Raw genomic sequence first — 56,186 nt, 5'->3', positions numbered from 1 at the left:
GGAGATGGCGAGCACCTACCTCGCTGCCGGCGGGCACACGTTCGAGACGAACGACGTCGACGCGGGCGCCGCCGAGGTGCGGCTGCGTGAGGCCCTCGAGGGCCGCCGGCGCGAGGAGTACCAGCTCGTCGCGCGCAACGGCCGTCACGGAGCGCTCCCCTTCGCCCCGGGCCCGGACACCTCCCGCGCCGGCCTCATGGCCGCGCTCGATGCGACGCTGGAGCGTCTTGGCACCGAGCACGTCGACCTGTGGCTCGTCGAAGGTGACGACGGCGTCACCCCGAGCGTCGAGGTCGCCTCGGCACTCGAGTGGGCCGTCACGACGGGCCGGGCGAGCGACGTCGGCCTGAGTGACGTGCCCGCCTGGCGCGCGGTCGACGTCAGTCACCTGCTCGCGGCGCGCGGCGTCCACCTCGTCGCGCACGCTGTGGAACATCACCTGCTGCGCGCCGACGCCACGGACGTCGTCGAAGCCGCCGCGGCGCGCGGCTACGGCGTCATCGCGGGCGCCGGGCTCGCGCGCGGCGTGCTGACGGGCAAGTACCGCCACGGCACGCCGGCCGATTCGCGTCGCGCCTCCGGCGATCTCGTGGCGAGCGGAGCCTCACGTGAGACGACGCGCGCCGTCGTCGAATCACTCGCGACGGCGGCCGACGGCCTCGGCGTCCACCCCGCCGAACTGGCCCTCGCCTGGTCGTTGCACGCGCCCGGCATCGACGCCGTCGTCGCGGGGTCTCGCACCGCGGCTCAACTGCGTGTCGCGCTGCGCGCCGGCGAGCTGAGTGTGCCGCGCGAGATCGTCGTGGCGCTCGACGAGGTCGCCGGCGCCTGACGGCGGGCGGCCTTGGTCGTCAGAACGCTCGGCCCCCGTGGCCGAGCGTTCGGCCCAATGGGGCGTTCGCCTCAGCCGCGGCCGCGCGCAGAGCGGTGCTTTTCGTCGCCGCTCGTCTCGTCGTCAGCATCGTCGAGGTCATCGTCGTCCTCGTCCTCGTCGTCGAAGTCGTCATCGAAATCGTCGTCGTCGAAGTCATCATCATCGAAATCGTCGTCGTCGAGCAGGACGAGCGGCGTCATCTCGTTGAACGCGTTGAGCAACGCGTCGTCGTAGGTCTCGAACGCGTCGGCCAGGGCGTCGGATGCCGCGATGACGGCGGGGTCGTCGTCACCGCGACGCGCTGAGCACGCCTCGAGGTGACGTTCGAAAGCGAGTGTGAGGGCTTCGAGGGCAGCGCGCGGGTCGGCGTTCATGTGGAAAACGCTACCCCGATCGCGCAAGAATGTGCAGATGGCCGAGTACGAATACCGCACGCTCACGTTCGCGCGTGACGCGAGCCGCAGCGACATCCGCCAGAGCCTCACCGACGAGGCCGAGTACGGGCACTGGGAGCTGGCCCGCACCCGCATCTACCTCGGTGGGGTCCGCCGCATCTGGTTGCGGCGCCGCATCATCCGCATGCGCCCGCAGGACAACGGCGGCTGGCTCTGATCAGCAGTCGGTGAGCAGACGCGCGAGCACCCGCTGCCCGAACTCGAGGCTTTCGACGGGCACGCGTTCGTCGATGCCGTGGAACATCGGCGCGAAGAGCAGATCGGACGGCAGCCGCAACGGTGTGAAGCCGTAGCCGTTGATGCCGAGCTGCTTGAGTGCCTTGTTGTCGGTGCCCGCCGACAGGCAGTAGGGCAGGATCTCGCAGCCCGGGTCCTCGGTGCGCAGCGCGTCCTTCATCCGCTCGACGAGGTGGCCTTCGAACGGCGCGTCGAGCGCGATGTCGCGATGCAGCGTCTCGATCGTCACGTGCTCGCCGGCGAGTTCGGCGATGACGTCCATCAGCTCGTCCTCGTGCCCGGGCAGGAAGCGGCAGTCGACGTTGACCGACGCCGTCTGCGGGATGACGTTGTGCTTGTAGCCGGCGTCGAGCATCGTCGGGTTCGACACGTTCGCGAGGGCCCCCTCGACGAAGGTGCGCGCGCCGGGGATGTGCGCGAGCAGCGCGTCGGTGTCCTCGTCGGTGTAGGTCGTGCCCGTGATGTCCGCGAGACCGTCGAGCAGCTGGCGGACGCTCGCGACGTACTGGCGCGGCCAGACGTGGGCGTCGATGCGGCCGATCGCCGCGGCGAGGCGCGCGATGGCGTTCTCGTCGTTGGGGACGCTGCCGTGGCCGGCGCGGCCGTGGGCGGTGAGGCGGATCCAACGGATGCCCTTCTCCCCCGTCTGCAGCAGGTAGGCGCGCTGGTCGCCGCCGCCCTTCTTCGGCACGGTGACGGAGTAGCCGCCGACCTCGCTGATCGCCTCGGTGGCGCCCTCGAACAGTTCGGGACGGTGGTCGACGGCCCAGTGCGAACCCTTGACGCCGCCGGCCTCCTCATCGGCGAAGAACGCGACGACGAGGTCGCGCGGCGGAGTGACGCCGCGGCGGGCGAAGTCGCGGACGGTCGCGAGGATCATCGCGTCCATGTCCTTCATGTCGACGGCGCCGCGGCCCCAGACGCAGCCGTCCTCGACGTCGGCGGCGAACGGGTCGTGCGACCAGTCGGCGGCGTCGGCTGGCACGACGTCGAGGTGGCCGTGGACGACGAGCGCGCCGCGTTCGCGGTCGGCCCCCGGGATGCGGACGACGACGTTCGCGCGCCCCGGCTCGCTCTCGAACAGTTCGGGTTCGAGGCCGACCTCCTGTAGCTGGCCCACGACGTACTCGGCCGCCTCACGCTCGCCGGGGCCCTCGGTGCCCGGGCCGTAGTTGCTCGTGTCGATGCGGATCAAATCGCGGCAGATGCGCAGGACGTCGGATTCGGAGGAGGTCTGAGAAGCCATGGCTCCACCTTTTCATTCCTGCGTGGGCAGCACGCAAGAACGCCCCAGTGATATCTCACCGGGGCGTTCTCGTGCAGTGTGTCCGAGGGGGGACTTGAACCCCCACGTCCGATAAAGGACACTAGCACCTCAAGCTAGCGCGTCTGCCATTCCGCCACCCGGACAGGTGGTGTTTTCAGGCCGCTTTCGCGCCCTTCCAACGAGGAAGAACATTACCAGGCGTTCGCTTGGAGTGCACATCGGCTCGGCTCAGGCGTGACCCGTCGGCTGCTCGCCGTCCTGCTCGGGGCGGTGCGGCAGACGGATCTGACGCTGCGGCTGCTGCTGGGTCTCGCGCGGAGCGTCGACCGGCTCCGGCTGCAGACCGGCGTCGGACCCGCTGGCGGGCGTCGTCTGCGCGCCGAGCGGCGCCTGCGGCGTCGCCGACGCGCCGAGGGCGGGCACCCCGTCGTCACCGCTCGTGGAACGCTGCGGGCGGGACGTCGAATCCTCAGCCTCGTTCGTGGCCTGATCGACCTGGCCACGCGCGTTGGCGAGCGCGACCTGAGGGTCCTCGAGCTTCGTGTCGGCGAACGCGTTGTCGTCGTTCGTGCCGGGGTCGACCCATTCCTCGTCATCGTTGTCGCCCGGACGCCCGGCGTCGCCGCCGAGAGCGCTCGAGATGCCGCGCAGCGCGTCGGTGACCTCCGAGGGGATGACCCACATCTTGTTCGAATCGCCCTGCGCTAGCTGCGGCAGCGTCTGCAGGTACTGGTAGGCGAGCAGACGCTGCGTCGGCTTGCCGCGGTGGATGGCGTCGAACACCTGCTGGATGGCGCGCGCCTCACCCTGGGCCTTGAGGACGGCGGCCTGCGCCTCACCCTCGGCTCGCAGGATCTGGCTCTGCTTCTCACCCTCGGCCGTGAGGATCTGGCTCTGCTTGAAACCCTCGGCGTTCAGGATGGCTGCGCGGCGGTCACGCTCGGCGCGCATCTGCTTCTCCATCGAATCCTGCACCGACGCCGGCGGGTCGATCGCCTTGAGCTCCACACGATTCACGCGGATGCCCCAGCGGCCCGTCGCCTCGTCGAGCACGCCGCGCAGCTGCCCGTTGATCTGGTCACGCGAGGTGAGCGTCTGCTCGAGGTCGAGCGAACCGATGACGTTGCGCAGCGTCGTCACCGTCAGCTGCTCGATACCCTGGATGAAGTTCTCGATCTCGTAGACGGCCGACTTCGGATCCGTCACCGAGTAGTAGATGACGGTGTCGATGCTGACGACGAGGTTGTCGCTCGTGATGACGGGCTGCGGCGGGAACGTGACGACCTGCTCACGCAGATCGATGTTCGCGCGCACCCGGTCGATGAACGGCACGAGGATGTGCAGACCGTCCGTCAGCGTGCGGTTGTACGAGCCGAGACGCTCGACGATCTGAGCCGTCTGCTGCGGCACGATGCGGATCGTGCGCATGACGACGACGACCGCGAAGACCAGCAGCAGGATGACGACGATGAGTCCTGGGGACATGTTCCCTCCCTGTGGCCGGGCGAACCCGGCGTGATGCGCGGACGCTGGCGGGAGTGCTCGCTCAGCGCCGCTCGGTGGTGGTGGGGTCGACGAGCAGAGTCGCGCCCTGCAGGTCGATGACGTGGACGGGCGAACCGAGGGGCAGCGTCGTGCGCACGTCGGTGCGCGCGCTCCACAGGTCGCCGTGCACCTTGACGAGGCCCTGCGACTCGGAGACCGGCTCGACGACGAACCCCGTCTGACCGACGACCGAACGCGGCCCGATGTCGGTGTTGTCGCGCGTCGGGCGCAGACGGCGACGCAGCATCGGGCGCAGCGTGAACAACAACCCGACGGCGACGGCCACCGCGATCGGCGCACTGATGACGAAGTCCGCACCGAAGTACGACGCGATCGCGCCCGCGAGCGCGCCGAGCGCGAGCATGATGAACACGAAGTCGACCGTGACAGCCTCGACGGCGGCCATCGCGAGGGCGACGCCCAGCCACATCAGCCATGCACTGTTGTTCATGCTCGGTCCAGCTCCCCGCTTCGACGACTTCGTACCTGCAATCTACGTGGAACGCTCGTCCGGTTCGACCCGAGAACCTAACGATTACCTCACGGCGACGCGGCAGCGGCGTCGTCCCAGGCCGGCGGTTCGCCGGGCGTCAGCGCCGGATCGTCCACGGCGAAGGTACGCACCGGACCCTTCGGGGTGAGCGGGCCCTCGAACCGGACGGTGACGCGGCCACGCCCTGAACCCCACACCCAACCCGCGCCGAACTCGTCGTGATGCACGTCCATGCCGGGGCGCCACGACGGCGTCGTGCCGGGGCTGAAACGCGTCGTCAACTCCTGAGGCAGGGTCGACGGCGCCTCGTCGGCGTCGGGGTCAGCGTCGTCGCTGCTGGGGGTGGCGGCTGTCGACGACTCACCGACAGCCTCGGGAAAGGCCGGCGTGTCGACGGGAGCCTCGAGTTCGAACAGCCCCGACTGCGCGTGCGTGACGAAACCGCTGACGCCCACACCGATGAGACGCACACCCTGCGCGAGGTCGAGCCCGTCGAGCAGGCGCTGAGCCGTGCGGGCGATGACGTCGGCGTCACGGCTCGGGGTCGGTGATGTCGAGCTGCGCGTCAACGAACTGAAGTCAGGAAGGCGCACCTTGAGGTGCACGGTGCGCCCGAAGACTCCGGCCTTCTCGCAGCGAGCGGAGACGGCCTGCGCGATGCGCTCGATCTCGCGGCGCAGCACGGCGCGATCGTGGACGTCGCGTTCGAACGTCTCCTCGTGCGAGACGCTCTTCGCCTCGCGGGTGAGGGTGAGGTCCCGATCGTCGCGGGCGCGCGCCAGTTCGTGGAGGGAATGCCCGTGACGCTCACCGAAGATGCTGACGAGGTCGACGTGCGTCATCGCGCGCAGCTGTTCGACCGTCTCGACACCGAAGGTGCGCAGCCGCGCCGCAGTCGCCGGGCCGACGCCGCTGATCGCGCGCACCGACATCGGCGCGAGGAACTCGAGCTCGCTGCCCGGTTCGACGACGGTGATGCCCGCCGGCTTGTTCAGGTCGGAGCCGATCTTCGCGAGCATCTTCGACGACGCCGCCCCCGCGCTGACGCCCAAACCGCCCGTTGCGTTGGCGACGTCACGGCGCAGGGTCTCGAGCACCTCGCGCACGTGCGCGGTGCTCGAGACATCGAGGTCGGCGCCGCGCAGGTCGACGTACGCCTCATCGATCGAGACCTGCTCGACGAGCGGCGACAGCTCGCGCAGCACGGCCATGACGGCGAGCGACGACGCGCGGTACGCCTCGAACCGTGGCGAGAGGAACGCCGTGCCGGCCGGGCAGATGGCCCGTGCCTCGGCGGTGCTCATCGCACTGCGGGCGCCGAACGCTCGCGCCTCGTACGACGCCGTCGAGACGACGCCGCGCAGGCCGGTACCACCGACGATGACGGGGCGTCCACGTAGGCTCGGCTTGTCGCGCTGCTCGACCGAGGCGAAGAACGCGTCGAGGTCGACGTGGACGATGCTGGCGTCGTCTCTCACACCAGGTCGATGACCACCTTGACGTCGCCGTCGCGGCGCTCGAAGGCCTCGGCGAACTTCTCGAGCGGCACGCGTCGCGTGATGAGTCGCTCCAGCCAGGCGTTGTCGGCCTTCGCGAGCACCTCGGCCGCGCCCTGGTAGTGACGCAGGTTCGCGTTGACCGAGCCGACGACGACTCCGTTGTCGAGCACGAGGTCGCGGTTGATGTGGCCCAGGTCGACCTCTTGCTCCTTCGGCGCGGAGATGCCCGTCAGGCACACGATGCCGTAGGGCACGTTGTTGGCGAGCACGCCCGAGATGACGGGCACCGCGCCGGTGGCCTCGATGACGACGTCGGGGGCGATCTGCTGCATCTGTTCCACGACGTCGCCCGTGACGTAGGTGGCGCCGAGGTCGCGCACGAGCTCGGGCTTGAGACCGTCGGTGGGCCGGTCGAGGACGTAGACGTCGAGGCCCTTCTGGGCGCCGATGAGCGCGCCGAGCAGACCGATCGGCCCGGCACCGGTGACGAGTACCTTCTTCGGCGCGAACGTCGCGCGGGCGCCGATGCGCTCGACCTGCTCCCAGGCCTTCGTCACGACGGTCGTCGGCTCGAGCAGCACGCCGACCTTCTCCAGCGACGGGTCGAGCTTGACGGCGTGGTCGGCGGGGATGCTCCAGCGCTGCGAACCGAACCCGTGGATCTGCTTGATGCCGTGCTCGGTGTACTCGCCGTTGCGGCACATGTCCCACTCCCCCGCGGCGCACGCGACGCACGGCACGGTGTCGGGCATGCGGACGATGCCGACGACGAGGTCGCCCTCGGCGAAGTCGGAGCCCTCGGGAGCCTGCAGGACGCGCCCGAGCGACTCGTGGCCGAGGACGAGGCGCTCGGCGCCCTCGGGCGCCCAGCCGTAGGCACCGTCGGCGATCTCGTGGTCGGTGCCGCACACGCCGAGGGCGATGCCCTCGACGAGCAGGTCGCCGGGCCCGGGCGTCGGGTCGGGCATGTCGGTGACGGCGAGGGAATCCTTGCTCAGGGGCAGGACGGTGAGTGCGCGCATGACTCCAACTCTAGGCCCCGGGCAGGAGGTCATCCGACGCTTCGGTGGACCAGCAGCGGCAGGACGCAGACGGCGCCCGCCTCGCGTAGCGCGGCCGCGGCGACGGTGGGCTCCCACGTCGTCGACGAGGTGTCGACGACGAGCAGGACGCTCGCTCCCGCGACCTGCGGAGCGCTCCCGGCGAGGGCTTCGCGCCACGCGGTCGCCACCTCGGCGCCCGAGGCATCGCCGACGTTGGGCGGCACGACGTTCCACGTCGTGTGCGGCAGCTTGCCCGCGGCGCCGAGGTGCGCGGCCAGCGACTCGACCCGGGCGGTGCTGACCTCGCCCGAGCCGACCCGCGTCGGCAGCGCGACGATGCATGAGGGGCGCTGGCGCCACGTCTTCGACCAGGCCGCGAGCACGCGCACCGCGGATTCCTGCAGCGCCTGCGACGCCTCCTGCGTGCCCTGGGCGCGCCGATCCTCTCGCCGCTCGTCCTCCCACTCGGCTGCGTCGGCGTGGATGAGCACCCGCCCGGGGTCGGCGGCGAGGTTCGCGGGGATGCGCCCGCGGGTGCCGAACGCGCCACCGGGCCACATCTTGCGCGGTTCGAGGGTGACGGTCTCGGCGCGCAGCACCGCCGCGATGCGTTCGAGCGTCGCGGGGTCGATGTCCGTCGTCAGCGGCTCGGGCAGGTGGCCCAGGCAGACCGAGCACTGGCCGCAGTCGGCGGCCTCGGGGTCGTCGAGGGCCGTGCGCAGAAGCTTCATGAGGCACTGGGCGCCGGCGATGTAGCGGCGCATGATGTCGGCCTCGCGCTCCCGCGTCGCGATGACGCCCGCGTAGTGCTCCTCGTCGAAGCTCCACTCGACGCCGGTGGCACGCCAGCCGTCGGGGGTGCGCTCGACGACGCCGTCGACGGCGAGTTGCTTGAGCAGCAGCTCGACCCGGTTGCGTCGCAGGCCCGTCTCCGCGTCGAGGGCCACGACGCTCATCGGCTCGGCCGCGGCCTGCAGTGCGGTCAGGAGCGTCGCGACCTGCTCCTTCTTCGGGATCGTCGCCGTCGCGAAGTACTCCCAGATGTTCTCGTCGCCCGCGGCGGGCAGCAGCGCGACGACGGCCGAGTCGATGGCACGGCCCGCTCGCCCGATGTGCTGGTAGTACGACACCGGTGACGCCGGCGCGCCGAGGTGGACGACGAAACCGAGGTCGGGCTTGTCGTAGCCCATCCCGAGCGCTGACGTCGCGATCAGCGCCTTGACACGGTTGTGGCGCAGATCATCCTCGAGCTGTTCTCGCTGAGCCGCCTCGAGCTGACCGGTGTACGCAGCGACGGGCAGCTCGTCACCGTGCGCGGCCGTCACGGCCGCCGCGAGACGCTCGGCGTCCGCGACCGTCAGGGTGTAGACGATGCCACTGCCCGGCAGTGACGCGAGATGGTCGACGACCCACGCGTAGCGCTGCAACGCCGTCATCTCCGGCAGCACCGCGAGGTGCAGCGACGAGCGGGCGAGCGGCCCCCGCAGCACGAGGGAGGCCTCCCCCAGCTGCTGCGCCAGATCCTCGGTGACGCGCTCGTTGGCCGTCGCCGTCGTCGCGAGCACGGGTGTCGCCGGGTTGAGCGTCGTCAGGACGTCGGCGACGCGGCGGTAGTCGGGGCGGAAGTCGTGCCCCCAGTCGGACAGGGCGTGCGCCTCGTCGATGACGAGCAGCCCCAGATCACCCGCGAGCGAACGCATGACGCGTTCACCGAACGTCGGGTTCGCGAGGCGCTCTGGCGAGACGAGCAGCACGTCGAGCTGCCCGGCCGTCACGGCCTGCTCGATGGCGCCCCAGGCGTCGAGGTTGCCGGAGTGGATCGCAGCGGCCCGCAACCCCGCACGCTCGGCGGCGGCCACCTGGTCGCGCATGAGGCTGAGCAGTGGTGAGACGACCAGCGTCGGGCCCGCGCCGCGGCTGCGGGCGATCGCCGTCGCCACCCAGTAGACGGCCGACTTGCCCCACCCCGTCGCCTGGACGACGACGACGCGCGCGCCCGGCCGACCGAGCGCCTCGACCGCGACGCGCTGATCGTCGCGCAGGCGAGCGTCCGGCCCGGCCAGGGCGTGCAGCACGGAGGAGGCGACGGCGTCGAAGCCGGTGTCGTGTTCAGCGTTCATGGGACGAACTGTGGCACGAGACACCGACAACCCCAGAACGACGCGGATTCAGCCCTGCGACGAGGACGCCGCCGCAGCCTTCTCGGCACGCTTGCGACGCCGCTCGGCGGCGATGCGGGCGTCGTCGGCCTCGGCCTCCTCGAGCGTCGGCGCGGTGCCACCCATGGAGGCGGGCAGGAACTCGAGGTCGGCGCCGCTCAGCGTCGGGTAATTCGCGCGTGCCGCGTCGAGCAGCTTCTGCATCGCGTCCTTGACGCGCTGCGTGTTCTCCTCGGGGCTGAGCGTCTCGTCGTACGTCATCGGCTCACCGACGGCGACGGTGATCGGCGTGTTCGTGCGCCCGAGACGCTTCGGCTTGCCCTTCGTCCACACACGCTGCGAACCCCACAGGATCATCGGCACGATCGGCACCCCGGCCTCCTGCGCCATGCGCACGCCGCCGGTCTTGAAGGACTTGAGCTCGAATGAGCGGGAGATCGTCTCCTCCGGGAAGATGCCGACGAGCTCGCCGCGCTTCAGGGCAGCGACGGCGTCGCGGTAGCTCTGCGCGCCGTTGCCGCGCTCGACGGCGATGTGCTTCATGCCGCGCATGAGCGGGCCCGAGATCTTGTGGTCGAAGACCTCCTTCTTCGCCATGAATCGGATGACGCGGCGCTGCTTGATCGCCGGGAAGCCCGCGTACGTGAAGTCCATGTACGACAAGTGGTTCATCATGACGACGGCGCCACCGGTGCGCGGCAGGTTCTCGGAGCCGACGAGGGTGAACTTGAGCCCCTGCGCGGCGAAGAGGCTGCGCGCAATGGCGAGAACGGGAGGGTAGACGAGTTCCATGTCCACCAGCCTAATCCCGCTAGGCTGACGCGGTGCTGCAACAGATCGAGGCGACGCGCTTCGTCGTCCCCCTGCGTGAGGGCGGCTCGCTGCCCGGCGTCGTCGAGGGTTCCGACCTCGGCACGTGGGTCGTCAAGTTCCGCGGAGCCGGCCAGGGGCTCAAGGTGCTCGTCGCCGAGGTCGTCGTCGGCGAACTCGCCCGTGCGCTCGGCCTGCGGGTGCCCGAGCTCGAGCTCGTCGAGCTGCCGGAGGCCATCGCGAAGTACGAGGCCGACGAGGAGGTGCAAGATCTGCTGACGGCGAGCGTCGGGCTCAACCTCGGCGTCGACCTGCTGCCGGGCGCCTTCGCCTATGACGGCTCCATCCCGCCGCCCGCCGACGAGGCCGCCACGATCCTGTGGCTCGATGCGTTCACCGCGAACATCGACCGCACCCCGCACAACCCGAACCTCGTGCGCTGGCACGGGCAGACGTGGTGCATCGACCACGGTGCGGCGCTGTACTTCCACTACTCGTGGCCGTCGAAGGGCTCCCACCCGGAGCGTTTCGCGGCGCAGCGCTTCGATCTGGGCTCCCACATCATGGCCGGGGTGGTCGACCCCTCGCCCGCGGCCGCAGCGGCCGCACACGAGCGTCTTGCTGCGCTCGTCACCCCTGGCCTGTTGCGCGAGATCCTGACGCTCGTGCCCGACGAATGGCTCGAGACGAGTGAGTCGATGCCGCACGCCGACGACGTGCGCGCCGCCTACGTCGAGAACCTGCTCGCGCGCCTCGCCGCCCCGCAAGCATGGTCGCCGGCGTTCGCGGGTGAGATGCGATGAGCGTCGGCTACCAGTACGTCGTGCTGCGTCTCGTGCCGTCGATCGAGCGCGAGGAGTTCCTCAACGTCGGCGTCGCGCTCTACGCGCAGATGGCCGATTTCCTCGACGCCCGTTTCCACCTCGACGCAGCCCGCCTCGCCGCGTTCGCTCCGACGCTCGCCGCCGCAGACGTCGAGCAGTCGCTCGCCTCGCTGTGCGCCGATGTGCGCGGCGAGCCGTGCCCCGGGCGCCCTGACCTGCCGAAGCTGGGGCAACGCTTCGGCTGGATCAGCGCGCCGCGTTCGACGATCGTCCAGCCGGGCCCGATGCACGGCGGGGTCAGCAACGACCCGGGCGCCACCCTCGAACGTCTCGTCGACCGGCTCGTGCGCTGAGCTGGCTCAGGCCCATACCCGCTCAATCCTGGTGCGCGGTCGGTAGGGTCGAACCATGAGCATCGAACGAGCCACTGCGCCCAACCCCTACGACCACCTGCCGGTGTTCCCGGCCCTCACCGTCACGAGCACGAGCTTCAGCGACGGCGGCGACCTCACCGAGGCGTATGTCTACGACGGCTGGGGCGTGAACGGGCAGAACGTCTCGCCGCAGCTGTCGTGGAGCGGTGCGCCGGAGACGACGACGTCGTACGTCGTCACCTGCTTCGACCCTGATGCGCCGACCCCGTCGGGCTTCTGGCACTGGGCGATCGCAGGCATCCCGGCGGACGTCACCGAACTCGCCGAGGGCGCCGGATCGGGTGACGCCGCGTTGCCCGAGGGCGCCTTCCACGTCGCCGGTGATGGCGGCGTCAAGGGCTGGATGGGGCCGTGCCCGCCCGGAGGTGACGGCAAGCACCGATACATGTTCGCGGTCCACGCGATCGAGGGTGACCCTCTCGCGATCGACGACTCGGTCACGCCCGCCGTCCTCAGCTTCAACGCCGTCTTCCAGACCGTCGCACGCGGCGTCACGACGGGCCTGTACGGTCACTGATCGTCCCGGCCACTGATCTCAGCGGCTGCCAGCCGACACAGCACGAGGCCCCGATGCCCACGAGTGGATGCTCGTCGACGTCGGGGCCTCGGCGCGCCCCGTCACACGCGTAGCGTGTACATCGCGACGGCGCTGGCGGCCGCGACGTTGAGCGAGTCGACGCCACCTGCCATTGGGATGCGGACGGTGACGTCGCACGCGGCGACCGTTCGCGTTCCGAGGCCGTCGCCCTCGGTGCCCATGACGAGCGCGAGGCGTTCGGGCTCACGCGCCGCGAGTTCGTCAAGCGTTACGGAATCGTCAGCCAGCGCCATCGCGGCGACCGTCCATCCGGCCTCCTGAAGTCGCGTCACCGAGCCGGGCCACGGGTCCATGCGCGTCCACGGCACCTGGAACACGGTGCCCATCGACACGCGCACCGAGCGGCGGTACAGCGGATCTGCGCAGCGCGGGGTGACGAGGACGGCGTCGACGCCGAGCGCCGCGGCCGATCGGAAGATGGCACCGACGTTCGTGTGATCGACGATGTCCTCGAGCACGACGACGCGCCGCGCGTCACGCAGCAGTTCTTCGGGCAAGGCCAGCGCGGGGCGGTTCATCGACGCGAGAGCCCCGCGGTGCAGATGGAAACCCGTCATCGACTCGATGACGTCGGCCTCCCCCACGTACACGGGGACGTCGGCGGCCTCGGCGTCCGCGACGATGTCGGCGAGGTCGTCGAGCCAGCGCTGGCCCATGAGGAAGCTGCGGGGACGGTCGCCGCGCGCGAGGGCGCGGCGGATGACCTTCTCGCTCTCGGCGATGTAGAGGCCGCGCTCGGTTTCGAGCTTCTTGCGCAGCGCGACGTCGGTGAGGCGGAAGTAGTCGGCGACGCGGTCGTCGTCGGGTGAGGTGATGCGGATCGGCACCGGCGATCAGGCCTGCGCGGCGCGGGCGCTCCAGCGCTCACCGTGACGATCGAGCTCGAGCGCGAGACCGAACGTCTCCGAGAGTTTCTCGGCCGTTAGCGTCGACTCGATCGGGCCGGCGGCGACGACGCGGCCCTCGCGCAGCATGAGGATGTCGGTGAAGCCCGGCGGGATCTCCTCGACGTGGTGGGTGACGAGCACGAGCGCCGGTGCGTCGACGTCCTCGGCGAGCGCGGTGAGGCGCTGCACGAGGTCTTCGCGGGCACCGAGGTCGAGCCCGGCGGCGGGCTCGTCGAGCAGCATGAGCTCGGGGTCGGTCATGAGGGCGCGGGCGATGAGGACGCGCTTGCGCTCCCCCTCGCTCAGCGTGCCGAAGCGACGCTCGGCGAGTTGCGCGGCGCCGAGGTCGTCGAGCAGCTCGCGTGCGCGTTCGTGGTCGAAGCTGTCGTACTTCTCACGCCAGCGTCCCACCATGCCGTAGCTCGCGGTGACGACCACGTCGGAGACCTTCTCACCGGCGGGGATGCGCTCGGCGAGGGCCGCCGTCGCGAGGCCAATGCGGGGGCGAAGCTCGAACACGTCGACGGCGCCGAGCACTTCGCCGAGGATGCCGGCGACGCCCGTCGAGGGGTGCATGCGACCGGCGGCGACGTTGAGCAGTGTCGACTTGCCGGCGCCGTTGGGGCCGACGACGACCCAGCGCTCGCCTTCCTCCACCTCCCACGAGACGTCGTCGAGCAGCTTCTGCGCGCCGCGCGTGACACCGATCCCGGAGAAGGACAACACATCGCTCATACCCGTGACCCTACTGACTCGACGGGGTCGAATGCCACGCGACACGGCACGGATGACGTCGTGGACGCGCCTGGCGCCCAACCGACACGGGTGTAAGCTACAACTTGTATCTATGTTGCGTCGAACGCCTAGCACCGTGGGCAGCAGACCGACCACCCGAACGAGGAGCGAGCATGAGCGAGCCGAAGATCTCCGCGGCCGACGCGGTCTACCGCGAGGTGAAGGGCCGCATCCTCGACGGCTCGATCGCCGGTGGCGCCCTCATCAGCGAGGGTGAGATCTCGGAACTGCTCGATGTCTCCCGCACCCCCGTGCGCGAGGCGTTCGTCCGGCTGCAGGCCGAGGGGTGGATGACGCTGTACCCCAAGCGCGGCGCACTCGTGCGCGCAGTCGAACCGCGCGAGGTGCGTGACGTCGTCGAGGCACGCATCGCGGTGGAGTCGCGTGCGGCGCGCAGCGTCGTCGAGGCGCAGGAGCACCGCGACGTCGCCACAGATCTCGGCGAGATCCTGCGCCGTCAGCGCCAGAGCCTCGAAACCGGCGACCACGACGACTTCACCGAGACCGACTGCGTGTTCCACACCCACCTCGTCGCGGCCGGTGGCAACGCCATCCTCACCGAGTTCTACGAGCGTCTCGGGGAACGTCAGCGCCGCATGGCCGCGCGCATCCTGTGGAAGGACGATCGCCGCTGCCGCGACGTCCTCACCGCCCACGCCCGTCTCGTCGACCTCGTCGCCGCGGGCGACGCGACCGGTTTCGAGCAGGAGCTGACGGCGCACCTGCACCACTCCTACGACGGGCTGCTCCCCTGAGCCTCTCGCCCACCCGAGTTCACCCCACTCACCCACACCCGACGAAAGGCCCCCGCGTGTCACTCGACACCCCGACCCGCACCACCAGCCACGAACGCGTCACGACGAGCGTCGACTCCCCCGAGCGCGCCGGCGCCGGGGGCGCGCGGGCCGCCTGGCTGCCGGTCGGGGCGGCGATGTTCACCGTCGCGTGGGGTGGCAACCAGTTCACGCCGCTGCTCGGGCTCTACCGTGACATCGACGCGCTCTCGACGGGCGCCGTCGACCTGCTGCTCGGTGCGTACGTGCTCGGCATCATGCCAGCGCTGCTGCTCGGCGGGCCGGCCTCCGACCGCTGGGGCCGTCGCCCGCTCATGCTGCCCGCGCCGATCCTCGCGATCATCGCGTCGGTGCTGCTCGCCGTCGGCTCCGGGTCGCCGGCCGTGCTCTTCGTCGGCCGCATCTTCTCCGGCCTGGCGCTCGGGCTCGCCATGGTTGTCGGCGGCTCGTGGATCAAAGAACTGTCGAGCCCGCCGTTCGACGCCGAGGCCGACGCCGCCGCGGGCGCGCGTCGCGCCTCCATCAGCCTGACGGCCGGATTCGCGCTCGGCGCCGCTACCGCCGCGGCGCTTGCCCAGTTCGCGCCGCTGCCCGCGGAGCTGTGCTACCTCGTCCACCTCGTCATCACGGCGGCGAGCTTCGTGCTCCTGACGCGCGCCCCCGAGACGCATGCCGCCCAAGAGATGCCGGGACGCTTCCTCGACGACCTGCGCGTGCCCGCTGCGGGCCACCGTCGCTTCCTGTTCGTCGTCCTGCCGATGGCGCCGTGGGTGTTCGGCTGCGCGGGATGCGCCTATGCCGTGCTGCCCGCCGTCATGGGTGATCGCACCGGCTCGTTCGGCATCGCCTTCTCGGGCCTGCTGTGCCTCGTCGCGCTCGGCTGCGGGCTGTTCATCCAGCAGGTCGGCAAGCGCTTCGACGACGTCAGCTCCGCGCGCGCCATCATCATCGCCCTGACGATGACGCTGCCCGGCCTCGGCATCGCCGCACTTGCAGCGCGACTCGTCAGCCCGTGGCTCGCGCTCGTCGCGGCCGCCGTCCTCGGTCTCGCCTACGGCATGCTGCTCGTCTCCGGCCTGCAGGAGGTGCAGCGCATCGCCGGTCCCGAGGACCTCGCGGGACTGACGGCTGTCTACTATTCGATCACCTACCTCGGCTTCTTCGTGCCCGCCGCGCTCGCCGTCGTCAGCCACTGGCTGAGCTACCCCGTGATGTTCGTCGGTGGCGTCGTGCTCGCCGCGCTGAGCCTCGGCGTCGTCCTGATGTTCTCGCGCAAGCACCTTCCGTCGGCTCTGGCGCACTGACCTGTCGCCACTAGGCTGGGCGATCGTGTACGAACTGCCTGCCTCCGTGCGCCTCGCCCTGTGGGCCACGCACGCCATCGCCGCCGATCGCCCGCTCAGCGAGGCGCTCGGCGCCGCGCTGCCCGACGTCGACGCCGTCGAGGGTGGCCTGCCGCGCCTCGAACTGTGGCGAGACCTCGGCGAACGCATCGTCTGCGTCGACCTGCCCCGCCCGGGGCTCCACGGCGGTTTGCTGCCGCCCGGCGGACCCGCGACGCAGGCTGCGATAGAAGCCGGAGAATGCCTGTTCGTGCCGTCGCTCGGCGGGGTTCTCGTGCCGCGGCTGGAGTATTACGGGCCGGCCGGTGACGAGGGCCTCAAGCTCACGCTCGAACCGCACGACAGCGACCCGATTCCGATCCACCGCCTCGAGGCACTCGCCCTGGCCGACATCGACCGGCGCTTCCGCGAGGCGTTGCTGGCGCATGTCGGGGTGCTCGAATCCCTGCAGATCGCACCGTTCCTCGGCTCCTCGGCCCGCGAGCGCGTCGACGAACGCCTCGACGGCGCGCGCTGGGCGTTGCCACCGGGCCTGCACCCGCGGGCGCTGCGCATCATCACGACGGCCGGCCTCGTCGTCGCCGCCCTCGACGAGGCACTGACGACGAGCGGCGGCCTCGACGCGGGTAGCGTCGCAGCGCGCGAGCGCACGCTGCGCTCCCTGCTCGACGAGGCCGAACTCGCTCTCGCACAGGCCGCGACGGCGGCTGCCATCGGCCTCGCACACGACGCTGCCCGCCCTCGATGAGGACGGGCAGCGTTGATCGCGCGTTGCGGTGTGCTCAGAGCGGCGTGTCTCCGGCAATGACGTATCAGGCCGTACGGGAGCCTTCGAGCACCGTCGCGTAGACCTGCTGGGTGCGCTCGGCGATCGCGTCCCACCCGAAGTGCTCGACGGCGCGCTGACGCCCGGCTCGACCCCGTCGGCGGGCCTCTTCGACGTCGGAGGTCGCCTCGGTGAGGGCGCGCGCCAGATCGGCGACGAACGTATCGGGGTCGACGGGCGTACCGGTTCCGTCGTTCACCTGCTCGATCGGCACGAGCCAGCCCGTCTCGCCGTCGACGACGACCTCGGGGATGCCGCCGGTCGCGGTTGCGACGACGGCCGCTTCGCACGCCATCGCCTCGAGGTTCACGATGCCGAGGGGTTCGTACACCGACGGGCAGACGAACGTCGTGGCCTGCGACAGCAGCGCGACGACCTCCTCGCGCGGCAGCATGTCGGGAATCCACACGACGCCGTCGCGCTCGGCGCGCAGCTGGTCGATGAGGCCCTCGACCTCGGCGAGGATCTCGGGGGTGTCGGGCGCGCCCGCGCAGAACACGAGCTGCACGTTCGCAGGCACCTGACGCATCGCACGCAGCAGGAACGGCACGCCCTTCTGACGCGTGATGCGCCCGACGAACACGATGCTCGGACGCTCGGGGTCGACCCCATGACGGCGCGCGATCTCGAAGGCGGCGTCGCTGCGGTCGGGCGCCCAGGCCTGTGCGTCGATGCCGTTGTGGACGACATGGACCTTCGCCGGGTCGAGCTGCGGGTAGCTCGCGAGGACGTCCTTGCGCATGCCCTCGGAGACGGCGATGACGGCGGCCGCGCCCTCGTAGGCGGTGCGTTCGATGAAGGAGGAGATCGCGTAGCCGCCGCCGAGCTGTTCGGCCTTCCATGGCCGCATCGGCTCGAGGCTGTGCGCGCTCACGACGTGCGGGATGCCGTGGAGCATCGAGGAGAGGTGGCCGGCGAAGTTGGCGTACCAGGTGTGCGAGTGCACGACGTCAGCGCCGGCGACGGCGGGCACCATCGTCAGGTCGACGCCGAGGGTCTTGAGGGCGCCGTTCGCGTCGGCGAGTTCGGGAAGGTCGGGAAAGCCCTGCGTGCCCGGCTCGTCGATCGGTTCGCCGAACGCGCGGACCTGGGTGTCGATTCCGCTGCTGCGCAGCGCCTTGACGAGCTCGGCCACGTGCACGCCGGCCCCGCCGTAGATGTTGGGCGGATATTCCTTGGTCAGGATGTCGACTCTCACCCATGAACGTTATCCGCGCCGAGGGGTGTGAGGGAAGCCACGTCGGGGCATATTCTCGTCACATGCCAAACCGTGGAGGCCCCAAGATTCTCGCCATCGTCCTCGCCGGCGGCGAGGGCAAACGTCTCATGCCGCTGACGGCGGACCGGGCCAAGCCCGCCGTGCCGTTCGGTGGCATCTACCGCCTCATCGACTTCGCGCTGAGCAACCTCGTCAACTCGAACTACCTGCACATCGTCGTGCTGACGCAGTACAAGTCGCACAGCCTCGATCGTCACGTCACCACGACGTGGCGCATGAGCTCCCTGCTCGGCAACTACGTGACGCCGGTGCCCGCGCAGCAGCGTGTCGGCAAGAACTGGTACCTCGGTTCGGCCGACGCGATCTACCAGAGCCTCAACCTCATCCACGACGAGAAGCCCGACTACGTCGTCGTCGTCGGTGCCGACCACGTCTACCGCATGGACTTCGCCGACATGGTTGATGCGCACATCGCCTCGGGTGCGAAGGCGAGCGTCGCCGCGATCCGTCAGCCGATCTCGCTCGCCGACCAGTTCGGCGTCATCGACGTCGACCCGCAGAACCCGGCGCGCATCCGCGCCTTCCTCGAAAAGCCCACCGACCCGCAGGGGCTGCCGGACAGCCCCGACGAGGTGCTCGCCTCGATGGGCAACTACGTCTTCTCCACCGACGCGCTCATCGAGGCGGTCACACGTGATGCCGACCTGGAGGACAGCAAGCACGACATGGGCGGCGACATCATCCCCGCCTTCGTCGAGCGGGGTGAGGCGTTCGTCTACGACTTCAAGGACAACGAGATCCCCGGCGCGGAGGATCGCGACCGCGGGTACTGGCGCGACGTCGGCACGATCGACTCCTACTTCGACGCCCACATGGACCTCGTCTCGATCCACCCGATCTTCAACCTCTACAACGACCGCTGGCCGATCCACACGACGTCCGGCATGAGCCTGCCGCCCGCGAAGTTCGTCCATGGCAGCCACGGGCGCACCGGCACCGCCGTCGACTCGATCGTCTCCCCCGGCTGCATCATCTCCGGCGCGACGGTCAGCCACTCGGTGCTCTCGCCCAACGTCGTCGTGCGCTCGTTCAGCGACATCGACTCCTCGATCCTGCTCGACGGCGTCAAGGTCGGACGCTCGTGCATCGTGCGCCGCGCCATCATCGACAAGGACGTGACGCTGCCCGACGGCACCCACATCGGCATCGACCACGACGCCGACCGCGCCCGCGGCTTCACCGTCACCGACTCCGGCATCGTCGTCGTCGGCAAGGGCACCGTCGTGACCCCCTGATCGAGCTACGCCCCTGGGGGTGAGGCCGATTCGCGCTCGCGCGCGGGTCGGCCTCACGTCGTGAACACCGGATGCGAGCGCGGCGCCTTCACGCTATGAATGAGGGGTGAACAACGACGCGCGCCGCACCGACCTGTTGGGCCTGACGTTCCAGGGCACCGACTCCCCCGGGCTGTTCCACGAGCTCACCGACGCGATGACGAAGTTCGGCGTCGAGATCGTCGACGTCGGCCAGGCCGTCCTCGGCGGTGGCATCACGCTGTCGTTCCTCGTCAGCGCAGCCGAACCCGACGAACTCGTCCTCGAGATGAAGCGCCTCGCCCGCCTGCGCTCGCTCGCCCTGACGCTCGCCGAGGGCATGAGCGACGACGTCGTGCGCCTGCCCGGACGCGCCGTCGTCACGCTGCTCGCACCGACGCTGCCCGCCGAGGCCCTCGCGGAGATCTCGGCCGAGGTCGTCCACCACGGCGGCAACATCGACCGCGTGCGCCGCCTCGCGCGCACGCCGGTCACCGCGATCGAGCTCGACGTCTCGGGCGTCGAGGTCGTCGAGCTGCGCCGCCGGGTGCTCGAGGCCTCGCACGAGACGGGGTGTGACGCGAGCGTCGCCGAGGCCGGGCTCGCGCGCCGTGGCCGCCGACTCGTCGTCCTCGACGTCGATTCGACGCTCATCCAGGACGAGGTCATCGAACTGCTCGCCGCCCGCGCGGGCCGCGAGGCAGAGGTGGCGGAGGTGACCGAGCGCGCCATGCGCGGCGAGATCGACTTCGCCGAATCGCTGCACGAACGCGTCGAGGCCCTCGCGGGGCTGCCCGCGAGCGTGCTCGACGAGGTGCGCGCCGAGATCCGCCTCACGCCCGGCGCCCGCACGCTCGTGCGCACCCTCAAGCGGCTCGGCTTCACCGTCGGCGTCGTCTCCGGCGGCTTCATCGAGGTTGTCGCGCCGCTCGCCGCCTCCCTCGGCATCGACCACGCGCGCGCCAACACCCTCGAGATCGTCGACGGCGCCCTGACCGGGCGAGTCCTCGGCGACGTCGTCGACCGCGAGGGAAAGGCACGTGCGCTCGCCGCGTTCGCCGAGGCCGAGCACCTGCCGCTGGAGCGCACCGTGGCGATCGGCGACGGCGCCAACGACCTCGACATGCTCGCCCTCGCGGGCCTCGGCATCGCGTTCAACGCCAAGCCCGTCGTGCGGGCGCAGGCGGATGCCTCTGTCAACGTCCCATACCTCGACAGTGTCCTGTTCTTCCTCGGCATCAGCCGCGACGACATCGAGGAAGCCGACGACCTCGATGCGCTCGAGACGCCCGATGGTGCGACCGTCATGCTCGACGTGACGGACGTGGACGCCGCTGCGGCGACGCAGCGTGACGCCTAACATATGGCGCATGCCTGAACGTAGCGACCCCCGACGCTCCCTGCTCATCATCGGCGGCGCCGAGGACAAGATCGGCCGTGTGACCATCCTGCGCCGCTTCGTGCGCCTCGCCGGCGGCCGCAAGTCGAACATCGTCGTCATCCCGACGGCATCGTCGATGGCGGACGAGGTCATCGAGGTGTACTCGACCGTCTTCACACGCCTCGGCTGCCCGAGCGTGGGCAGCGTCGACCCGCAGTCGCGCGTCGACTCATCCTCAGAAGAACTCGCCGAGCGCATCGACGCCGCGAGCGGCATCTTCATCTCCGGCGGCAACCAGCTCAAGCTGAGCCAGCTCATCGTCGGCACGCCCCTCGGCAAGGCCATCCTGCGCGCCCACGAGCGCGGCGCCGTCATCGCCGGCACGAGCGCCGGCGCGTCGATCATGAGCCAGTTCATGATCTCGATGGGCGAGGAGGGCGTGACGCCCCGTCAGCGCGCGAGCCAGCTGACGCAGGGCCTCGGCCTCGTGCCGGGCGTCATCATCGACCAGCACTTCGACCAGCGCTCGCGTTACGGGCGCCTGCTCTCCCTCGTCGCCGGCTCACCGAGCCTGCTCGGCATGGGCATCGACGAGGACACCGCCGCGGAGATCACCAACGGACGGGAGATGACGATCATCGGCTCCGGCGCCGTATTCGTCGTCGACGCCCGCATGGCGCAGACCGACGCGCACGAGGCACGCCGCGACGCACCGCTGCTCGTCACCGGTGCCGTCGTGCACTCGCTGCCCTACGGGGCGACCTTCGACCTGGAGACGGCCACGCTGACCGACTTCGTCGAACAGCACGCCGACGTAGCGGTCACCGCGGCGAAGGACCAGCACGACACCGCGACCGCTGCCGCCGCGCTGCGTCACTGATCGCGTCCACGTCGTTTCGAGGGGAAGAACAGAACATGACCGTCATCGACATCCCGCCGGCACCGGGCCCCATCGAGCCGTCGCTGCGCATCGTCAGCACGCGCGTCTACCGCGGCCCGAACGTGTGGTCCTACGACCCCGCGATCCACCTCGTCGTCGATCTCGGCGTGCTCGAGTACTACCCGACGCACGCGATCCCCGGCTTCGCGGATCGCCTCGTCGAACTCTTCCCCGGCCTGCAGCACCACTCGTGCTCGCGTGGCAAGGAGGGCGGCTTCGTCGAGCGCCTCCACGAGGGCACCTGGCTCGGCCACGTCGCCGAGCACCTCGCGCTGCAGCTGCAGCAGGAGGCCGGGCACGACGTGCGCCGCGGCAAGACGCGCGGAGTCAAGGGCGAGGAGGGGCGCTACAACGTCGTCTACGCCTACCTCGAGGAGAGCGTCGGCATTGCCGCCGGCCAGCTCGCCGTGCGCATCGTCAACCACGTCGTGCACCCCGAGGACGGCTTCGACGTCGAGGCCGCGCTCGAGACGTTCCACGCTCTCGTGCAGCGCCGCGCGTTCGGCCCGTCGACGCAGGCGATCATCGACGAGGCCGTCAGCCGCGACATCCCGTGGACGCGCCTCAACGGCGCCTCCCTCGTTCAGCTCGGCCAGGGCGTGCACGCCCAACGCATCCGCGCGACGATGACGAGCCGCACGTCGGCCCTCGCCGTCGACATTGCGTGCGACAAGAGCCTGACGCTCGACCTGCTCGGCTCGGCCGGGCTGCCGGTGCCGAAGTCGGAGGTCGTGCGCACGCGTGAGGGCGCGATCCAGGCGGCTCGCGAGATCGGCTTCCCCGTCGTCGTCAAGCCGCTCGACGGCAACCACGGCCGCGGCGTGTGCCTGGACCTCACCGACGACGAGGCCGTCAGCGAGGCCTACGACATCGCGATGGCGCAGAGCCGGCGCGGCGTGCTGCAGGTCGAGTCGTTCGTCACCGGCAAGGACTACCGCTGCCTCATCATCGACGGCAGGATGGCGGCCATCGCCGAACGCGTACCCGCGCACGTCGTCGGTGACGGCGAGCACACCGTCGACGAGCTCATCGAACTGACGAACGCCGACCCGCGGCGCGGCTACGGGCACGAGAAGGTGCTGACGAAGATCAAGGTCGACGACGCCGCCCGCGACCTCGTCGCCGACCAGGGCTACGCGATGGACGCCGTCGTGCCCGAGGGCGAGACGGTCAAGCTCGCGCTGACGGGCAACATGTCGACCGGGGGCATCTCGATCGACCGCACCATGGACGCGCATCCCGACAATGTCGAGATCGCCGAGGAGGCCGCGCGCCTCATCGGCCTCGACGTCGCGGGCATCGACTTCATCTGCCCCGACATCACCGTCCCTGTACGTGAGACCGGCGGCGCGATCTGCGAGGTCAACGCCGCGCCCGGTTTCCGCATGCACACCCACCCGACGGTCGGTGAGCCGCAGTTCATCGCCAAGCCGGTCGTCGACCTGCTGTTCCCGCCCGGCTCGCCCTCGCGCGTTCCGATCGTCGCCGTCACCGGCACGAACGGCAAGACGACAACGTCCCGGATGCTCGCGCACATCATGAAGGGCCTCGGCAAGAAGGTCGGCATGACCTCGACCGACGGCATCGTCATCGACGAACGCCTGCTCATCACGCGTGATGCTTCCGGCCCCAAGTCAGCGAAGATGGTGCTGCAGAACCCGCGCGTCGACTTCGCGGTGCTCGAGGTGGCGCGCGGCGGCATCCTGCGCGAGGGCCTCGGCTACGACCGCAACGACATCGCCGTCGTCACCAACATCCAGAGCGACCACCTCGGCATGCGCGGCATCAACTCGCTCGAAGATCTCGCGAACGTCAAGCAGGTCATCGTCGAGGCCGTCCCGCGCGACGGGTTCGCCGTCCTCAACGCCGACGACGAGTACGTGCGCCGCATGCGACGCGTGTGCCGCGGCACGATCGTGTGGTTCTCGATGGAGGCGCCCGGTAGTCGCGTGCGCCAGTTCATCGACGAGCGCTGCGTGCGTGGCGACCGCGCCGTCGTGCTCGAGCCGACGGACAAGGGCGAGATGATCGTCCTCAAGCAGGGCCGACGCTCCATGCAGCTCGCGTGGACGCACCTGCTGCCGAGCACGTTCAGCGGCGCTGCGCGCATGAACGTCGCCAACGCCCTCGCCGCGGCCGGCGCCGCGTTCGCCGCGGGTGCCCCGCTGCACGACATCCGCCAGGGGCTGCGCACGTTCACGACGAGCTACTACCTCTCCCCCGGCCGCCTCAACCGCATCGAGGTCGACCACGCCGAGGTGTTCGTCGATTACTGCCACAACCCGGCCGGTCTGCAGCTGCTCGGCGAGTTCGTCGACCGCTACGTCGCCGGCAAGAACAAGTCGACGCGCGTGCAGCGCACCGTCGTCGTCGGCGCCGCCGGAGATCGACGGGACCAGGACATCCGCGAGATGGGCGAACTGGCCGCGAAATGGTTCGACCACGTCATCATCCGTGAGGACGACAACCTGCGGCGCCGCGCGCCCGGCGTGACCGCAGCCCTCGTCGCCGAAGGTGCCCAGCAGGCGATCGACTCGGGTGAGGCACGCGCCGCGAGCGTCGAGACGGTGCTCGACGAGCTCGAGGCGACACAGGTGGCGATCGACTCAGCGCGCGCCGGCGACCTCGTCGTCATCTGCGCCGACAAGCACGCCCGTGTCATGGCCGCGCTCGAGGACCTGACGCACCTCGCGACGCCCGGCGCCCACGCCGACGAGGCCGCTCACCCCGGCGACCCCGACTTCAGCCGCGACGCCGTGTTCGAGTCGCCCGAGGACGACGTGATCGACGAACTCCTGCCCAGCAGCTGACGCCGGCACACGACGAACCCCGGCCGCGATCCTGTGTGATCGCAGCCGGGGTTCGTCGTGTGGCGGGCGCTCGTCCGTGTTCCGGTCGCCTCGGCGAGCGTGCCGTCAGGGTGACTCGAGCAGTGCCTCGAGGCTCGTCGCCATGTCGCCGAAGACACTCGGTGACGTGTCGTGCGACGCCGCTCGTTCGAGCGCGTCGATGGCGATACGGACGTCGTCGCGTGCCTCGTCGGGCACCGAATCGATGGGGGCGTCGCCGCTGCCGCGAGCGGCCCGCACCTTGCGGCGGATCTCGCGTGGGCCGTCCGTCGTCGCGCCGTGCTCGAGCAGCCACGCGTGCAGTTCGGCCTGGTGGCTGTGCGTCATGACGGCGACGACGTCACCGTCGTGGGCAACGTCGAGCAAGCCACGCAGACCGTCGAGTTCGGTCTCGTGGCTCGCCTCCGCGTGCGCGCCCACATGCGACAGCCCATCGCGCAGGTGCTTCTCGAGGTCCTCCATCGTGCGACCGCGCAGGTAGTGCTCCTTGTGCACGACGTGGACGACGTCGGCGCCGCGCCCGGCGAGTTCGCCGAGGGCGACGAGGATCTCGTCGCTGCGATCGCCGCCGGTGCCGAGGCCGAGCAGCAGCCGCGAGCCGGGCGCGACGAGGCCGCGGCCGACGTCGAGCAGGGCCTCGAGGCCACCTTCGTTGTGCGCCATGTCGATGATCACGCTCGCTTGCTGATCTGCCCCGAGCGGGAGGCTGTAGACGTTCATGCGCCCCGGGTTGAGCGTCGCGTCGGGCGCGAAGGTCTTGAGGCCCTGGACGACGGCGCTGCGCGGCAGGCCAAGCGCGAGCGCCCCCGCTGCTCCCGCGAGCGCGTTGGCGACGTTGTGGCGCGACAGCCCGGCGAGCGTCATCGGTACGTCGTCGAGGCTGACGAGCATGTCGATGCCGCCGTCCTCGATGCACGCGATGAAGCCGTCGATGACGGTGAACGCCTTGCCGCGCGCCGCGCGCACCTCGCGGATGCAGGGGGCGTTGGGGTCGAGAGTGAACGCGACGAGCTGGGCGGGGGTGCCGACGCGCATCGCCCACACGCGCGGGTCGTCGCCGTTGAGCACGCACCAGCCGGAGGGTCGCGTCACCTTCGTGATGATCGCCTTGACCTCGGCGAGCTGGTCGACGGTGTTGATGCCGCCGCTGCCGAGGTGGTCGGACGTGACGTTCGTGACGACGCTGACGTCGTTGTACGGCACGCCCATGCCGCGGTTGAGCAACCCGCCGCGCGCGGTCTCGAGCACCGCGACCTCGAGCCCCGGCGTCGCGAGGACGGCCTGTGCGCCGGCCGGGCCGGAGTAGTCGCCGTGCTCGATGTGCTCACCCATGACGAGGACGCCGTCCGTCGAGCTCCACGCCGTCGTGCGCCCGGCCGTCATCGCGATGTGCGCGACAAGGCGCGTCGTCGTCGTCTTGCCGTTCGTGCCGGTGATCGAGATGACGGGGACGCGCGGCCGCGGCAGCGTCTCGCGCGGTCCCTGCTCGGCGTCTCTCACGTCGGCGGCGGCGCGCACACAGGCGCCGTTCGCGCGCTCGGTGTCGAGCAGATCGTCGAGGGCACGCGCGATGGCGCGCCCCAGTGCACGGCCACGTTCGCGCCGGTTCCACGGGAAGGCGACGACGTACTCGCCCGGCTCCTCCCCGTGGCGCACGCGCACGCCAAGACGGCCCGTGCCGCTCAGTTGAGCGATCTGACGCGTCACGACCTCCGCGAGGCGCATGACGCACCGGTCGCGCACGGGCCCGCCTGGTTCGCCGATCTTTGGGCGGCGGGAATCGAGGGCCCGAAACGCAGCGGAGACTGTCTCCTCGGGGGCCGCGCACCACGCCCCCAGGTCGAGGGTCGTCTTGATCGCCTGACGGGTGAAGTAGAGGTTGGGGCCATCGAGAACACGGTTGCCGAGCAACTCGACTCGCGCGTGCGCCGGTTCAGGAGTCATGGGCGAAAGCGTAGGCGTCCGGCGAGCGGGGCGCACCCACGGGACACGGGTTGGACGAGGCCGGCCCTGGTCCTACTGCCCCATCGCGTGCACGCCGCCGTCGACGTGGACGATCTCGCCGGTGGTCGCCGGGAACCAGTCGGACAGTAGCGCCGCGCAGGCGCGCGCGGCGGGCACCGGGTCGCCGACGTTCCACCCGAGCGGCGCGCGCTCGTCCCAGGTCTGCTCGAACTGCTCGAAGCCCGGGATGGACTTCGCGGCGGTCGTACGGATCGGGCCGGCAGCGACGAGGTTGCTGCGCAGCCCCTTGGGGCCGAGGTCGCGCGCGAGGTAGCGGTTGGTCGACTCGAACGCCGCCTTGGCGACGCCCATCCAGTCGTAGACGGGCCAGGCGAACTTCGCGTCGAACGTCAGCCCGACGATCGCGCCCCCCGGCGACATGAGGGGTTCGCAGGCGGCGGCCAGGGCCTTGAGCGAGTACGCGGACGCGTGCAGCGCCGTCGAGACGTCCTCCCACGTCGCGCTCATGAAGTCGAACGCGCCCTGGGGCGCGAAGCCGACCGAGTGCAGCACGCCGTCGAGTTCGCCGACGAGGGGGCGCACACGCTCGGCGAGCGTGTCGAGGTGCTCGGTGTTCGTCACGTCGAGTTCGACGACCTCGACGGGTTGCGGCAGGCGCCGACTGATCGTCTGGGTGATCTTCATCGTGCGCCCGAAGCTCGTGAGGACGACGTGCGCGCCCTCCTCCTGCGCGATGCGCGCGACGTGGAACGCGATCGAGGAGTCCATGAGGACACCCGTGATGAGGAGCTTCTTGCCTTCGAGCAGACCCATGGCCGGCCTTTCGTGATGGTGCGGGAACTGGGGGCGTGCGTGCGCGGGCGACCGGCGGGTGGCCGCCGGTCAGTGACCCATGCCGAGGCCACCGTCGACGGGGATGACGGCGCCGTTGATGTAGGCCGAGTCGTCGGAGGCGAGGAACGCGACGGCCGCGGCGACCTCGTCGGGCTGCGCGAACCGACCCGCCGGGATCGTCGCCTTGTACGCCGCCTGACGCTCGTCGGGCAGTGCGGCCGTCATGTCGGTCTCGATGAAGCCGGGCGCGACGACGTTCGCGGTGATGCCGCGCCCGCCGAGCTCACGCGCGATGGAGCGGGCGAGGCCGACGAGCCCGGCCTTCGACGCGCTGTAGTTGGTCTGGCCCGCGGAGCCGAACAGGCCGACGACGCTGGAGACGAAGATGATGCGCCCGCCCTTGCGCCGGATCATGCCCGTCGACGCCGCACGAGCGCAGCGGAAGGCGCCGGCGAGGTTGGTGTCGACGACGTTCTCGAAGGAGTCGTCGCTCATGCGCATGAGCAGGCCGTCGTCGGTGATACCGGCGTTGGCGACGACGACCTCGATCGGCCCGCCGGCGATCTGCGCGGCCTTCGCGAACGCCGCGTCGACCGATTCGGAGTTCGTCACGTCACCCGTGACGGCCGGGATGCCCTCGACGTCTTCACCGGAGCGCGACATGATGACGACGGCGTCCCCCTGCGCCTGGAAGCGTCGCGCGATGGCGAGCCCGATGCCGCGGTTGCCCCCGGTGACGAGGACGGTGCGGCGGCGCGACGGGGCGCTGGTGGTCTCGGGCGAGGTGGGCATGGGGACCTTCCGGGATGGGGCGGTGTGTTCTTCGTCGCACGCTATCGACTACCCCTGGGTAGACCAATCCGGGGCGTTTCGGGCGAGCCGGGGGCCCTCGAATACAGTGAGGCCATGGCGGATCAGGGGCAGCGACGGCTCTCGGCCACGAGCCTGCCCGAATCGGCGCAAGACGATCAGCGCCGCCGCATTCGCGGCTATCTCATCTCGATGGGCATCAGGACGGTGTGCTTCATCGCCGCCGTCCTCACCTGGTCACCCCTTCGCCCTCTCAGCCTCGTGTTCTTCGCCCTCGCCGCGATCCTGCCGTACGTCGCCGTCGTCTTCGCGAACGCGACGGGCAAGCGTCGCATCGACACGATGGGCGCCGTCACACCACCACCGGTGCCACACAAGGAGATCCATGGATCTGCGCGCGAACCTCGCTGATTCCGCCCCCGGTGACGAACCCGGCGCGGCATTTCCGGCGCTGCGCTGCAGCGCGAAGGGCTGTCGCGCCGAGGCAACCTGGGCGCTGCGCTGGAACAACCCGACGCTGCACACGCCCGAGCGGCGCAAGGTGTGGCTCGCCTGCGACGAGCACGAGCCGACACTGCGCGAGTTCCTGTCGATGCGCGGTTTCCACCGCGACACCGTGCGCCCGGCCGAGCTGCGCGCCACCGACGGCTGAGGCGGCCGCCCACGCGACGTTCAGCGCCCGTCGATAGGCTGGTGCGGTGCTGAGACTTCTCACGACCCGACGTTGGCTGACCTGGCTCCTCGTGGCCACGTTGTGGGCGACGTTGTGCGTCATTGCCGGGTTCTGGCAGTGGGGGCGCTGGGAGGACAAGAGCACGGTCCAGAACCGCATCGACGCCAACTATGACGCGACCCCCACCCCGATGAGCCGCGAGCTGAGCACCTCGCGGCCGCCGGCGAAGTCGGACGAGTGGAAGCAGGTCACCGGGCGCGGCCACTACGTCGGCGAACCACTCTTGGTGCGCAACCGCCCCGGCCCCGGCGGCGATTTCGGCTACGAGACGCTCGGCGTGTTCGAGGTCGACGGGATGAAGGTCGTCGTCGACCGCGGGTGGGTCGCGAACGGCGAGACCGCGGCGCGCCCCGCGTCGATCCCGCAGGCACCGAAGGGCGAGGTGACGCTGACGGGCTGGGTCCGCCCGAGCGAGAAGTCGTTGGGCCGCGCCGAGGTGAACGGTCAGGTCTCATCGATCTCCGTCGCAGACGTGGAGCGTGCCACCGGCGCGACGCTCGCGCAGGGGTACGTTCGAATGCGTTCGGAGAAGCTGGCCGACGGCTCGACACCGCCGCGGCCCGCCGCGCTCGACCGGCCGTCGCAGGGTTCCGCGGCCGGCATCAACCTCAGCTACGCGCTGCAGTGGTGGCTCGGTGCGATCGCCGGGTATGCCTTCGTCCTGCTGCGTGCACGCCGTGAGTACCTGGACTCGCTGGAGTTGGCGGACGAGGCACCGGTGGCGCATGACACCGAGGCAGGCGGTGACAGCGCCTCGGCGACAGGTTTCACAGAGACCGGATCCACGACACCCGTGCGCCCGACGAAGAAGCCCGCGAAGAAACCCCGCCCGCGCAAGCAGCGCATCTGGGACGAGGAGGACGCGTGAGCGCGTCCCCTTCACGAGGGGCGGGCGGCGTGTTCCGCACACGCGCCGGACGTGCCACGATGGTGACATGGATTGTGGACTGAACGGCCGTAGCTACGTCGTCACCGGTGCCTCGTCGGGCCTGGGCTTCGCGAGCGCGCAGGCGCTGGCCGCTGACGGTGCCGACCTCGTCATCGCCTCTCGCGATCAGGAGCGCATCGACGACGCCGCCGCGCGGCTCGACTCGCCCGCGGGGGTGCGCGCCGTCGTCGCCGACCTCGCGGACGAGTCTGCTGCGCAGCGACTCGTCGCCACGGCGCAGGAAGCCTACGGACGCCTCGACGGCGCCGTCATCTCCGTCGGCGGCCCGCCCGCCGGCCGCCTCGAGGACACGAGCGAACAGCAGTGGCGTGACGCGTTCGAGAGCGTCTTCCTCGGTGGGCTGCGCATGGCCCGCGCCGTGCTCGACACGCCCTTCGACCCCGCCTCGGGCATGGCGGTGACGCTCGTGCTGTCGTCGTCAGTGAAGTCGCCCATCCCGGGCCTCGCCATCTCCAACGGGCTGCGTCCAGGCCTCGCGATGGCGGCCAAGACCCTCGCCGACGAGTACGGCCCGCGCGGCGGGCGCGTCAACGTCCTGCTGCCGGGGCGCATCGACACCGACCGCGTCAAGAGCCTCGACGCCGGTACGGGAGATGCGGAGGCGTCGAAGGCGAAGGCCGAGGCGGGCATCCCACTGGGGCGTTACGGCACGCCGGAGGAGTTCGGCCGCGTCGCCGCGTTCGTCACGAGCCCGGCCGCGTCCTACCTCACGGGCATCGCGATCCCCGTCGACGGCGGGGCGCTGCGCACGCTCTGAAGCGCGCTCAGTCCTCCTTGAACTGGGTCGCGTGCAGCTGGGCGTAGAGCCCACCGGTGGCGAGCAGCTCCCGGTGCGTGCCGGTCTGCACGACGCGGCCGGCCTCGAGGACCACGATGACGTCCGCGTCGCGCACCGTCGAGAGGCGGTGGGCGATGACGAACGACGTCCGCCCGACGAGCGCGTTCGCGAGTGCCGCCTGCACCGCGGCTTCTGACTCGCTGTCGAGGTGCGCGGTCGCCTCGTCGAGGATGACGACGTCGGGCGCCTTGAGCAGCAGCCGTGCGATGGCGAGGCGCTGCTTCTCCCCGCCGGAGAGGCGGTGTCCACGATCGCCGACGACGGTGTCGAGCCCGAGCGGCAGCCGCTCGACGAGGCTCCACACGTGCGCGGCACGGAGGGCGCTTTCCAGGTCGTCGTCGGTGCTGTCGGGACGGGCGTAGAGGAGGTTGGCGCGCACGGTGTCGTGGAACATGTGCGCCTCCTGCGTCACGACGCCGATGCGGTCGCGGACGGAGGCGAGGCTCGCCTCGCGCAGGTCGAGCCCGCCGACGCGCACGGCACCGGACGTGGGGTCGAACAGACGCGGCACGAGGTTCGTCAGCGTCGTCTTGCCTGCGCCACTGGGCCCGACGAGCGCGACGAGCGCCCCGGCGGGCACGTCGAGGTCGATGCCGCGCAGCACGTCCTCTCCCCCGCGTCTGTCCCCCGTCACGTTCGCCTCGAGGGATTCGAGCGAGACGACGTCGGCGTCCGGGTAGGCGAAGGTGACGTCGTCGAACCTCACGCCCAGTGGCCCGTCAGGAAGCGCCCGGGCGGAGGGTGATTCGCGCACGAGCGGTTCGAGATCGAGCACCTCGAATACGCGCTCGAACGAGACCATCGCGGCCATGACGTCGACGCGGACGTTCGACAGCGCCGTCAGTGGTGCGTAGAGGCGCCCGAGCAGCGCTGCGAGCGCGAGCAGGGTGCCGACCGTCATCGCGCCGTCGACCGCGAGCACCCCGCCGAGGCCGTAGACGAGCGCGGTCGCGAGGGAGGCCATGAGGGTGAGCGCGACGAGGAACATGCTGCGCTGCGCGGCGATCGAGACACCGATGTCGCGCACGCGTGCGGCGCGGGCGTCGTACTGCGCCGATTCCTCGTCCGGGCGCCCGAAGAGCTTGACGAGCAGCGCACCCGCGACGTTGAACCGCTCCGTCATCCGCGCGCCGAGTTCGGCGTTCAACGTCATCTGCTCGCGCGTCAGACCGGCCAGACGGCGGCCGAGGAAGCGCGTCGGCAGCAGGAACAACGGCACGAGGACGAGGGCGGCCAGCGTCAGCTGCCATGACAAGGACGTCATCGCGACGAGCAGCACGACGAGGCTCACGGCATTGCTGACGACCGTCGACAACGTCGTCGTGAACGCCTGCTGCGCACCGACGACGTCAGAGTTGATGCGCGTGACGAGGGCACCCGTCTGCGCCCGCGTGAAGAACGCGATGGGTTGGGCGAGCACGTGGCGGAACACGTCGGCGCGCAGGTCGAAGATGAGACCCTCGCCGAGGCGCGCTGACAGCCAGCGCTGCGTGATCGTGACGCCCGCGCTGAGCACGGCGACGAGCGCGACGGCGAGTGAGAGCCACACGACGACGTCGCGATGTCGCGGCACGACACCGTCGTCGATGATGTGCTTGAGCAGCAGCGGTGACGCGACGACCATGACGGCGTCGAGCACGACGAGGACGAGGAACGCCGCGATCGTGCGGCGATAACCGCGGGCGTAGCCCGCCACGCGGCGCACCGTGCCGGGGGCGAGACGCTGATCCTTGACGCTCGAGTCGCGTGACATCGAGCGCATCATCTGCCAGCCGGCGCCCATGGACATGTGAGCTCCTCAGGCCAGCGAGATGAGGTCGGCGTAGTCGGGGCCCCACAGATCCTCGACGCCATCGGGCAGCAGCAGGATGCGTTCGGGTTCGAGAGCCTCGACGGCGCCGTCGTCGTGGCTGACGAGGACGACCGCGCCCTCGTAGCCGCGCAGCGCGCCCAGGATCTCCTCGCGGCTGGCCGGGTCGAGGTTGTTCGTCGGTTCGTCGAGCAGCAGGACGTTGGCCGCGGACACGACGAGCAGCGCGAGCGACAGGCGCGTCTTCTCACCACCGGAGAGCACGCCGGCTGGCTTCTCGACGTCGTCGCCGGAGAACAGGAACGAGCCGAGCACCTTGCGCACCTCGGTCTCGCCGAGATCGGGCGCGGCGGACTTCATGTTGTCGAGGACGCTGCGCTCGACGTCGAGGTTCTCGTGCTCCTGCGCGTAGTAGCCGATCTTCAGCCCGTGGCCGGCGATGATCCGGCCCGTGTCGGGTGCGTCGACGCCGGCGAGCATCCGCAGCAGCGTCGTCTTTCCGGCACCGTTGAGACCGAGGACGACGACCTTCGAGCCGCGGTCGATGGCGAGGTCGACGTCGGTGAAGATCTCGAGCGATCCGTACGAGCGCGAGAGCCCCTCGGCCATGAGCGGCGTCTTGCCGCACGGCGACGGCTTCGGGAAGCGCAGCTTCGCGACCTTGTCCTGCTGACGCTCGCCCTCGAGGCTGCCGAGCAGGCGCTCGGCGCGCTTGGCCATGTTCTGCGCCGCGGTCGCCTTCGACGCCTTCGCGCGCATCTTGTCGGCCTGCGCCATGAGCGCTCCGGCCTTCTTCTCCGCGTTCTGACGCTCGCGCTTGCGACGCTTCTCGTCCTGCTCACGCGCCTGCAGGTAGGCCTTCCAGCCGACGTTGTACTGGTCGAGCTCGACGCGGTTGGCGTCGAGGTGGAAGACCTTGGTGACGACGGCGTCGAGCAGTTCGACGTCGTGGCTGATGACGATGAGCCCGCCCTTGTACGCCTTGAGGTAGTCGCGCAGCCAATGGATCGAGTCGGCGTCGAGGTGGTTGGTCGGCTCGTCGAGCAGCAGCGTCTGCGCGCCGGAGAACAGGATGCGCGCGAGTTCGATGCGGCGTCGCTGACCACCCGAGAGCGTGCGCAGCGGCTGGGTGAGGATGCGCTCGTCGAGGGCGAGGCTGCTCGCGATCGACGAGGCCTCCGACTCCGAGGCGTACCCGCCGGCGGCGGTGAACTCGGCGTCGAGGCGCGTGTAGCGCTTCATCGCCTTCTCGCGCACGGCGTCGTCCTCGGAGGCCATGTTCGTCTCGGCGGTGCGCAGGTCGCGCGCGATGGCGTCAAGGCCGCGCGCGGACAGGATGCGGTCGCGGGCGAGGACGTCGAGGTCGCCGGTGCGTGGATCCTGCGGCAGGTAGCCGACCTCGCCGGAGGTGACGACGCGGCCCGCTGCGGGGATGCCGTCTCCGGCGAGCACCTTCGTCAGCGTCGTCTTGCCGGCTCCGTTGCGCCCGACGAGGCCGACGCGGTCGCCCGGGGCGACACGGAACGTCGCGTTCTCGAGCAGGATGCGCGAGCCGGCGCGCAGTTCGATGCCTTCGGCGGTGATCACGGGTGAAATCGCTCCTTCAGGGGCGGCAGGTGCGTCGAGGTGGGCCGACGGCGGTGTGGGGCGGCGTCGGGACGCGCAGCGGCGAGGGCGCTGCGGCGGGAAGCCAACCCACGTATTCTACGAGAGATGGTGGGAGGCGGACGCAGCGTCCGCCTCGACAGACGGAGGCTCTCTTGACGTTCAACGACAACGCGCAGCTCGACACCTCGCAGGTGACCTCGGGCGGCTCAGGTGGCTTCGGTGGCGGAGGCGGTGGCATGGGCGGGGGCCCGGTCGTCGGCGGCATCGGCGGTCTCATCCTCATGCTCATCTTCGCTCTTTTCGGCGGAAACCTCACCGGCGGGCCGGACAGTTCGGGCGGCGGCAGCACCGGCTCATCGGGCAGTTCGTACGGCTCAGGCCTCAACGGCTATGCCCAGGACACGCAGGACGTGTCGGGTTCGAATGACTCCGTCGCGCAGGCGATCGAGCAGTGCAAGACGGGTGCGGACGCCAACCGTGACGACACCTGCCGCATCGTCGGCACCGTCAACGCGGTGCAGGACTACTGGGGCAGCGCGCTGCCGAAGTTCACGAACGGCCGGACGCAGTACGAGAACGTCCCGACCGTGATCTTCAGCGGGCAGACGTCCTCGGGCTGCGGTACGGCCAGCTCGCAGATGGGCCCGTTCTACTGCCCGACCGACCGCAAGGTCTACATCGACGCCGCCTTCTTCCAAGAACTGACGAACAAGTACGGTGCCGATGGCGGCGCCCTGGCGAAGGAGTACGTCGTGGCCCACGAGTACGGCCACCACGTGCAGGACCTGCTCGGTGCGCTCGGCCGCGCACAGCAGGATCCGAAGGGTGCCGAATCGGGTTCGGTGCGTACCGAACTGCAGGCCGACTGCTACGCCGGCATCTGGGTCGCCCACGCGACGGAGTCGAAGGACAAGAACGGCAACACGCTGCTCAAGCCGGTCACCGACGACGACATCAAGTCAGCGCTGTCTGCGGCGTCGGCCGTCGGTGACGACCGCATCCAGCAGAAGGCCCAGGGTCGCGTCACGCCGGAGAGCTGGACGCACGGTTCGTCGGAGGCTCGGCAGAAGTGGTTCATGACCGGCTACGAGAAGGGCGACCTCAACTCGTGTGACACGTTCAACGTCGACAGCGTCGAGTGAGGTCGTGAAAACGCTCGGACGGGTCGGAAAATTGACCAAAAGTGATTGCACGCTCAATTTGTTCCGACCGTGAGCCGACGGTAATCTTGCAGGGCCGCACCGACGTCGGTGCGGCCCTGCTTCGTCGCTGAGTCCCGTCACGAAGGCCAGGTATCACCGCATTGCGCGGAGCGACGGGAGCGGTGCACCCAGCATCCGAGCCACCTTGGTGGCTCTTGGGGTGAAGCCGGCTCAGGCCGGCCGAGAATCTAGGATCTCGAACCCGACAGGTCATGCCTCGTAAGCGCTCCTGGAGAGATCCGACATGAAGAACATGTCCCGCCGCTCGTTCCTGGGAAACACGTCCAAGGTCGCCGTCGGCACCGCCCTCGCCACCTCCGCGCTGGGCGCGGTCTCGGTCGGCACCGCCTCGTCCGCCAGCGCCTCCGTCACCTCGGCGAGCGCTCGCCGCGTCGTCTCCAGCGCCTCGTCCCGACGCGGCGCCCCCTACGTCTACGGTGCGGCCGGCCCGTGGCGCTTCGACTGCTCGGGTCTGACGAGCTGGAGCTACCGCCAGGTCGGTCGCTCGATCCCCCGCACGGCCAACCAGCAGTACCGTGCCTCGTACCGCGTCTCGCGCGCTTCGGCTCGCCCGGGTGACCTTGCGTTCCTCACCTCCGGTGGCTACGCCTACCACGCGGCCGTCTACGCCGGCAACGGCATGGTCTGGCACGCACCGCGACCCGGCTCTCGTGTGCAGCTCGCGCGCGCCGGTTCCTCCTACCGCTTCGGCCGCGTCTGATCCGTTCGATCCTGACGCACGCCGCACAGCGCGACGAAGCCCGCCACCTCCATCGAGGTGGCGGGCTTCGTCGTACGGTAGCGGTGGCTCAGACGTTGAACCCGAGGGCGCGCAGCTGCTCGCGGCCGTCGTCGGTGATCTTGTCCGGGCCCCACGGCGGCATCCAGACCCAGTTGAGGGAGTGGCCGGCGACGACGTCCATGAGCGCCGTCGCGACCTGCTCCTCGATGACGTCGGTCAGCGGGCACGCCGCGGACGTCAGGGTCATGTCGATGACGGCGTGCTTGGAGTCGTCGACGGTGATGCCGTAGACGAGGCCGAGGTCGACGACGTTGATGCCGAGCTCGGGGTCGACGACGTCGCGCAGGGCCTCCTTGACGTCCTCGACGTCCGACTCGACGGGCGGGGTGGTTGTCTCGCTCATGCCGTGATCTCCTTGTCGCTGCTGGCGGTGGTGTCGCTGTTCGTGCTGTTCGCGGCGCTCCCGGCGAGGTCGAGGCCGAGCTTGCCGAGCGAATCCTGCAGGGCCGACCACGACAGCAGCGCGCACTTGACGCGCGCCGGGTACTGCGAGACCCCGGCGAGCGCGATCGCGTCACCGATGACCTCTTCGTCGCCGGCGTCCTTGCCCTTGCTCGTCAGCATGCTGCGCGTCGCGCCGAAGACCTCCTGCGCCTCGCGCAGCGTGTGCCCGACGAGGTTGTCGGCGAGCATCGACGCGGACGCGACCGAGATCGAGCAACCGATCGAGTCGTAGCTGACGTCCTTGATGACGGCGTCGTCACCCTCGCCCTCGACGTCGACGCGCAGAGTGATCTCGTCGCCGCACGAGGTGTTGACGTGGTGGCTCTCTGCCCCGAACGGCTCGCGCAGCCCCGCGTGCTGCGGGTGCTTGGAGTGATCGAGGATGAGTTCCTGGTACAGATCCATCTCAGACCTCCAGTCCGAAGATGCTCGGCACGCGATCGAGCGCCGCGAAGAACGCGTCGATGTCCTCGCGGGTCGAGTACACGTTGAAGCTGATGCGGCTGCTCGCGACGGCCTTGAGACGCCGGTGCAGCGGCCACGCGCAGTGGTGGCCGGTGCGGATGGCGACCCCGGCGTCGTCGACGATCTGGCCGACGTCGTGCGGGTGCACCTCGTCGACGGTGAACGCGACGGCGCCCGTGCGGGAAGCGGCATCGAGGGGGCCGAGGACGGTGGTCCACGGCCGGGCCGCGAAGCCCTCGAGCGCGTAGGTGATGAGATCCTGCTCGTGCGCGAAGACGTTCGCCATCCCGAGCGCGTCGAGGTAGTCGCACGCTGCGGCGAGACCGATGGCCTGTGCCGCATTCGGCGTGCCCGCCTCGAAGCGCTGCGGCGCGGGCGCGTATGTCGAGCCTTCGAGCCGGACGATCTCGATCATCGAACCGCCGGTGAGGAACGGCGGCATGGCGTTGAGCGTCGTGTTCTTCGCCCACAGCACGCCGATGCCGGTGGGGCCGAGCATCTTGTGGCCGGAGAAGGCGAGGAAGTCGACGTCGAGCTCGCGCACGTCGACCGGCATGTGCGGCACCGACTGGCACGCGTCGAGCACGACCCACGCACCGACCTCACGGGCGATCGCGCTGATCTCGTCGACGGGGTTGATCGTGCCGAGCACGTTCGACACGTGCGAGAACGCGACGATCTTCGTCTTCTCGCCGACGGTCGCCCGCATCGAGTCGAGGTCGATGCGGCCGTCGTCGGTGATCTCGCACCAGCGCAGCGTGGCGCCCGTGCGGCGCGCGAGCTCCTGCCACGGCACGAGGTTGGCGTGATGCTCCATCGGCGTGATGACGATCTCGTCACCCGGGCCGATGCGCAGCCGCTCGGCCAGCTCCGGGTCGACGCCGTCGAGCGCGCCGTCGAAACCTGCGTTGCTGAAGGCGTACGCGACGAGGTTGAGCGCCTCCGTCGCGTTCTTCGTGAACACGATCTCGTCGGCCTCACCACCGATGAAGCCGGAGATCGTGGCACGAGCCGCCTCGTAGGCATCCGTCGCCGCCTCCGACAACTGGTGCGCACCGCGGTGCACCGCGGCGTTCACCGTCCGGTAGAAATCACCCTCGGCCGTGATGACGGCTTCGGGGCTCTGCGACGTCGCGCCGGAGTCGAGGTAGACCAGCGGCTTGCCGTCGCGGACGCGGCGCGCGAGCACGGGAAAATCCTCTCGCACGCGCGCCGCGTCGAACGAAACGTCAGCCATGATCAGGCCTTGACCTCGCTGCCGACCGCCGCGTTGACGTACCGGTCGTAGCCCTCGGCCTCGAGACGGTCGGCCAGCTCGGGGCCACCCTCCTCGGCGACGCGGCCGTTCACGAACACGTGCACGTGGTCGGGCTTGATGTAGCGCAGGATGCGCGTGTAGTGCGTGATGAGCAGGACGCCGCAGTTCGTCTCCGCCTTGGCGCGGTTCACGCCTTCGGAGACGATGCGCAGCGCGTCGACGTCGAGGCCGGAGTCGGTCTCGTCGAGGATCGCCATCTTCGGCTTGAGCAGCTCCATCTGGAGGATCTCGTGGCGCTTCTTCTCGCCACCGGAGAAGCCCTCGTTGACGTTGCGGTCGGCGAACGCCGGATCCATCTTGAGGTTGCCCATGGCGTCCTTGACGTCCTTGACCCACGTGCGCAGCTTCGGCGCCTCGCCGTCGACGGCTGTCTTCGCGGTGCGCAGGAAGTTGGAGACGGTGACGCCGGGAACCTCGACGGGGTACTGCATCGCGAGGAAGACGCCGGCGCGGGCGCGCTCGTCGACGTCCATCGCGAGAACGTCCTCGCCGTCGAGCGTCACGGTGCCGGAGGTGATCGTGTACTTCGGGTGACCCGCGATCGAGTACGCGAGGGTCGACTTGCCGGAGCCGTTCGGGCCCATGATGGCGTGCGTCTCCCCCGAGTTGATCGTCAGGTTGACGCCCTTGAGGATCTCCTTCGTCCCGTTCTCCGTCTCGACGGTGACGTGGAGGTCGCGAATCTCAAGCGTAGACATGGTGTTTCGTCCTTCGTTCGAAAAGTTGGTGGGTGCGCCGGCGCCAGGCTCAGGCGGGGATGCCGACGAACACGGCCGAGCCGTCGATCTTCGTCGGGTAGACGTTGACGGGCTGCATCGCGGGAAGGCTCATCGGCTTGCCCGTCTCATAGTTGAACTTCGAGCCGTGCAACCAGCACTCGATGCCGTCGTCGTCGACCTCACCCTCGGACAGGGACACGGCCGCGTGCGTGCACGTGTCATCGAGCGCGTGGATGACGCCGTTCGAGTCCTTCGCGAGGCAGATGACGAGGTCGTCGACGTCGACCTTGATCGCGCCGGGCTGCGGGATCTCCTCGACGCTCGCAAGGTTGACCCACTCGACGTTCTCACTCATGCCTGCTCCTCGACGATCTCCTGCGTCGCCGCGAGCTCGGCCTCGATGGCCTGCATGAGCGGGTCGACGACCTCGGGGACACCGATCTTGTTGATGATGTCCGCGAAGAAGCCACGCACGACGAGACGACGCGCCTCGGCCTCGGGGATACCGCGTGCTTGCAGGTAGAACAACTGCTCGTCGTCGAAACGGCCCGTCGAGCTCGCGTGGCCGGCGCCCTCGATCTCGCCGGTCTCGATCTCGAGGTTCGGCACGGAGTCGGCTCGGGCGCCGTCCGTCAGGACGAGGTTGCGGTTGAGCTCGTACGTCTCGATGCCCTCGGCCTCGGCGCGGATCAGCACGTCACCGACCCAGACGGTACGGGCCGTCTCGCCCTGCAGTGCGCCCTTGTACGTGACGAGGGAGGTGCAGCGCGGCGCGTTGTGGTCGACGAACGAGCGGTGCTCGAGGTGCTGACCGGCGTCGGAGAAGTAGACGCCGAGCAGCGTCGCCTCGCCGCCGGGGCCCGCGTAGCGGACGTTCGAGTTCATGCGGACGATGGCGCCACCGAGCGTCACCGCGATGTGGCGGTATGACGCGTCACGACCGACGAGGGCCGTGTGATCGGCGAGGTGCAGCGCGTCGTCGTCCCAGCGTTGGACGGAGACGAGCGTGAGATCGGCGCCGTCCTCGGTGATGATCTCGACGTTGGCCGTCACCTGCGCGGAGCCGGTGTGATCGAGGATGACGAGAGCCTTCGAGTGGTGCTTGGCCTCGATGACGACATGGCCGTTGGCGCGCTTGTCGGCGCCCTCACCGTGGATCGTCAGGCGCACCGGCTGCGTCAGCTCCGCCTCGGCGGGGATGACGAGGTGGCTCGCGTCCTGCGTCAGCGCGTGCGCGAGCACCGACGCGCGGTCGCCCGGCGTCAGGACGGTGCCGCGCGGGGCCTCGCCGATCGCGAGCGTGCCGGTCTCGAAACCCTCACCCTCGATCGTGACGGTGAGCGCGTCGTCGTCCGTGACCTTCTCGGCCAGCAGCGGCGAGAGGCGGTCGACGGGGGTGAAGCGCCACTCCTCCTCGCGCCCGCTCGGCACGCCGAAGTCGGCGACGTCGAACGACTTCTTGCGCTCGGCGCGCGACTGGTCCGGCACGAACCCGCCGTCGGTGTGCTGGCCTGCGAGGGTGGCCTGGGAGGTCTTGCCCAGTTCAGAGATCTCGGCGGTCATCAGCCGACGGCTCCTTCCATCTGGAGTTCGATGAGACGGTTGAGTTCGAGCGCGTATTCCATCGGCAGCTCGCGGGCGATCGGCTCGACGAAGCCGCGGACGATCATCGCCATCGCTTCTTCCTCGGACAGGCCGCGGCTGCGCAGGTAGAACAGCTGGTCCTCGGACACCTTCGAGACGGTCGCCTCGTGGCCCATCTGCACGTCGTCCTCACGGACGTCGACGTAGGGGTAGGTGTCGGAGCGGGAGATCTGGTCGACGAGCAGCGCGTCGCAGACGACGGAGCTCTTCGAGTGTTCGGCGCCCTCGAGCACCTGCACGAGACCGCGGTACGACGTACGGCCACCGCCACGGGCGACGGACTTCGACACGATCGTCGAGCTCGTGTTCGGGGCGGCGTGCACCATCTTGGCGCCGGCGTCCTGGTGCTGGCCCTCGCCGGCGAACGCGATCGACAGCGTCTCGCCGCGCGCGTGCTCGCCCATGAGGAAGACGGCCGGGTACTTCATCGTCACCTTGGAACCGATGTTGCCGTCGATCCACTCCATCGTCGCGCCCTCCTCGCAGGTGGCGCGCTTCGTGACGAGGTTGTAGACGTTGTTCGACCAGTTCTGGATCGTCGTGTAGCGCACGCGTGCGTTCTTCTTCACGACGATCTCGACGACGGCCGAGTGAAGCGAGTCGGTCTTGTAGATCGGCGCGGTGCAGCCCTCGACGTAGTGAACGTACGAGCCCTCGTCGGCGATGATGAGCGTGCGCTCGAACTGGCCCATGTTCTCCGTGTTGATGCGGAAGTAGGCCTGCAGCGGGATGTCGACGTGGACACCCTTCGGCACGTAGATGAACGAGCCACCCGACCACACGGCCGTGTTGAGCGCGGCGAACTTGTTGTCACCGGCGGGGATGACGGTGCCGAAGTACTCGCGGAAGAGTTCCTCGTGCTCACGCAGGCCCGTGTCGGTGTCGACGAAGATGACGCCCTTCTCCTCCAGGTCCTCACGGATCTGGTGGTAGACGACCTCAGACTCGTACTGCGCGGCGACGCCCGCGATGAGGCGCTGCTTCTCAGCCTCCGGGATGCCGAGCTTGTCGTACGTGTTCTTGATGTCCTCGGGAAGCTCGTCCCACGTCGTGGCCTGCTTCTCCGTCGACTTCACGAAGTACTTGATGTTCTGGAAGTCGATGCCCGTGAGGTCGCTGCCCCAGTTCGGCATCGGCTTCTTCTCGAAGAGGCCGAGCGACTTCATGCGCAGCTTCTTCATCCACTCCGGCTCGTTCTTGCGGTCCGAGATGTCCGCGACGATGTCGGGGTTGAGGCCACGCTTCGCGGATGCGCCGGCGGTGTCGGTGTCCGCCCATCCGTACTCGTAGCGGCCGAGGTCGGCAAGACCCGGGTTGAGCTCTTCGATGGTGCTCATCGCTGCTCCTTCTTCTGGTGGGCGTCGGTCTGGTCGGGGGTGTCGAGGTGGCGGCTTACGCCGGGCGCGGCGTGCGGTGCTGGCGGGCCGGCGTCCTGCACTCGTGGCACGGCGGGCGTCGGGATGAACGTCGTGCAGACGTGGTCACCGTGCGCGAGGGAGGCCAGGCGCTGCACGTGCACGCCCAGGACCTCGGAGAACGCGGCACGCTCGGCCTCGCAGAACTCGGGGTGGCTCGCCGCGACGTGCTGCACCGGGCAGTGCCCCTGGCACAGCTGTACGCCGGCGAGCGGGGTTCCCTCCGCGACGGGACGCGTCGAGGCGGCAAAGCCCTGACGGGACAGGGCGCGTGCGAGGGCGTCGGCGCGGGCGTCGGGGTCGTCACCGGCGGCCTCGACGGCGGGACGGACGCTGTGGGCCAGCTCGCGGGCACGTTCCTGCGCGACGGCGACGAGTGCCTGCTCTCCCCCGAGCTCGATGAGGTGCTCGATGACCTGCGAGGCGAGAGCGTCGTAGCCGTCGGGCATCGCGCCGTGGCCGGCTTCGGTGAGGACGTAGGCGCGCGCAGGGCGACCGCGCCGGCGTGCACCTGTCGTCGGGGCCTCGCGTTCGGCGATGAGGCCGTCAGCGAGCAGAGCGTCGAGATGACGGCGCATGGCCGCGGGCGTGAGGTTCATCCGCTGCCCCAGCTCGGCCGCCGTCACGGGGCCGTGCTCGGAGACGGCCATACGGACGCGTTCGCGGGTCGAGGTGGCCGGTGCCGTTGCGTTCGAGGCCGCCTGCTGCGTGCTCACGTTCGTGGGCGTGTTCATGGTCGACCTCCTTCGCGTGAACGGCTCACACCTAAATTAACAACACCAATGTTGCGTAATTCCCTCGGAGAGTGAAACTGAGGTTCACCTCACCTCGACGCGGGAGTCGACGCGCCCGGGCCCGGCGCCGGGTCGCGCGTAGACTTCACGGGTGCCGAAACTGCCCGCAAGCCCCGACGACGGCGCCGCGAGGGCTGCCGTCGACATCCGCGACGTCACGCACGCCTACTCCGGCAACCCCGCCCTGCGCGGGCTGTCGTGGAGCGCTCCCGCCGGTCGAGTGACGGCCGTTCTCGGCCGCAACGGCGCGGGCAAGACGAGCGTCATCGAGATGGCAGAGGGGCTGCGGCGCCCCGATTCGGGCAGCATCCAGGTGCTCGGGGTCGAACCGTGGAACGCCGATGCCGATCATCGCGCGCGCGTCGGTGTCATGCTGCAGGACGGCGGGCTGCCGATGGGAACCAAGCCGATGGCGCTGCTGGGTCACCTCGCGTCGTTCTACCGCGCCCCCCGCGACGTCGACGAGCTCGCCGCGCGCCTGGAGATCCCGTCGTTCAACCGCACGAGCGTGCGACGCCTGTCCGGGGGCCAGCGCCAGCGGGTCGCACTCGCGGCGGCAATGGTGGGGCAGCCCGACCTGCTGTTCCTCGACGAACCCACCGCCGGCCTCGACCCGCACGCCCGCCGCGAGGTGTGGGCGATCATCAGCGACGAACGCGACCGCGGCGCGAGCGTCGTCGTCACGACGCATTCGTTCGAGGAGGCTGAACGCCTCGCCGACCACGTCGTCATCATGAACGCGGGAACATGCGTGGCGCAGGGCCCGCTGGATGCGGTCACCCACGGGCGTGACCTCGAGGACGTCTACTTCGACCTGACGGAGGCCGCGCGATGACCCGCCCCGATTCGACCCCGACGACGTCGGCGTACTCGACGACATCGATGGCCGAGATGCCCTCCAAGCGCTCGACAGCTGCTGACGCAACGACCCGGGCGGCTGCGCCCGGCCGACGGATGCGCGCCCAGGCGGCGTTCGAGGGCCGCACGTTGCTCGCGAACGGCGAGCAACTGCTCGTCTCCTTGCTGCTCCCGGCGATGGCCCTGCTCGGACTGCACTTCGCCTCGACGCCGGATCTCGGCCCGGGGCGCCGGATCGACCTCGCGACGCCGGGCGTCCTCGCGCTCGCCGTGGTGTCCACGGCGTTCACCGGCCAGGCCATCGCCACGGGCTTCGACCGACGCTACGGCGTGCTGCGACTGCTCGGTGTCACACCCCTCGGCAGCCGCGGCTTGCTCGTCGCCAAGGCGGTGGCGGTCGCCGGTGTCGTCGCGGTGCAGACGCTCGTCCTCGGCGGGCTCGGGCTCGTGCTCGGCTGGCACCCGCACTGGGCGGGCGTGCCGCTCGCCATCGTGTTCCTGCTGCTCGGGTGCTGGGTATTCGTCGCCCTCGCACTCGTCGTCGCGGGCCGGATCCGCGCCGAGGGTGTCCTCGTCGTCGCAAACCTGCTGTGGGTCCTGCTCGCCGTCGGCGGTGGCCTGCTGCTCGCGACCACGCAGTACCCGTCGTGGTGGGAGCCGATCGCGCGCTTCCTGCCCACCGGCGCGCTCGGCGACGGTCTGCGCTCGGCGCTCACCGGCTCGGGAGCGCTGGCGCTCCCCCTCGTCGTGCTCGTCATCTGGGGTGCTGTGCTGACGTTCGCCGCGTCGCGGTTGTTCCGCTGGTCCGACTGAAATTTTCCCTGCTGCGTGGCAAGCGAGCCTGTGCCTAGCGCCCACGTGGCTCCGGCAGGTGGTGACGAAGGTCCCCGCCCCAGGCGCGCCCGGGCGTCCGATCTGTGATGGGCGCCCACTACGCTTGGATGTCGTGACTCACTCCTCCCCGATGACGTCCGACGCGGCCGTTGGCGCCGCGCCCGTCGCGCCTCCTGAATCTCGTCCCGTCAACCCGTGGTTGAAGCGGCTGTTCTGGCTCAACCTGGTCGTCGAGATCGGCATCGTCGTGACGGGTGGGCTCGTGCGTCTCACCGGTTCGGGGCTCGGGTGCCCGACATGGCCGCAGTGCGTTCCCGGCTCGTACACGCCGGTGCCGGAGCAGGAACAGTCCTGGCACAAGTACATCGAGTTCGGCAACCGGACGCTGACGGGCGTCGTCGGTATCGTCGCCATCGCGCTGTGCCTGGGCATCTTCTTCTGGGCTCGCACGCGTCGTCGCCTGCTCCTGCCCGCCGGGTGCGTTGTCCTCGGCATCGTGCTGCAGGCCGTCGTCGGTGGCATCACGGTTCACATGGATCTCAACCCGTTCATCGTGGCCTTGCACTTCATGCTGTCGATGCTGCTCGTCACGGCGTCCGCGTGGCTCGTGTGGCGTGGGCGTGAGGGCGACGGGCCGAAGCGACCGCTCGTGCCGACGCCCATCGCCGTCGTCGCGAAGATCGCCGCCGTTCTCGCGTTCGTCGTTCTCGTGCTCGGCACGATGGTGACCGGTTCCGGTCCGCACAGCGGCGATGCCGACGAGCCCGCCCGCACCGGGTGGGACGCGCGGAGCGTCGCGTGGCTGCACGCCGACACCGTCATGCTGTTCTGCGGGCTCGTCGTCGCCGTCCTGCTCTCGCTGTTCGTCCTGCGCAGCCCTGCCACCACGCGACGCACCTGGATCGGCCTGCTCGTCATCACTCTGCTGCAGGGCGTGCTCGGCTACGTCCAGTACTTCACGGGCGTGCCGTGGGTGCCGGTGCTGTTCCACATGCTCGGCGCGTGCCTGCTCGTCACGTGGATGACCTGGGCCCTCTGCTGCCTGCGCGAGCGCCCCTGAGACGCCTGCTCCGCCGACTTCCCCTCCACCACGACCCGTCTCATCGCTGGCGGCGGCAATCGTCGGACCTGACCAGGTGGCCGCAAATGTGGACGAAAATCGCAGGGGTGGACATGAATCGCGAGTGTGTCCACCGGACGACGAAGCGGGCCTCACCAGATGGTGGGGCCCGCTTCGTCAGTGAGTCGATGCGTTTCGGTGACTCGGTGTGATCAGCGGATGACCGCGTAGTACCAGATCGGGTCGAGGGCGACGCCGATGAACAGCAGCGTCAGGTAGCTGATCGAGTAGTGGAACAGGCGCATCGGCTTGAGCACCGAGTACGGGGCGCCTTCCTTTGCGCGCTTGAGCAGCATGTGCGCCTCGAGCAGGAACACGGCGCCGGAGACGACGGCGATGACGGCGTAGATCCATCCCATGGGCGCGATCGGGATGAGCGCGAGCGACGTCAGCACCGTCACCCACGAGTAGGCGACGATCTGCTTGCCGACGGTCACGTCCTCGGCGATGACGGGCAGCATGGGGACGCCGGCGTTCGCGTAGTCGTCCTTGAACCGCATCGACAGCGGCCAGTAGTGCGGCGGCGTCCAGAAGAAGACGACGAGGAAAAGCACGAGCGCCGACCACGACACCGAGTTCGTGACGGCGGACCAGCCGATGAGCACCGGCATGCATCCGGCGACGCCGCCCCACACGATGTTCTGCGACGTGCGGCGCTTCAGCAGGATCGTGTAGAAGCCCACGTACAGCACGATGGCGCCGAGCGAGAGCCATGCGCTCAGCCAGTTGACGAGCAGCCCCAGCCACAGTGTCGCGGCGACGCCGAGCACGAGGCCGAAGATCAGCGCGGCCCGCGGCGTGATCGCCCCCGTGACGAGCGGTCGCCCCTCGGTGCGGTGCATGAGCTTGTCGATGTCTCGATCGAGGTAGCAGTTGAGCACGTTCGCCGAGGACGCCGACAGCGTGCCGCCGACCAGCGTCGCGACGATGAGCCATGCCTCCGGTACGCCGCGCTCGGCGAGAAACATCACCGGGAACGTCGTGACGAGCAGCAACTCGATGATGCGCGGCTTCGTCAGCGCGACGTAGTCGCCGATCTTCGCCTTGAGCGAGCGGTCACCGACGGGGCCTGTGGCCTCGCGGTTCGGCACGGTCGTGTCCTGTTCGAGCGCTGTCACGGTGTCCTTCATCGGTGCGATCGGGGCAGACGGACGAGGGTCCGTCTCAGGCCAGTCTACTCAGGGTGACTCGCGACCTCGACGAGGACTAGGCTCGCTTCGAGTTCGATTCCGACACGAAGGAGCCAGACCCGTGACCACGGATCAGTCCACCCCCGAGCGTTCCGACGCACTCGCCCTGCCGAAGGCTGACAAGGCCGGCTGGAGCGACATCGACGTCCGGGCCGTCGACACGGCCCGCCTGCTGGCCGCCGACGCTGTCCAGAAGGTCGGCAACGGCCACCCTGGCACCGCGATGAGCCTGGCACCCGTCGCCTACCTCATCTACCAGAACCTCATGACGTACGACCCCACCGACACCGAGTGGATCGGCCGCGACCGTTTCGTCCTGTCCTGCGGTCACTCCTCGCTCACGCAGTATGTCCAGCTCTACCTCTCCGGTTCGGGCCTCGAGCTCGACGACCTGAAGGCGCTTCGCACGTGGGGTTCGAAGACCCCCGGCCACCCCGAGGTGCACCACACCAAGGGCGTCGACATCACGACGGGCCCGCTCGGATCGGGCCTCGCCTCCGCCGTCGGCATGGCGATGGCGCAGCGCCGTCAGAAGGGTCTGTACGACCCGAAGACGCCGGCCGGCGAGTCGCCGTTCGACCACCACGTCTACGTCATCGCCTCCGACGGCGACATCATGGAGGGTGTGACGGCCGAGGCCAGCTCCCTCGCCGGTCACCAGCAGCTCGGCAACCTGACCCTCGTCTATGACGAGAACTACATCTCGATCGAGGACGACACGAACGTCTCCTTCTCCGAGGACGTCGCCAAGCGCTACGAGTCGTACGGCTGGGACGTGCGCGTCGTCGACTGGCGCGCCTCCGCGAAGGACGGCGGCAAGTACACCGAGGACGTCGACGCGCTGTTCGAGGCGATCGAAGAGGGCAAGAAGGTCACGGACAAGCCGTCCATCGTCATCCTGCGCACGATCATCGCCTACCCCGCGCCGACGAAGCAGAACACGGGCAAGGCCCACGGTTCCGCGCTCGGTGAGGACGAGATCAAGGCGACGAAGGAGCTGCTCGGCTTCGACCCGGAGCAGACCTTCGAGGTCGAAGACGCCGTCATCGCGCACACCCGCAAGGCGATCCAGCGCGGACAGGCCGCTCACGCCGAGTGGACGAAGAAGTTCGACGCGTGGAAGTCGGCCAACCCCGAGGCGGCGGAGCTGCTCGAGCGCGTCCAGGCCAAGAAGCTGCCGGCGAACTTCGACGAGGCCCTCCCGGTCTTCGAGGCCGACGCCAAGGGCATCGCCTCCCGCGCCGCGTCCGGCAAGGTGCTCAACGCACTCGCCGACGTCGTGCCCGAGCTGTGGGGCGGTAGCGCCGACCTCGCCGGCTCGAACAACACGACGATGGACAATCAGCCGTCGTTCATCCCCGAAGAGCGTTCGACGAGCACGTGGAAGGGCAACCCGTACGGCCGTACGCTGCACTTCGGCATCCGCGAGAACGCCATGGGCATGATCCTCAACGGCATCGAGCTCGAGGGCCTGACGCGCGCGTACGGCGGCACGTTCCTCGTGTTCTCCGACTACATGCGCCCCGCGGTGCGCCTCGCCGCCATCCAGCAGATCCCGTCGACGTTCGTGTGGACGCACGACTCGATCGGCGTCGGTGAGGACGGCCCGACGCACCAGCCGATCGAGCACCTGAGCGCGCTGCGCGCCATCCCGAACCTCAACGTCGTGCGCCCCGGTGACGCGAACGAGACGGCTCAGGCGTGGAAGAAGATCCTCGAGACGACGGATGCCCCGACCGGCCTCATCTTGAGCCGTCAGGAGCTGCCGACGCTCGACCGCTCCGAGTTCGCGTCCGCCGAGGGCACCACCAAGGGCGGCTACGTTCTCGCCGACAGCGAGGGCGAGCCGAACGTCATCCTCGTCGCCACGGGGTCGGAGCTGTCGCTCGCCGTCGAGGCGCGGAAGGAACTCGAGGCCAAGGGTGTTGCCACCCGTGTGGTCTCCATGCCGTGCCGCGAGTGGTTCGACGCACAGGACGACTCCTACAAGGAAAGCGTGCTGCCGAAGAACATCAAGGCGCGCGTCGCCGTGGAAGCCGGCCACCCGATGAGCTGGTACGACATCGTCGGCACGGACGGTCGTGTCGTCGGCATCGACCACTTCGGCGCCTCGGCCGACGCCAAGACGCTGTTCACCGAGTTCGGTTTCACGCCCGCGAAGGTCGTCGAGGCCGCCGAAGCATCCATCGCAGCTGTCGAAGGAAAGTGATTCATCCATGACTCAGAACGCCAACACCCAGGCCTTGTCCGACGCGGGCGTCTCCATCTGGCTCGACGACCTCAACCGTCCGATGGTCACCGGTGACGAGCTGTCGAAGCTCGTCGAGACGAACAACGTCGTCGGTGTCACCTCGAACCCGACGATCTTCGCGACGGCCCTGTCCGACGGCTCCGCCTACAACGAGCAGGTCGCCGAGCTGGCAGCAGCCGGCCAGGGCGTCGACGAGGCCGTCTTCGCGATCACGACGAAGGACGTCATGGCCGCGTGCGACATCCTGCGCCCCGTCTACGACGCGACGAACGGTGAGGACGGGCGCGTCTCCATCGAGGTCGACCCGCGCATGGCGCGCGACACCGAGGGCACCGTCACCATGGCGAAGCAGCTGTGGGAGACGATCGGGCGCGAGAACTGCATGATCAAGATCCCGGCGACGGTCGAGGGTCTGCCCGCGATCAGCGCCGTGCTCGCCGAGGGCATCAGCGTCAACGTCACGCTGATCTTCTCCCTCGACCGCTACCGCGGCGTCATGAACGCCTTCCTCACCGGCCTCGAACAGGCCCGTGAGAACGGCAAGGACCTGTCGAAGATCCGCTCCGTCGCCTCCTTCTTCGTCAGCCGCGTCGACACCGAGTTCGACGCGCGTCTCGACGCCGTCGGCACCGACGAGGCGAAGGCCCTCAAGTCGAAGGCCGGCATCGCCAACGCGCGCCTCGCCTACCAGGCGTTCGAGGAGGTCTTCTCGACGCCGCGCTGGCAGACCCTCGCCGACGACGGCGCGCACGTGCAGCGTCCCCTGTGGGCCTCGACGGGCGTCAAGGACCCGAGCCTGCCGGACACGCTGTACGTGACCGAGCTCGCCGCGCCGAACACGGTCAACACGATGCCGCCGAAGACGCTCGCCGCGCTCGCCGACCACGGCACGGTCGAGGGCGACCGCATCTCCGGCACCTACGACGAGGCGAAGGCGACGATGGACGCCCTCGAGCACGCCGGCGTCTCCTACGCCGACGTCGTCGACAAGCTCGAGACCGAGGGCCTCGACAAGTTCGAGAAGTCCTGGGAAGAGCTGCTCGGCTCCGTCCGTTCCGAACTCGAGAAGGCAGGCGAGAACAAGTGACCTCCTCCGGTGTCAGCCTCGGCACCGTGGGTGCCGGGGCGGCAGCGATCGACGCTGCCGTCCCGGCGCTCGTCGCCGAGAAGTTCGCGAGCCGACTCTTCGCGCAGGATCCCACGCTGTGGGGTTCCGACGCCGAGTCCGAAGCCGCGAAACGACTGTCCTGGGTGGGCCTCGCCCGCTCATCCCGTCCTCTCGTCGGTGAGATCGACGCGCTGCGCGAGAAGTTCACCTCCCAGGGCCTGACTCGCGTCGTCCTGTGCGGCATGGGCGGTTCGTCGCTCGCGCCGGAGGTCATCTGCGCGACCGCGGGTGTTCCGCTCGTCGTGCTCGACTCCTCCCAGCCCGACATGGTGCGCACCGCCCTCGCCGAGGACCTCGAGCACACCCTCGTCGTCGTCTCGTCGAAGTCGGGCTCGACGGTCGAGACCGACAGCCAGCGTCGCGTGTATGAGCAGGCGTTCGAGGACGCGGGCATCGACCCGACCGAGCGCATCGTCATCGTCACCGACCCGGGTTCGCCGCTCGACGAGAGCTCGCGTGCCGGCGGCTTCACCGTCGTCAACGCCGACCCGAACGTCGGCGGGCGCTACTCGGCTCTCACCGCCTTCGGTCTCGTCCCCTCCGGCCTCGCCGGCGCGGACGTCGAGGCCCTGCTTGACGAGGCCGAGTCCGTCACGGACCTGCTCGCCGAGGACGACGGGGCCAACCCGGGCCTACAGCTGGGCGCCGTGCTCGGGGGCACCTCTCCCCTGCGCGACAAGGTGATCCTCGCCGACGCCGGGACGCAGATCCCGGGCTTCGGTGACTGGATCGAGCAGCTCATCGCCGAGTCGACGGGCAAGGACGGCAAGGGCCTGCTGCCCGTCGTCGTCGGGCGTGACGAGCCCTCGAGCCTCGCCGCGGACGAGAACCTGGTCCTGCTCACGGCCGAGGACGACGAGCGCACCCCTGAGGGCGACTCCGTCACGACCGTCTCGGGTTCGCTGGGCGCGCAGATGCTGCTGTGGGAGGTCGCGACGGCCGTCGCCGGCCGCCTCATCGGCATCAACCCGTTCGACCAGCCGGACGTCGAGTCGGCGAAGGCCGCGGCGCGCGAACTGCTCGACGCGGGCATGGGCGCCGCTGATGCTCCTGCGTTCGTCGACGGCGCCGTTGAGGTTCGCACGGCGGGCCCCGACTTCCTCGCGGGCGCCGACACGCTCGATGCGGCGCTCCAGGCGCTCGTCGCACAGCTGACGCCGACGGGTTACCTCGCCGTCATGGCCTACCTCGACCGTCTCGCCGACACCGAGCTGGCCGCGACGCGCGCGCCGCTGCAGAGTGCGCTGGAACGACCCGTCACCTTCGGGTGGGGCCCGCGCTTCCTGCACTCGACCGGCCAGTACCACAAGGGCGGCCCGGCGAACGGTGTGTACCTGCAGATCACGACCGTCCCCGGCGAGGATCTCGCCGTGCCCGGGCGCGACTTCACCTTCGGGCAGTTCTGCGATGCGCAGGCCGGTGGTGACGCCTCCGTCCTCGCCGACCACGGCCGGCCCGTCCTGCGGCTGCACCTCGCCGACCACGACGCGGGCCTGAAGCAGGTCGTCGCGGCCCTGACGAAGATGTCCGGAGGCGAGGCTCGGTGACGCCGCCGACGGAGATCTCCAAGGGCCACAACCCCCTGCGTTCCAAGGAGGACAAGCGCCTGCCCCGCATCGCCGGGCCCTGCAGCGTCGTGCTCTTCGGCGTCACGGGTGACCTCGCCCGCAAGAAGCTCATGCCGGCCATCTACGACCTGTTCCACCGTGGTCTGCTGCCACCCGGTTTCTCCCTCGTCGGCTTCGCCCGACGTGACTGGGAGGACCAGGACTTCATGCAGATCGTCAAGGAGTCGGTCAAGGAGCGTGCGCGCACGGGCTACGACGAGGAGGTCTGGACCAACCTCGCCGACGGCATCCGTTTCGTCCAGGGCACCTTCGACGACGCCTCCGCCTTCGAGAACCTGGCGAAGACGCTCAAGGAACTCGAGGACAGCCGCGGCACTGAGGGCAACACGGCCTTCTACCTGTCGATCCCCCCGGGATCGTTCGCGCAGGTCTGCGAGCAGCTCGAGACGGCCGGCCTGACGAAGCCGAGCGAGACGAAGCCGGACGCGTGGCGCCGCGTCGTCATCGAGAAGCCCTTCGGGCACGACCTCGAGAGCGCGCGCGAGCTCAACGCGATCGTCGAGAGCGTCTTCCCGCCCGACTCGATCTTCCGGATCGATCACTACCTCGGCAAGGAGACGGTGCAGAACATCCTGGCGTTCCGTTTCGCCAACCAGATGTTCGAGCCGATCTGGAACAACAACCACGTCGACCATGTGCAGATCACCATGGCCGAGGACATCGGCATCGGTGGCCGCGCGGGCTACTACGACGGCATCGGGGCGGCGCGCGACGTCATCCAGAACCACCTGCTCCAGCTGCTCGCCATCACGGCGATGGAGCAGCCGCTCACCTTCGACGCGAAGGATCTACGCACGGAGAAGGAGAAGGTGCTCGCCGCGGTGAAGCTGCCGCAGGATCTCGCGGCCTCGACGGCTCGCGGGCAGTACGCCGAGGGCTGGCAGGGCGCGGAGAAGGTGCCCGGCTTCCTGCAGGAGGAGGGCATCAAGCCCGACTCGCAGACCGAGACGTACGCCGCCGTCAAGCTCGGCATCAACACGCGGCGTTGGGCGGGTGTGCCGTTCTACCTGCGCACCGGCAAGCGCCTCGGCAAGCGCGTCACCGAGATCGCCGTCGTATTCAAGAACGCGGTGACCCCGTTCGACGAGAACCAGACCGAGGAGCTCGGCCGCAACGCCATCGTCATCCGGGTGCAGCCCGACGAGGGTGTCACGATGCGGTTCGGTTCCAAGATTCCGGGCTCGAACGGCTTCGAGGTGCGCGACGTGACGATGGACTTCGGCTACGGCTCGGCGTTCACCGACTCGAGCCCCGAGGCGTACGAACGTCTCATCCTCGACGTGCTGCTCGGCGATCCGCCGTTGTTCCCGCGGCACGAAGAGGTCGAGTTGTCGTGGAAGATCCTCGACCCGATCGAGAACTTCTGGGCCTCGATGGATGCGCAGCCCGATCAGTACGAGTCGGGCACGTGGGGGCCGCAGAGCTCCGACGACATGATGGCCCGCGACGGACGCCACTGGAGGATGCCGTGATCGTCAACCTGGACAAGACGTCGACGACGGAGATCTCCAAGAAGCTCGTCCAACTGCGCAACGAGGTCGGCTCGATGACGATCGGGCGTGTCATGACGCTCGTCGCCGTCTGCCGCGGTGAGGACGTCGAGGAGTCGCTGCACGTCGCGGCGGAGGCCACGCGTCTGCACCCGAGTCGCATCATCGCGCTCGTCGCCGACCCGGATGCCGCCGACGCGTGGCTCGACGCCGAGATCCGTCTCGGCGGCGACGCCGGTGCATCCGAGATCATCGTGCTGCGTCTGCACGGTGACCTCGCGCAGCACGGCGCGTCGGCCCTGACGCCACTGCTGCTCGCCGACTCCCCCGTCGTCGCGTGGTGGCCGATGGAGGCCGACGAGAACATCGGTGAGACCCCGATCGGTCGGATGGCGCAGCGTCGCATCACCGACGCGTCGCTGTCGGCCGACCCGCGCAGCGAGATCCTGCGCCGCGCGATGCACTACACCGCCGGCGACACGGACATGGCGTGGGCCCGGACGACGCGCTGGCGCGGCCTGCTCGCGGGGGCACTCGACGTGCCGCCGTACGAGCCGGTCACGAAGGTCATCGTCACCGGAGCGAGCGACTCGGCCTCCACCGACCTGCTCGGCGGCTGGCTCGGCGTCGAACTCGGCTGCCCGGTCGAGCGTCGACTCGGTGAACCCGGTCTGGGCCTCATCAGCGTCGAGCTGGAGCGTGCTTCCGGCCCGATCCTGCTGACGCGTCACGGTGAGCAGGCGATCCTGAGCCAGCCCGGCCAGCCGGACCGTCAGATGGCGCTGCAGCGCCCGGACGCGGTCGCATCCCTCGCCGAGGAGCTGCGGCGCCTCGACAAGGACGAGGTCTACCGTGACGCCCTCGTGCGCGGCCTGCCGAAGCTCGCCGCCGAGGACGACGCGTGAGCGCTGCGAACGTCGAACGACGCGTGGCGGCGACGAAGGCTGATCTGGCCGACGCGATCGCCGAACGCCTGCGGGAGGTCATCGCCGACGCGGTGGCCTCCCGGGGCGTCGCCCACGTCGTCCTGACGGGCGGGTCGATGGGTGAGGCGAGTGCGCGAGCTCTCGCCTCCCTCGACGACATCGACTGGGCGCACGTGCACCTGTGGTGGGGCGACGAACGGTTCCTGCCCGCGGGGGACGCCGAGCGCAACGAGACGCAGGCTCGGGTGGTGCTCATCGACGTCGTCGGCGTGCCCGCGGCGAACGTGCACGCCATGGCGGCGTCGGACGGCCCGGACGGTGACGACCTCGACGCGGCCGTTGCGCGTTACCGCGACGAGCTGGCCACGGTGGCGCCACGGTTCGACGTCGTCATGCTCGGGATGGGTCCGGACACGCACGTGGCGTCCCTGTTTCCCGGGCACGCGACGACACGCGTCGACGACACGAGCGTCGTGGCGGAGAACGACTCCCCCAAGCCGCCGCCGCAGCGCATCAGCCTCACCTTCCCTGCGCTCAACGCGGCGCGCGAGGTGTGGCTCATGATCGCGGGGGCCGACAAGGCAGACGCGGTGCGCGCCGCGTCGACTTCGACGGATCGAACCGCTCACCCGGCCTCCGGCGTACACGGACGCGAACGCACGATCTGGTGGCTCGACGAGGCGGCAGCCGGGCCCGGCGCCTGAAGCACCCATCCAACGCGACGAAGCTCGTCACCTCCCGCTGGAGATGACGAGCTTCGTCGCGTCAGCGCTCATGGGCGCCGATGGAATCCGTCAGTTGAAGCGTTCGACGAGCCCCAAGCCGATGATGGCGAGGATCCAGATCGTCGCAGCGCCGACGGTGATGCGGTTGAGGTTGCGCTCAGCGCGCGAGGATCCGCCGAGGTTGGCGCCGGAGCCACCGCCGAACATGTCGGACAGACCGCCGCCGCTGCCCTTGTGCATGAGGATCAACAGCACGAGAAACAGGCTGCTCAGCACGAGCAGGCCCTGCAGCAGGATCTTGACAATGTCCACGAAGAAATCTCACCTCACGACGGGGCGGGCGTGAGCCCGCGCGAAATCAGCCCCCAGCGTACCGCGTGCCCGAGCCTCAGGCGTTCTGGTAGGTGCAGATGCCGATGAAGTCGTCAGCGACGAGCGACGCGCCGCCGACGAGGGCACCGTCCACGTCGTCCCCGGCCATGATCTCCGCGACGTTGCCCGGCTTCACCGAGCCGCCGTAGAGAACGCGGACCTTGTTCGCGAGTTCCTGGTCGAACGCGTCGGCGAGGGCGACGCGGACGGCGGCGCACACCTCCTGAGCGTCGGCGGGCGTCGCGACCTCGCCGGTGCCGATGGCCCACACGGGCTCGTAGGCGACGACGAGCGTCGACGCCTGCTCGGGCGTGAGACCGGCGACGGCGGCGCGCACCTGGGCGACGCAGTGCTCGACGTGCTCGCCCGCCTGACGGACCTCGAGCGGCTCACCGACGCACAGGATCGGCGTGAGGCCGTGACGGTACGCGGCCTCGACCTTCGCGCGGACGATCTCGTCCGTCTCACCGTGGTACTGACGGCGCTCGCTGTGACCGACGCACGCGTAGGTGCAGCCGAGCTTCGCGAGGAATGCGCCCGAGATCTCACCGGTGTACGCGCCCTCGTCATGCTGCGACAGATCCTGTGCGCCGTAGACGAGCTTGAGCTTGTCGCCGTCGACGAGCGTCTGCACCGAACGCAGATCGGTGAACGGCGGCAGGATGGCGACCTCGACGGCCCCGAAGTCG

General features: G+C 69.7%; 54 protein-coding genes, 1 tRNA gene and 1 riboswitch (2 of these 56 running past the window's edge). Of the genes, 27 read left to right on the top strand and 28 right to left on the bottom strand.

All coding sequences use genetic code 11. The annotated features are described in order from the left end of the window. Window positions 1-832: the 3' portion of an aldo/keto reductase gene (locus tag AC1RS9_RS00975; protein ID WP_473957301.1), read on the top strand. The gene continues 143 nt to the left of window position 1, outside the view; the window shows 832 of its 975 coding nt (coding positions 144-975); its start codon lies beyond the left edge, outside the window; the stop codon is at window positions 830-832. Window positions 833-903: 71 nt separating this feature from the next. On the opposite strand, the gene AC1RS9_RS00970 is transcribed toward AC1RS9_RS00975, so the two are convergent. Further along, entirely contained in the window at window positions 904-1,248 is a 345-nt protein-coding gene (locus tag AC1RS9_RS00970) for a hypothetical protein (protein ID WP_006945469.1), read from the bottom strand. Between the two features lie 37 nt (window positions 1,249-1,285). On the opposite strand from AC1RS9_RS00970, the gene AC1RS9_RS00965 reads away from it, so the two are divergent. Further along, a complete protein-coding gene (locus AC1RS9_RS00965; RefSeq protein ID WP_038568187.1) occupies window positions 1,286-1,486 on the top strand; it encodes a DUF5703 family protein in 201 nt (66 codons plus the stop codon). Here the strand turns inward: AC1RS9_RS00965 and AC1RS9_RS00960 are convergent, their stop codons facing one another. The 8 genes from AC1RS9_RS00960 to AC1RS9_RS00925 form a co-directional block, all read right to left on the bottom strand. Continuing rightward, entirely contained in the window at window positions 1,487-2,812 is a 1,326-nt protein-coding gene (locus tag AC1RS9_RS00960; RefSeq protein ID WP_006945438.1) for a M20/M25/M40 family metallo-hydrolase, read from the bottom strand. It lies immediately after the preceding gene. A 79-nt stretch (window positions 2,813-2,891) separates the two neighbouring features. Next, window positions 2,892-2,976 (bottom strand) — tRNA-Leu (locus AC1RS9_RS00955). 85 nt (window positions 2,977-3,061) lie between these two features. Further along, the gene (locus AC1RS9_RS00950) at window positions 3,062-4,318 is read right to left on the bottom strand and encodes an SPFH domain-containing protein (protein WP_492920213.1); all 1,257 of its coding nucleotides are present in this window, start codon (window positions 4,316-4,318) and stop codon (window positions 3,062-3,064) included. Window positions 4,319-4,379: 61 nt separating this feature from the next. Then, entirely contained in the window at window positions 4,380-4,829 is a 450-nt protein-coding gene (locus AC1RS9_RS00945; protein WP_006945462.1) for an NfeD family protein, read from the bottom strand. Window positions 4,830-4,918: 89 nt separating this feature from the next. Then, a complete protein-coding gene (locus tag AC1RS9_RS00940; protein WP_492920211.1) occupies window positions 4,919-6,349 on the bottom strand; it encodes a DNA polymerase IV in 1,431 nt (476 codons plus the stop codon). Beyond that, on the bottom strand, window positions 6,346-7,392 hold the full coding sequence (locus AC1RS9_RS00935; protein ID WP_006945434.1) for a glucose 1-dehydrogenase: 1,047 nt from the start codon (window positions 7,390-7,392) through the stop codon (window positions 6,346-6,348). Before AC1RS9_RS00935 ends, AC1RS9_RS00940 begins: the two co-directional genes overlap by 4 nt. A gap of 29 nt (window positions 7,393-7,421) precedes the next feature. Then, window positions 7,422-9,533: a RecQ family ATP-dependent DNA helicase gene (locus tag AC1RS9_RS00930; RefSeq protein ID WP_492920209.1), complete on the bottom strand. Its 2,112-nt coding sequence runs from the start codon at window positions 9,531-9,533 to the stop codon at window positions 7,422-7,424. 48 nt (window positions 9,534-9,581) lie between these two features. Further along, window positions 9,582-10,364: a lysophospholipid acyltransferase family protein gene (locus AC1RS9_RS00925; protein WP_115296223.1), complete on the bottom strand. Its 783-nt coding sequence runs from the start codon at window positions 10,362-10,364 to the stop codon at window positions 9,582-9,584. 32 nt (window positions 10,365-10,396) lie between these two features. On the opposite strand from AC1RS9_RS00925, the gene AC1RS9_RS00920 reads away from it, so the two are divergent. The 3 genes from AC1RS9_RS00920 to AC1RS9_RS00910 are packed head-to-tail and all read left to right on the top strand — an operon-like array spanning window position 10,397 to window position 12,157. Next, window positions 10,397-11,185: a HipA family kinase gene (locus AC1RS9_RS00920; RefSeq protein WP_006945433.1), complete on the top strand. Its 789-nt coding sequence runs from the start codon at window positions 10,397-10,399 to the stop codon at window positions 11,183-11,185. Beyond that, on the top strand, window positions 11,182-11,559 hold the full coding sequence (locus tag AC1RS9_RS00915) for a DUF3037 domain-containing protein (RefSeq protein WP_038568213.1): 378 nt from the start codon (window positions 11,182-11,184) through the stop codon (window positions 11,557-11,559). The genes AC1RS9_RS00920 and AC1RS9_RS00915 overlap by 4 nt, the downstream gene beginning before the upstream one ends. A gap of 55 nt (window positions 11,560-11,614) precedes the next feature. Beyond that, a complete protein-coding gene (locus tag AC1RS9_RS00910) occupies window positions 11,615-12,157 on the top strand; it encodes a YbhB/YbcL family Raf kinase inhibitor-like protein (RefSeq protein WP_006945378.1) in 543 nt (180 codons plus the stop codon). 101 nt (window positions 12,158-12,258) lie between these two features. On the opposite strand, the gene AC1RS9_RS00905 is transcribed toward AC1RS9_RS00910, so the two are convergent. Together AC1RS9_RS00905 and AC1RS9_RS00900 are read right to left on the bottom strand one after the other, a co-directional pair. Next, window positions 12,259-13,065, bottom strand: coding sequence for a TrmH family RNA methyltransferase (locus AC1RS9_RS00905; protein WP_492920206.1), 807 nt, complete (start codon window positions 13,063-13,065; stop codon window positions 12,259-12,261). Window positions 13,066-13,071: 6 nt separating this feature from the next. Beyond that, complete coding sequence (locus AC1RS9_RS00900; RefSeq protein WP_492920204.1) at window positions 13,072-13,860, bottom strand: ABC transporter ATP-binding protein; 789 nt, start codon at window positions 13,858-13,860, stop codon at window positions 13,072-13,074. A gap of 173 nt (window positions 13,861-14,033) precedes the next feature. Here AC1RS9_RS00900 and AC1RS9_RS00895 point away from each other — a divergent pair, with 173 nt between their 5' ends. The 3 genes from AC1RS9_RS00895 to AC1RS9_RS00885 are packed head-to-tail and all read left to right on the top strand — an operon-like array spanning window position 14,034 to window position 16,805. Next, window positions 14,034-14,675 carry a GntR family transcriptional regulator gene (locus AC1RS9_RS00895; protein ID WP_492920202.1) on the top strand — a complete coding sequence of 214 codons (642 nt, stop codon included), beginning with the start codon at window positions 14,034-14,036 and terminating at the stop codon, window positions 14,673-14,675. Window positions 14,676-14,731: 56 nt separating this feature from the next. Further along, window positions 14,732-16,018 carry an MFS transporter gene (locus tag AC1RS9_RS00890; protein WP_115296219.1) on the top strand — a complete coding sequence of 429 codons (1,287 nt, stop codon included), beginning with the start codon at window positions 14,732-14,734 and terminating at the stop codon, window positions 16,016-16,018. Between the two features lie 25 nt (window positions 16,019-16,043). Next, window positions 16,044-16,805 carry an Rv1486c family protein gene (locus AC1RS9_RS00885; RefSeq protein ID WP_074039325.1) on the top strand — a complete coding sequence of 254 codons (762 nt, stop codon included), beginning with the start codon at window positions 16,044-16,046 and terminating at the stop codon, window positions 16,803-16,805. Window positions 16,806-16,869: 64 nt separating this feature from the next. On the opposite strand, the gene glgA is transcribed toward AC1RS9_RS00885, so the two are convergent. Next, on the bottom strand, window positions 16,870-18,081 hold the full coding sequence (gene glgA / locus AC1RS9_RS00880) for a glycogen synthase (RefSeq protein ID WP_074039327.1): 1,212 nt from the start codon (window positions 18,079-18,081) through the stop codon (window positions 16,870-16,872). 62 nt (window positions 18,082-18,143) lie between these two features. Between glgA and glgC the strand changes: the two genes are divergently transcribed. From glgC to cphA, 4 genes are all read left to right on the top strand, one after another. Beyond that, on the top strand, window positions 18,144-19,397 hold the full coding sequence (gene glgC, locus AC1RS9_RS00875; RefSeq protein WP_038568253.1) for a glucose-1-phosphate adenylyltransferase: 1,254 nt from the start codon (window positions 18,144-18,146) through the stop codon (window positions 19,395-19,397). 106 nt (window positions 19,398-19,503) lie between these two features. Next, window positions 19,504-20,775 (top strand): phosphoserine phosphatase SerB, encoded by a 1,272-nt coding sequence (gene serB, locus AC1RS9_RS00870; protein ID WP_074039328.1) that lies wholly within the window; start codon window positions 19,504-19,506, stop codon window positions 20,773-20,775. Between the two features lie 10 nt (window positions 20,776-20,785). Continuing rightward, a complete protein-coding gene (locus tag AC1RS9_RS00865; RefSeq protein WP_074039330.1) occupies window positions 20,786-21,676 on the top strand; it encodes a cyanophycinase in 891 nt (296 codons plus the stop codon). Window positions 21,677-21,711: 35 nt separating this feature from the next. Then, window positions 21,712-24,546 carry a cyanophycin synthetase gene (gene cphA, locus AC1RS9_RS00860; RefSeq protein WP_074039332.1) on the top strand — a complete coding sequence of 945 codons (2,835 nt, stop codon included), beginning with the start codon at window positions 21,712-21,714 and terminating at the stop codon, window positions 24,544-24,546. Between the two features lie 105 nt (window positions 24,547-24,651). On the opposite strand, the gene AC1RS9_RS00855 is transcribed toward cphA, so the two are convergent. From AC1RS9_RS00855 to fabG, 3 genes are all read right to left on the bottom strand, one after another. After that, window positions 24,652-26,529: a Mur ligase family protein gene (locus AC1RS9_RS00855; RefSeq protein WP_240742492.1), complete on the bottom strand. Its 1,878-nt coding sequence runs from the start codon at window positions 26,527-26,529 to the stop codon at window positions 24,652-24,654. 72 nt (window positions 26,530-26,601) lie between these two features. Next, window positions 26,602-27,363 carry an enoyl-ACP reductase FabI gene (fabI, locus tag AC1RS9_RS00850; RefSeq protein ID WP_074039334.1) on the bottom strand — a complete coding sequence of 254 codons (762 nt, stop codon included), beginning with the start codon at window positions 27,361-27,363 and terminating at the stop codon, window positions 26,602-26,604. A 69-nt stretch (window positions 27,364-27,432) separates the two neighbouring features. Then, window positions 27,433-28,176, bottom strand: a complete 744-nt coding sequence (gene fabG, locus AC1RS9_RS00845; protein WP_074039335.1) for a 3-oxoacyl-ACP reductase FabG — start codon at window positions 28,174-28,176, stop codon at window positions 27,433-27,435. Window positions 28,177-28,290: 114 nt separating this feature from the next. Here fabG and AC1RS9_RS00840 point away from each other — a divergent pair, with 114 nt between their 5' ends. The 4 genes from AC1RS9_RS00840 to AC1RS9_RS00825 all read left to right on the top strand — a co-directional run bounded on the left by AC1RS9_RS00840 (window position 28,291) and on the right by AC1RS9_RS00825 (window position 30,633). Beyond that, on the top strand, window positions 28,291-28,605 hold the full coding sequence (locus AC1RS9_RS00840) for a DUF3099 domain-containing protein (protein WP_006945365.1): 315 nt from the start codon (window positions 28,291-28,293) through the stop codon (window positions 28,603-28,605). Next, window positions 28,580-28,846, top strand: a complete 267-nt coding sequence (locus tag AC1RS9_RS00835; protein ID WP_074039336.1) for a hypothetical protein — start codon at window positions 28,580-28,582, stop codon at window positions 28,844-28,846. The genes AC1RS9_RS00840 and AC1RS9_RS00835 overlap by 26 nt, the downstream gene beginning before the upstream one ends. Window positions 28,847-28,892: 46 nt before the next feature. After that, the gene (locus AC1RS9_RS00830) at window positions 28,893-29,795 is read left to right on the top strand and encodes an SURF1 family cytochrome oxidase biogenesis protein (RefSeq protein WP_074039337.1); all 903 of its coding nucleotides are present in this window, start codon (window positions 28,893-28,895) and stop codon (window positions 29,793-29,795) included. A gap of 67 nt (window positions 29,796-29,862) precedes the next feature. Beyond that, the gene (locus AC1RS9_RS00825) at window positions 29,863-30,633 is read left to right on the top strand and encodes an SDR family oxidoreductase (RefSeq protein WP_074039338.1); all 771 of its coding nucleotides are present in this window, start codon (window positions 29,863-29,865) and stop codon (window positions 30,631-30,633) included. Between the two features lie 7 nt (window positions 30,634-30,640). Here AC1RS9_RS00825 and AC1RS9_RS00820 read toward each other — a convergent pair whose 3' ends face one another. Together AC1RS9_RS00820 and AC1RS9_RS00815 are read right to left on the bottom strand one after the other, a co-directional pair. After that, a complete protein-coding gene (locus AC1RS9_RS00820; protein WP_074039340.1) occupies window positions 30,641-32,503 on the bottom strand; it encodes an ABC transporter ATP-binding protein in 1,863 nt (620 codons plus the stop codon). A gap of 9 nt (window positions 32,504-32,512) precedes the next feature. Further along, a complete protein-coding gene (locus AC1RS9_RS00815; protein WP_136788384.1) occupies window positions 32,513-34,111 on the bottom strand; it encodes an ABC-F family ATP-binding cassette domain-containing protein in 1,599 nt (532 codons plus the stop codon). A 173-nt stretch (window positions 34,112-34,284) separates the two neighbouring features. On the opposite strand from AC1RS9_RS00815, the gene ypfJ reads away from it, so the two are divergent. Both ypfJ and AC1RS9_RS00805 read left to right on the top strand, forming a co-directional pair. Then, window positions 34,285-35,274 carry a KPN_02809 family neutral zinc metallopeptidase gene (ypfJ, locus tag AC1RS9_RS00810; protein ID WP_136788385.1) on the top strand — a complete coding sequence of 330 codons (990 nt, stop codon included), beginning with the start codon at window positions 34,285-34,287 and terminating at the stop codon, window positions 35,272-35,274. A 115-nt stretch (window positions 35,275-35,389) separates the two neighbouring features. After that, a riboswitch (cyclic di-AMP (ydaO/yuaA leader) is annotated at window positions 35,390-35,575 on the top strand. A gap of 3 nt (window positions 35,576-35,578) precedes the next feature. After that, window positions 35,579-36,055: a C40 family peptidase gene (locus tag AC1RS9_RS00805; RefSeq protein WP_083603764.1), complete on the top strand. Its 477-nt coding sequence runs from the start codon at window positions 35,579-35,581 to the stop codon at window positions 36,053-36,055. 88 nt (window positions 36,056-36,143) lie between these two features. Here the strand turns inward: AC1RS9_RS00805 and AC1RS9_RS00800 are convergent, their stop codons facing one another. From AC1RS9_RS00800 to AC1RS9_RS00765, 8 genes are read right to left on the bottom strand one after another with little or no spacing between them, the layout of a single operon-like run. After that, on the bottom strand, window positions 36,144-36,479 hold the full coding sequence (locus AC1RS9_RS00800; RefSeq protein WP_006945372.1) for a metal-sulfur cluster assembly factor: 336 nt from the start codon (window positions 36,477-36,479) through the stop codon (window positions 36,144-36,146). Beyond that, window positions 36,476-36,985 carry a Fe-S cluster assembly sulfur transfer protein SufU gene (gene sufU / locus AC1RS9_RS00795; RefSeq protein WP_074045302.1) on the bottom strand — a complete coding sequence of 170 codons (510 nt, stop codon included), beginning with the start codon at window positions 36,983-36,985 and terminating at the stop codon, window positions 36,476-36,478. The genes AC1RS9_RS00800 and sufU overlap by 4 nt, the downstream gene beginning before the upstream one ends. 1 nt (window position 36,986) lies before the next feature. Continuing rightward, the gene (locus AC1RS9_RS00790) at window positions 36,987-38,282 is read right to left on the bottom strand and encodes an aminotransferase class V-fold PLP-dependent enzyme (protein ID WP_115296208.1); all 1,296 of its coding nucleotides are present in this window, start codon (window positions 38,280-38,282) and stop codon (window positions 36,987-36,989) included. 2 nt (window positions 38,283-38,284) lie between these two features. Continuing rightward, a complete protein-coding gene (sufC, locus tag AC1RS9_RS00785; protein WP_038568278.1) occupies window positions 38,285-39,061 on the bottom strand; it encodes a Fe-S cluster assembly ATPase SufC in 777 nt (258 codons plus the stop codon). A gap of 49 nt (window positions 39,062-39,110) precedes the next feature. Continuing rightward, window positions 39,111-39,437, bottom strand: coding sequence for a non-heme iron oxygenase ferredoxin subunit (locus tag AC1RS9_RS00780; RefSeq protein ID WP_006945472.1), 327 nt, complete (start codon window positions 39,435-39,437; stop codon window positions 39,111-39,113). Continuing rightward, window positions 39,434-40,645: a Fe-S cluster assembly protein SufD gene (gene sufD, locus AC1RS9_RS00775; RefSeq protein ID WP_006945352.1), complete on the bottom strand. Its 1,212-nt coding sequence runs from the start codon at window positions 40,643-40,645 to the stop codon at window positions 39,434-39,436. Before sufD ends, AC1RS9_RS00780 begins: the two co-directional genes overlap by 4 nt. Further along, window positions 40,645-42,063, bottom strand: a complete 1,419-nt coding sequence (gene sufB, locus AC1RS9_RS00770) for a Fe-S cluster assembly protein SufB (protein WP_006945377.1) — start codon at window positions 42,061-42,063, stop codon at window positions 40,645-40,647. The genes sufD and sufB overlap by 1 nt, the downstream gene beginning before the upstream one ends. Next, window positions 42,060-42,875, bottom strand: coding sequence for a helix-turn-helix transcriptional regulator (locus tag AC1RS9_RS00765; protein WP_136788387.1), 816 nt, complete (start codon window positions 42,873-42,875; stop codon window positions 42,060-42,062). Before AC1RS9_RS00765 ends, sufB begins: the two co-directional genes overlap by 4 nt. 151 nt (window positions 42,876-43,026) lie before the next feature. Here AC1RS9_RS00765 and AC1RS9_RS00760 point away from each other — a divergent pair, with 151 nt between their 5' ends. From AC1RS9_RS00760 to AC1RS9_RS00750, 3 genes are all read left to right on the top strand, one after another. Further along, the gene (locus tag AC1RS9_RS00760) at window positions 43,027-43,770 is read left to right on the top strand and encodes an ABC transporter ATP-binding protein (protein WP_136788388.1); all 744 of its coding nucleotides are present in this window, start codon (window positions 43,027-43,029) and stop codon (window positions 43,768-43,770) included. After that, a complete protein-coding gene (locus AC1RS9_RS00755; RefSeq protein WP_136788389.1) occupies window positions 43,767-44,606 on the top strand; it encodes an ABC transporter permease in 840 nt (279 codons plus the stop codon). Before AC1RS9_RS00760 ends, AC1RS9_RS00755 begins: the two co-directional genes overlap by 4 nt. A 133-nt stretch (window positions 44,607-44,739) precedes the next feature. Next, window positions 44,740-45,687: a COX15/CtaA family protein gene (locus tag AC1RS9_RS00750; protein WP_240742493.1), complete on the top strand. Its 948-nt coding sequence runs from the start codon at window positions 44,740-44,742 to the stop codon at window positions 45,685-45,687. 212 nt (window positions 45,688-45,899) lie between these two features. Here AC1RS9_RS00750 and AC1RS9_RS00745 read toward each other — a convergent pair whose 3' ends face one another. Continuing rightward, window positions 45,900-46,877 (bottom strand): heme o synthase, encoded by a 978-nt coding sequence (locus AC1RS9_RS00745; RefSeq protein WP_006945342.1) that lies wholly within the window; start codon window positions 46,875-46,877, stop codon window positions 45,900-45,902. A 121-nt stretch (window positions 46,878-46,998) separates the two neighbouring features. Here AC1RS9_RS00745 and tkt point away from each other — a divergent pair, with 121 nt between their 5' ends. Genes tkt through pgl form a run of 6 tightly spaced genes read left to right on the top strand, consistent with a single transcriptional unit; the run spans window position 46,999 to window position 55,104 of the window. Then, a complete protein-coding gene (gene tkt, locus AC1RS9_RS00740; RefSeq protein ID WP_136788390.1) occupies window positions 46,999-49,146 on the top strand; it encodes a transketolase in 2,148 nt (715 codons plus the stop codon). Window positions 49,147-49,153: 7 nt separating this feature from the next. After that, window positions 49,154-50,275 carry a transaldolase gene (tal, locus tag AC1RS9_RS00735; protein WP_074039352.1) on the top strand — a complete coding sequence of 374 codons (1,122 nt, stop codon included), beginning with the start codon at window positions 49,154-49,156 and terminating at the stop codon, window positions 50,273-50,275. Then, window positions 50,272-51,903, top strand: coding sequence for a glucose-6-phosphate isomerase (locus tag AC1RS9_RS00730; protein WP_131941065.1), 1,632 nt, complete (start codon window positions 50,272-50,274; stop codon window positions 51,901-51,903). The genes tal and AC1RS9_RS00730 overlap by 4 nt, the downstream gene beginning before the upstream one ends. Next, window positions 51,900-53,456 carry a glucose-6-phosphate dehydrogenase gene (gene zwf / locus AC1RS9_RS00725; protein ID WP_115296203.1) on the top strand — a complete coding sequence of 519 codons (1,557 nt, stop codon included), beginning with the start codon at window positions 51,900-51,902 and terminating at the stop codon, window positions 53,454-53,456. Before AC1RS9_RS00730 ends, zwf begins: the two co-directional genes overlap by 4 nt. Next, window positions 53,453-54,379 carry a glucose-6-phosphate dehydrogenase assembly protein OpcA gene (locus AC1RS9_RS00720; RefSeq protein ID WP_006945474.1) on the top strand — a complete coding sequence of 309 codons (927 nt, stop codon included), beginning with the start codon at window positions 53,453-53,455 and terminating at the stop codon, window positions 54,377-54,379. The genes zwf and AC1RS9_RS00720 overlap by 4 nt, the downstream gene beginning before the upstream one ends. Next, a complete protein-coding gene (pgl, locus tag AC1RS9_RS00715; protein ID WP_006945379.1) occupies window positions 54,376-55,104 on the top strand; it encodes a 6-phosphogluconolactonase in 729 nt (242 codons plus the stop codon). Before AC1RS9_RS00720 ends, pgl begins: the two co-directional genes overlap by 4 nt. Before the next feature lie 90 nt (window positions 55,105-55,194). Here pgl and secG read toward each other — a convergent pair whose 3' ends face one another. Together secG and tpiA are read right to left on the bottom strand one after the other, a co-directional pair. Beyond that, window positions 55,195-55,437 (bottom strand): preprotein translocase subunit SecG, encoded by a 243-nt coding sequence (gene secG / locus AC1RS9_RS00710; RefSeq protein ID WP_006945467.1) that lies wholly within the window; start codon window positions 55,435-55,437, stop codon window positions 55,195-55,197. A 76-nt stretch (window positions 55,438-55,513) separates the two neighbouring features. Then, window positions 55,514-56,186 carry the 3' portion of a triose-phosphate isomerase gene (gene tpiA / locus AC1RS9_RS00705; protein ID WP_006945363.1) on the bottom strand. It continues 122 nt past the right edge of the window, so only the last 673 of its 795 coding nucleotides appear in the window; its start codon lies off the right edge, out of view — the gene reads right to left on this strand; the stop codon is at window positions 55,514-55,516.

This window comes from Dermacoccus sp. MPR-E5 (genome assembly GCF_058809565.1).
The sequence above is the reverse complement of the archived record's forward strand: the minus strand, read 5'-3'. Positions and strand labels throughout refer to the sequence as shown.

What these genes read in the sequence shown, in the direction of transcription:
- fabG (WP_074039335.1), bottom strand. Translation starts at nt 28,176, where the DNA reads ATGCCCACCTCGCCCGAGACCACCAGCGCCCCGTCGCGCCGCCGCACC.
- AC1RS9_RS00835 (WP_074039336.1), top strand. Translation starts at nt 28,580, where the DNA reads ATGGATCTGCGCGCGAACCTCGCTGATTCCGCCCCCGGTGACGAACCC.
- tal (WP_074039352.1), top strand. Translation starts at nt 49,154, where the DNA reads ATGACTCAGAACGCCAACACCCAGGCCTTGTCCGACGCGGGCGTCTCC.
- AC1RS9_RS00930 (WP_492920209.1), bottom strand. Translation starts at nt 9,533, where the DNA reads ATGAACGCTGAACACGACACCGGCTTCGACGCCGTCGCCTCCTCCGTG.
- AC1RS9_RS00950 (WP_492920213.1), bottom strand. Translation starts at nt 4,318, where the DNA reads ATGTCCCCAGGACTCATCGTCGTCATCCTGCTGCTGGTCTTCGCGGTC.
- AC1RS9_RS00915 (WP_038568213.1), top strand. Translation starts at nt 11,182, where the DNA reads ATGAGCGTCGGCTACCAGTACGTCGTGCTGCGTCTCGTGCCGTCGATC.
- AC1RS9_RS00910 (WP_006945378.1), top strand. Translation starts at nt 11,615, where the DNA reads ATGAGCATCGAACGAGCCACTGCGCCCAACCCCTACGACCACCTGCCG.
- sufB (WP_006945377.1), bottom strand. Translation starts at nt 42,063, where the DNA reads ATGAGCACCATCGAAGAGCTCAACCCGGGTCTTGCCGACCTCGGCCGC.
- AC1RS9_RS00895 (WP_492920202.1), top strand. Translation starts at nt 14,034, where the DNA reads ATGAGCGAGCCGAAGATCTCCGCGGCCGACGCGGTCTACCGCGAGGTG.
- AC1RS9_RS00970 (WP_006945469.1), bottom strand. Translation starts at nt 1,248, where the DNA reads ATGAACGCCGACCCGCGCGCTGCCCTCGAAGCCCTCACACTCGCTTTC.
- AC1RS9_RS00765 (WP_136788387.1), bottom strand. Translation starts at nt 42,875, where the DNA reads ATGAACACGCCCACGAACGTGAGCACGCAGCAGGCGGCCTCGAACGCA.
- AC1RS9_RS00805 (WP_083603764.1), top strand. Translation starts at nt 35,579, where the DNA reads ATGAAGAACATGTCCCGCCGCTCGTTCCTGGGAAACACGTCCAAGGTC.
- AC1RS9_RS00825 (WP_074039338.1), top strand. Translation starts at nt 29,863, where the DNA reads ATGGATTGTGGACTGAACGGCCGTAGCTACGTCGTCACCGGTGCCTCG.
- AC1RS9_RS00960 (WP_006945438.1), bottom strand. Translation starts at nt 2,812, where the DNA reads ATGGCTTCTCAGACCTCCTCCGAATCCGACGTCCTGCGCATCTGCCGC.
- AC1RS9_RS00935 (WP_006945434.1), bottom strand. Translation starts at nt 7,392, where the DNA reads ATGCGCGCACTCACCGTCCTGCCCCTGAGCAAGGATTCCCTCGCCGTC.
- sufD (WP_006945352.1), bottom strand. Translation starts at nt 40,645, where the DNA reads ATGACCGCCGAGATCTCTGAACTGGGCAAGACCTCCCAGGCCACCCTC.
- AC1RS9_RS00790 (WP_115296208.1), bottom strand. Translation starts at nt 38,282, where the DNA reads ATGGCTGACGTTTCGTTCGACGCGGCGCGCGTGCGAGAGGATTTTCCC.
- AC1RS9_RS00865 (WP_074039330.1), top strand. Translation starts at nt 20,786, where the DNA reads ATGCCTGAACGTAGCGACCCCCGACGCTCCCTGCTCATCATCGGCGGC.
- AC1RS9_RS00925 (WP_115296223.1), bottom strand. Translation starts at nt 10,364, where the DNA reads ATGGAACTCGTCTACCCTCCCGTTCTCGCCATTGCGCGCAGCCTCTTC.
- fabI (WP_074039334.1), bottom strand. Translation starts at nt 27,363, where the DNA reads ATGGGTCTGCTCGAAGGCAAGAAGCTCCTCATCACGGGTGTCCTCATG.
- AC1RS9_RS00900 (WP_492920204.1), bottom strand. Translation starts at nt 13,860, where the DNA reads ATGAGCGATGTGTTGTCCTTCTCCGGGATCGGTGTCACGCGCGGCGCG.
- AC1RS9_RS00820 (WP_074039340.1), bottom strand. Translation starts at nt 32,503, where the DNA reads ATGTCCATGGGCGCCGGCTGGCAGATGATGCGCTCGATGTCACGCGAC.
- AC1RS9_RS00745 (WP_006945342.1), bottom strand. Translation starts at nt 46,877, where the DNA reads ATGAAGGACACCGTGACAGCGCTCGAACAGGACACGACCGTGCCGAAC.
- glgC (WP_038568253.1), top strand. Translation starts at nt 18,144, where the DNA reads ATGCCAAACCGTGGAGGCCCCAAGATTCTCGCCATCGTCCTCGCCGGC.
- AC1RS9_RS00780 (WP_006945472.1), bottom strand. Translation starts at nt 39,437, where the DNA reads ATGAGTGAGAACGTCGAGTGGGTCAACCTTGCGAGCGTCGAGGAGATC.
- AC1RS9_RS00755 (WP_136788389.1), top strand. Translation starts at nt 43,767, where the DNA reads ATGACCCGCCCCGATTCGACCCCGACGACGTCGGCGTACTCGACGACA.
- cphA (WP_074039332.1), top strand. Translation starts at nt 21,712, where the DNA reads ATGACCGTCATCGACATCCCGCCGGCACCGGGCCCCATCGAGCCGTCG.
- sufC (WP_038568278.1), bottom strand. Translation starts at nt 39,061, where the DNA reads ATGTCTACGCTTGAGATTCGCGACCTCCACGTCACCGTCGAGACGGAG.
- AC1RS9_RS00945 (WP_006945462.1), bottom strand. Translation starts at nt 4,829, where the DNA reads ATGAACAACAGTGCATGGCTGATGTGGCTGGGCGTCGCCCTCGCGATG.
- AC1RS9_RS00840 (WP_006945365.1), top strand. Translation starts at nt 28,291, where the DNA reads ATGGCGGATCAGGGGCAGCGACGGCTCTCGGCCACGAGCCTGCCCGAA.
- AC1RS9_RS00965 (WP_038568187.1), top strand. Translation starts at nt 1,286, where the DNA reads ATGGCCGAGTACGAATACCGCACGCTCACGTTCGCGCGTGACGCGAGC.
- sufU (WP_074045302.1), bottom strand. Translation starts at nt 36,985, where the DNA reads ATGGATCTGTACCAGGAACTCATCCTCGATCACTCCAAGCACCCGCAG.
- AC1RS9_RS00800 (WP_006945372.1), bottom strand. Translation starts at nt 36,479, where the DNA reads ATGAGCGAGACAACCACCCCGCCCGTCGAGTCGGACGTCGAGGACGTC.
- AC1RS9_RS00855 (WP_240742492.1), bottom strand. Translation starts at nt 26,529, where the DNA reads ATGACTCCTGAACCGGCGCACGCGCGAGTCGAGTTGCTCGGCAACCGT.